The organism is Thalassovita sp. (assembly GCF_034670005.1).
Lineage (GTDB): Bacteria > Pseudomonadota > Alphaproteobacteria > Rhodobacterales > Rhodobacteraceae > Thalassobius.
Map to the genome: position 1 here is coordinate 683,289 of NZ_JAXMOH010000002.1, position 53,764 is coordinate 737,052.

General features: G+C 59.9%; 54 protein-coding genes (1 of these 54 running past the window's edge). 26 read left to right on the forward strand and 28 right to left on the reverse strand.

All coding sequences use genetic code 11. From position 1 onward, the window contains the following. The 4 genes from VOI23_RS07245 to VOI23_RS07260 all read right to left on the reverse strand — a co-directional run. Positions 1-1,019 carry the 5' portion of a Re/Si-specific NAD(P)(+) transhydrogenase subunit alpha gene (locus VOI23_RS07245; protein WP_323783575.1) on the reverse strand. It extends 553 nt beyond the left edge of the window, so the window shows 1,019 of its 1,572 coding nt (coding positions 1-1,019); its start codon is at positions 1,017-1,019; the stop codon falls past the left edge of the window. 124 nt (positions 1,020-1,143) lie between these two features. Continuing rightward, a complete protein-coding gene (locus tag VOI23_RS07250; protein ID WP_323783721.1) occupies positions 1,144-1,593 on the reverse strand; it encodes an isoprenylcysteine carboxylmethyltransferase family protein in 450 nt (149 codons plus the stop codon). A gap of 105 nt (positions 1,594-1,698) precedes the next feature. Continuing rightward, on the reverse strand, positions 1,699-2,124 hold the full coding sequence (locus VOI23_RS07255; RefSeq protein ID WP_323783577.1) for a rhodanese-like domain-containing protein: 426 nt from the start codon (positions 2,122-2,124) through the stop codon (positions 1,699-1,701). Then, positions 2,121-3,071, reverse strand: coding sequence for an MBL fold metallo-hydrolase (locus tag VOI23_RS07260; protein ID WP_323783579.1), 951 nt, complete (start codon positions 3,069-3,071; stop codon positions 2,121-2,123). Before VOI23_RS07260 ends, VOI23_RS07255 begins: the two co-directional genes overlap by 4 nt. Before the next feature lie 158 nt (positions 3,072-3,229). Between VOI23_RS07260 and VOI23_RS07265 the strand changes: the two genes are divergently transcribed. The 3 genes from VOI23_RS07265 to VOI23_RS07275 all read left to right on the forward strand — a co-directional run bounded on the left by VOI23_RS07265 (position 3,230) and on the right by VOI23_RS07275 (position 7,392). Continuing rightward, positions 3,230-3,982, forward strand: coding sequence for an SDR family oxidoreductase (locus tag VOI23_RS07265; RefSeq protein ID WP_323783581.1), 753 nt, complete (start codon positions 3,230-3,232; stop codon positions 3,980-3,982). A 4-nt stretch (positions 3,983-3,986) separates the two neighbouring features. Further along, positions 3,987-4,358 (forward strand): MmcQ/YjbR family DNA-binding protein, encoded by a 372-nt coding sequence (locus tag VOI23_RS07270; RefSeq protein ID WP_323783583.1) that lies wholly within the window; start codon positions 3,987-3,989, stop codon positions 4,356-4,358. A gap of 202 nt (positions 4,359-4,560) precedes the next feature. Further along, on the forward strand, positions 4,561-7,392 hold the full coding sequence (locus tag VOI23_RS07275) for a Hint domain-containing protein (RefSeq protein ID WP_323783585.1): 2,832 nt from the start codon (positions 4,561-4,563) through the stop codon (positions 7,390-7,392). A gap of 75 nt (positions 7,393-7,467) precedes the next feature. Here VOI23_RS07275 and VOI23_RS07280 read toward each other — a convergent pair whose 3' ends face one another. The 8 genes from VOI23_RS07280 to VOI23_RS07315 all read right to left on the reverse strand — a co-directional run bounded on the left by VOI23_RS07280 (position 7,468) and on the right by VOI23_RS07315 (position 15,241). Continuing rightward, a complete protein-coding gene (locus tag VOI23_RS07280; protein WP_323783586.1) occupies positions 7,468-8,169 on the reverse strand; it encodes a VIT family protein in 702 nt (233 codons plus the stop codon). Next, complete coding sequence (locus VOI23_RS07285) at positions 8,166-10,073, reverse strand: heavy metal translocating P-type ATPase (RefSeq protein ID WP_323783588.1); 1,908 nt, start codon at positions 10,071-10,073, stop codon at positions 8,166-8,168. The genes VOI23_RS07280 and VOI23_RS07285 overlap by 4 nt, the downstream gene beginning before the upstream one ends. Further along, the gene (locus tag VOI23_RS07290; protein ID WP_323783590.1) at positions 10,057-11,064 is read right to left on the reverse strand and encodes an FAD:protein FMN transferase; all 1,008 of its coding nucleotides are present in this window, start codon (positions 11,062-11,064) and stop codon (positions 10,057-10,059) included. Before VOI23_RS07290 ends, VOI23_RS07285 begins: the two co-directional genes overlap by 17 nt. Then, positions 11,045-13,252 (reverse strand): PepSY domain-containing protein, encoded by a 2,208-nt coding sequence (locus tag VOI23_RS07295; RefSeq protein ID WP_323783592.1) that lies wholly within the window; start codon positions 13,250-13,252, stop codon positions 11,045-11,047. Before VOI23_RS07295 ends, VOI23_RS07290 begins: the two co-directional genes overlap by 20 nt. A 12-nt stretch (positions 13,253-13,264) precedes the next feature. Beyond that, positions 13,265-13,735: a DUF2271 domain-containing protein gene (locus VOI23_RS07300; protein WP_323783594.1), complete on the reverse strand. Its 471-nt coding sequence runs from the start codon at positions 13,733-13,735 to the stop codon at positions 13,265-13,267. Positions 13,736-13,778: 43 nt separating this feature from the next. Beyond that, complete coding sequence (locus VOI23_RS07305; RefSeq protein ID WP_323783596.1) at positions 13,779-14,156, reverse strand: hypothetical protein; 378 nt, start codon at positions 14,154-14,156, stop codon at positions 13,779-13,781. Positions 14,157-14,319: 163 nt separating this feature from the next. Next, positions 14,320-14,967 (reverse strand): cytochrome b/b6 domain-containing protein, encoded by a 648-nt coding sequence (locus tag VOI23_RS07310; protein WP_323783598.1) that lies wholly within the window; start codon positions 14,965-14,967, stop codon positions 14,320-14,322. Next, positions 14,960-15,241, reverse strand: a complete 282-nt coding sequence (locus VOI23_RS07315; RefSeq protein WP_323783600.1) for a PepSY domain-containing protein — start codon at positions 15,239-15,241, stop codon at positions 14,960-14,962. Before VOI23_RS07315 ends, VOI23_RS07310 begins: the two co-directional genes overlap by 8 nt. A gap of 145 nt (positions 15,242-15,386) precedes the next feature. Between VOI23_RS07315 and VOI23_RS07320 the strand changes: the two genes are divergently transcribed. Continuing rightward, positions 15,387-16,046 carry a response regulator transcription factor gene (locus VOI23_RS07320; RefSeq protein WP_323783602.1) on the forward strand — a complete coding sequence of 220 codons (660 nt, stop codon included), beginning with the start codon at positions 15,387-15,389 and terminating at the stop codon, positions 16,044-16,046. Beyond that, positions 16,043-17,410, forward strand: a complete 1,368-nt coding sequence (locus VOI23_RS07325; RefSeq protein WP_323783604.1) for a sensor histidine kinase — start codon at positions 16,043-16,045, stop codon at positions 17,408-17,410. The genes VOI23_RS07320 and VOI23_RS07325 overlap by 4 nt, the downstream gene beginning before the upstream one ends. Before the next feature lie 68 nt (positions 17,411-17,478). On the opposite strand, the gene VOI23_RS07330 is transcribed toward VOI23_RS07325, so the two are convergent. The 8 genes from VOI23_RS07330 to VOI23_RS07365 all read right to left on the reverse strand — a co-directional run bounded on the left by VOI23_RS07330 (position 17,479) and on the right by VOI23_RS07365 (position 25,682). Next, positions 17,479-18,903 carry a gamma-aminobutyraldehyde dehydrogenase gene (locus tag VOI23_RS07330; RefSeq protein ID WP_323783606.1) on the reverse strand — a complete coding sequence of 475 codons (1,425 nt, stop codon included), beginning with the start codon at positions 18,901-18,903 and terminating at the stop codon, positions 17,479-17,481. An 18-nt stretch (positions 18,904-18,921) separates the two neighbouring features. Then, positions 18,922-19,728 carry an ABC transporter permease gene (locus tag VOI23_RS07335; protein ID WP_323783608.1) on the reverse strand — a complete coding sequence of 269 codons (807 nt, stop codon included), beginning with the start codon at positions 19,726-19,728 and terminating at the stop codon, positions 18,922-18,924. Further along, a complete protein-coding gene (locus VOI23_RS07340) occupies positions 19,718-20,659 on the reverse strand; it encodes an ABC transporter permease (protein WP_323783610.1) in 942 nt (313 codons plus the stop codon). Before VOI23_RS07340 ends, VOI23_RS07335 begins: the two co-directional genes overlap by 11 nt. Further along, positions 20,656-21,639, reverse strand: a complete 984-nt coding sequence (locus VOI23_RS07345) for an ABC transporter ATP-binding protein (protein WP_323783612.1) — start codon at positions 21,637-21,639, stop codon at positions 20,656-20,658. Before VOI23_RS07345 ends, VOI23_RS07340 begins: the two co-directional genes overlap by 4 nt. Positions 21,640-21,695: 56 nt before the next feature. Beyond that, on the reverse strand, positions 21,696-22,856 hold the full coding sequence (locus VOI23_RS07350) for an ABC transporter substrate-binding protein (protein ID WP_323783614.1): 1,161 nt from the start codon (positions 22,854-22,856) through the stop codon (positions 21,696-21,698). Positions 22,857-22,981: 125 nt separating this feature from the next. Beyond that, positions 22,982-23,890, reverse strand: coding sequence for a LysR family transcriptional regulator (locus tag VOI23_RS07355; RefSeq protein ID WP_323783616.1), 909 nt, complete (start codon positions 23,888-23,890; stop codon positions 22,982-22,984). 250 nt (positions 23,891-24,140) lie between these two features. After that, the gene (locus VOI23_RS07360; RefSeq protein ID WP_323783618.1) at positions 24,141-24,920 is read right to left on the reverse strand and encodes a gamma-glutamyl-gamma-aminobutyrate hydrolase family protein; all 780 of its coding nucleotides are present in this window, start codon (positions 24,918-24,920) and stop codon (positions 24,141-24,143) included. A 108-nt stretch (positions 24,921-25,028) separates the two neighbouring features. Then, positions 25,029-25,682 carry an XRE family transcriptional regulator gene (locus VOI23_RS07365; protein WP_323783620.1) on the reverse strand — a complete coding sequence of 218 codons (654 nt, stop codon included), beginning with the start codon at positions 25,680-25,682 and terminating at the stop codon, positions 25,029-25,031. A gap of 107 nt (positions 25,683-25,789) precedes the next feature. Between VOI23_RS07365 and VOI23_RS07370 the strand changes: the two genes are divergently transcribed. The 10 genes from VOI23_RS07370 to cobS all read left to right on the forward strand — a co-directional run bounded on the left by VOI23_RS07370 (position 25,790) and on the right by cobS (position 37,093). Continuing rightward, positions 25,790-26,284, forward strand: coding sequence for a fasciclin domain-containing protein (locus VOI23_RS07370; RefSeq protein ID WP_323783622.1), 495 nt, complete (start codon positions 25,790-25,792; stop codon positions 26,282-26,284). Positions 26,285-26,551: 267 nt separating this feature from the next. Then, positions 26,552-29,104 carry an aminopeptidase N gene (gene pepN / locus VOI23_RS07375; RefSeq protein ID WP_323783624.1) on the forward strand — a complete coding sequence of 851 codons (2,553 nt, stop codon included), beginning with the start codon at positions 26,552-26,554 and terminating at the stop codon, positions 29,102-29,104. A gap of 101 nt (positions 29,105-29,205) precedes the next feature. After that, entirely contained in the window at positions 29,206-29,649 is a 444-nt protein-coding gene (locus VOI23_RS07380; protein ID WP_323783626.1) for a hypothetical protein, read from the forward strand. A gap of 32 nt (positions 29,650-29,681) precedes the next feature. After that, complete coding sequence (locus VOI23_RS07385) at positions 29,682-30,422, forward strand: SDR family oxidoreductase (protein ID WP_323783628.1); 741 nt, start codon at positions 29,682-29,684, stop codon at positions 30,420-30,422. A gap of 200 nt (positions 30,423-30,622) precedes the next feature. Then, positions 30,623-31,912 carry a hypothetical protein gene (locus tag VOI23_RS07390; protein ID WP_323783630.1) on the forward strand — a complete coding sequence of 430 codons (1,290 nt, stop codon included), beginning with the start codon at positions 30,623-30,625 and terminating at the stop codon, positions 31,910-31,912. Positions 31,913-31,989: 77 nt separating this feature from the next. Continuing rightward, the gene (gatB, locus tag VOI23_RS07395) at positions 31,990-33,501 is read left to right on the forward strand and encodes an Asp-tRNA(Asn)/Glu-tRNA(Gln) amidotransferase subunit GatB (RefSeq protein ID WP_323783632.1); all 1,512 of its coding nucleotides are present in this window, start codon (positions 31,990-31,992) and stop codon (positions 33,499-33,501) included. Positions 33,502-33,805: 304 nt separating this feature from the next. After that, positions 33,806-34,288, forward strand: coding sequence for a thioesterase family protein (locus VOI23_RS07400; protein WP_323783635.1), 483 nt, complete (start codon positions 33,806-33,808; stop codon positions 34,286-34,288). A gap of 90 nt (positions 34,289-34,378) precedes the next feature. Continuing rightward, entirely contained in the window at positions 34,379-34,837 is a 459-nt protein-coding gene (locus tag VOI23_RS07405; RefSeq protein WP_323783637.1) for a hypothetical protein, read from the forward strand. Positions 34,838-35,142: 305 nt separating this feature from the next. Beyond that, a complete protein-coding gene (locus VOI23_RS07410) occupies positions 35,143-35,766 on the forward strand; it encodes a J domain-containing protein (protein WP_323783639.1) in 624 nt (207 codons plus the stop codon). A 355-nt stretch (positions 35,767-36,121) separates the two neighbouring features. Further along, positions 36,122-37,093, forward strand: a complete 972-nt coding sequence (gene cobS / locus VOI23_RS07415) for a cobaltochelatase subunit CobS (protein ID WP_323783641.1) — start codon at positions 36,122-36,124, stop codon at positions 37,091-37,093. Between the two features lie 327 nt (positions 37,094-37,420). Here cobS and VOI23_RS07420 read toward each other — a convergent pair whose 3' ends face one another. After that, positions 37,421-37,681 (reverse strand): DUF2312 domain-containing protein, encoded by a 261-nt coding sequence (locus tag VOI23_RS07420; RefSeq protein ID WP_323783643.1) that lies wholly within the window; start codon positions 37,679-37,681, stop codon positions 37,421-37,423. A 145-nt stretch (positions 37,682-37,826) separates the two neighbouring features. Between VOI23_RS07420 and VOI23_RS07425 the strand changes: the two genes are divergently transcribed. Then, entirely contained in the window at positions 37,827-38,042 is a 216-nt protein-coding gene (locus tag VOI23_RS07425) for a hypothetical protein (protein WP_323783645.1), read from the forward strand. Here the strand turns inward: VOI23_RS07425 and VOI23_RS07430 are convergent, their stop codons facing one another. The 3 genes from VOI23_RS07430 to VOI23_RS07440 all read right to left on the reverse strand — a co-directional run bounded on the left by VOI23_RS07430 (position 38,043) and on the right by VOI23_RS07440 (position 40,826). Further along, positions 38,043-40,142 carry a 3-hydroxyacyl-CoA dehydrogenase NAD-binding domain-containing protein gene (locus VOI23_RS07430; protein ID WP_323783647.1) on the reverse strand — a complete coding sequence of 700 codons (2,100 nt, stop codon included), beginning with the start codon at positions 40,140-40,142 and terminating at the stop codon, positions 38,043-38,045. Between the two features lie 109 nt (positions 40,143-40,251). Further along, positions 40,252-40,467 (reverse strand): hypothetical protein, encoded by a 216-nt coding sequence (locus VOI23_RS07435; protein WP_323783649.1) that lies wholly within the window; start codon positions 40,465-40,467, stop codon positions 40,252-40,254. 35 nt (positions 40,468-40,502) lie between these two features. After that, the gene (locus VOI23_RS07440) at positions 40,503-40,826 is read right to left on the reverse strand and encodes a TraR/DksA family transcriptional regulator (protein WP_323783650.1); all 324 of its coding nucleotides are present in this window, start codon (positions 40,824-40,826) and stop codon (positions 40,503-40,505) included. 147 nt (positions 40,827-40,973) lie between these two features. Between VOI23_RS07440 and VOI23_RS07445 the strand changes: the two genes are divergently transcribed. The 4 genes from VOI23_RS07445 to VOI23_RS07460 all read left to right on the forward strand — a co-directional run bounded on the left by VOI23_RS07445 (position 40,974) and on the right by VOI23_RS07460 (position 43,249). Next, the gene (locus tag VOI23_RS07445; protein WP_323783652.1) at positions 40,974-41,837 is read left to right on the forward strand and encodes an MBL fold metallo-hydrolase; all 864 of its coding nucleotides are present in this window, start codon (positions 40,974-40,976) and stop codon (positions 41,835-41,837) included. 104 nt (positions 41,838-41,941) lie between these two features. Beyond that, on the forward strand, positions 41,942-42,367 hold the full coding sequence (locus tag VOI23_RS07450) for a YeeE/YedE family protein (RefSeq protein ID WP_323783723.1): 426 nt from the start codon (positions 41,942-41,944) through the stop codon (positions 42,365-42,367). Next, entirely contained in the window at positions 42,367-42,825 is a 459-nt protein-coding gene (locus VOI23_RS07455) for a YeeE/YedE family protein (protein WP_323783654.1), read from the forward strand. The genes VOI23_RS07450 and VOI23_RS07455 overlap by 1 nt, the downstream gene beginning before the upstream one ends. Before the next feature lie 10 nt (positions 42,826-42,835). Continuing rightward, positions 42,836-43,249, forward strand: coding sequence for a TIGR01244 family sulfur transferase (locus VOI23_RS07460; RefSeq protein WP_323783656.1), 414 nt, complete (start codon positions 42,836-42,838; stop codon positions 43,247-43,249). Positions 43,250-43,362: 113 nt separating this feature from the next. On the opposite strand, the gene VOI23_RS07465 is transcribed toward VOI23_RS07460, so the two are convergent. The 4 genes from VOI23_RS07465 to VOI23_RS07480 all read right to left on the reverse strand — a co-directional run bounded on the left by VOI23_RS07465 (position 43,363) and on the right by VOI23_RS07480 (position 48,063). Then, positions 43,363-46,047 (reverse strand): ATP-binding protein, encoded by a 2,685-nt coding sequence (locus tag VOI23_RS07465; RefSeq protein ID WP_323783658.1) that lies wholly within the window; start codon positions 46,045-46,047, stop codon positions 43,363-43,365. A 5-nt stretch (positions 46,048-46,052) separates the two neighbouring features. After that, positions 46,053-46,319: a hypothetical protein gene (locus VOI23_RS07470; RefSeq protein WP_323783660.1), complete on the reverse strand. Its 267-nt coding sequence runs from the start codon at positions 46,317-46,319 to the stop codon at positions 46,053-46,055. Further along, positions 46,316-46,684 (reverse strand): response regulator, encoded by a 369-nt coding sequence (locus VOI23_RS07475; protein WP_323783662.1) that lies wholly within the window; start codon positions 46,682-46,684, stop codon positions 46,316-46,318. The genes VOI23_RS07470 and VOI23_RS07475 overlap by 4 nt, the downstream gene beginning before the upstream one ends. Before the next feature lie 68 nt (positions 46,685-46,752). Then, the gene (locus tag VOI23_RS07480) at positions 46,753-48,063 is read right to left on the reverse strand and encodes a short-chain fatty acyl-CoA regulator family protein (RefSeq protein ID WP_323783664.1); all 1,311 of its coding nucleotides are present in this window, start codon (positions 48,061-48,063) and stop codon (positions 46,753-46,755) included. Between the two features lie 215 nt (positions 48,064-48,278). Between VOI23_RS07480 and VOI23_RS07485 the strand changes: the two genes are divergently transcribed. The 6 genes from VOI23_RS07485 to VOI23_RS07510 all read left to right on the forward strand — a co-directional run. After that, positions 48,279-49,625, forward strand: coding sequence for a substrate-binding protein (locus tag VOI23_RS07485; RefSeq protein WP_323783666.1), 1,347 nt, complete (start codon positions 48,279-48,281; stop codon positions 49,623-49,625). Between the two features lie 128 nt (positions 49,626-49,753). Continuing rightward, positions 49,754-50,761, forward strand: a complete 1,008-nt coding sequence (locus VOI23_RS07490; protein ID WP_323783668.1) for a branched-chain amino acid ABC transporter permease — start codon at positions 49,754-49,756, stop codon at positions 50,759-50,761. 6 nt (positions 50,762-50,767) lie between these two features. After that, positions 50,768-51,970, forward strand: coding sequence for a branched-chain amino acid ABC transporter permease (locus tag VOI23_RS07495; RefSeq protein ID WP_323783670.1), 1,203 nt, complete (start codon positions 50,768-50,770; stop codon positions 51,968-51,970). Positions 51,971-51,982: 12 nt separating this feature from the next. Then, complete coding sequence (locus VOI23_RS07500; protein WP_323783673.1) at positions 51,983-52,738, forward strand: ABC transporter ATP-binding protein; 756 nt, start codon at positions 51,983-51,985, stop codon at positions 52,736-52,738. An 11-nt stretch (positions 52,739-52,749) separates the two neighbouring features. Further along, entirely contained in the window at positions 52,750-53,505 is a 756-nt protein-coding gene (locus tag VOI23_RS07505) for an ABC transporter ATP-binding protein (protein ID WP_323783675.1), read from the forward strand. An 87-nt stretch (positions 53,506-53,592) separates the two neighbouring features. Continuing rightward, positions 53,593-53,764: acetyl-coenzyme A synthetase N-terminal domain-containing protein (locus VOI23_RS07510; RefSeq protein WP_323783725.1), on the forward strand; the 172-nt coding region annotated here is incomplete at its 3' end.

Here is a 53,764-nt window from a genome sequence, read left to right on the forward strand (position 1 = left end):
ATCATGTGACGAATGTTGGTGGCGTAAAGCGTCGAGGCCTGCGCCGCCATCCGGCTGGGGAAATCGGTATAGCCGATGATGGTCACGCCATTGTCGGTCACGATTTTCTCGTCCGGCACGGTCAGTTTGCAGTTGCCGCCCTTTTCCGCCGCCAGATCGACGATCACGGAGCCCGGTTTCATGGCCTGAACCATGTCTTCGGTCCACAGTTCCGGTGCTTCGCGGTTCGGGATCAGCGCGGTGGTGATGACGATATCGACATCCGGTGCCAGTTCGCGGAACTTGGCCAGCTGCGCTTCGCGGAATTCAGGGCTGGACACAGAAGCATAGCCGCCGGTTGCCGCGCCGTCCTGCTGTTCTTCCTCGAAATCCAGATAGACGAATTCGGCGCCCATCGATTCGACCTGTTCGGCCACTTCGGGCCGCACGTCAAAGGCGAGGGTGATCGCGCCCAACGAGGTCGAGGTGCCGATCGCGGCCAGACCCGCAACGCCCGCCCCAACGACCAGAACCTTGGCCGGGGGAACCTTGCCCGCTGCCGTGATCTGACCGGTGAAGAAACGGCCGAAGTTGTTACCCGCCTCGATCACCGCGCGGTAGCCCGCGATATTGGCCATCGACGACAGCGCATCCATTTTCTGAGCGCGGCTGATGCGCGGCACCATTTCCATGGCGATCACATTGGCGCCCTTGGATTTGGCCAGCGCCATGCCCTCTTCGTTCCCGGCCGGATTGAAGAAGGAAATCAGCGTCTTGTCCTTGGTCAGGCGCTTCAGCTCGGTTTCATTGGGCTGGCGGACCTTGGCGATGATATCCGCCGATTTCCACAGTGCCGCTGCGGTCTTGACGATTTCGACCCCTGCTGCCGCATAAGCCTCGTCAGAAAAGCCGGCATGTTCCCCTGCCCCGCTTTCGATGGCGCATTCATAACCCAGCTTCTGCAGCTGCAGCGCTGAATCCGGAGTCATCGCTACGCGATTTTCCCCTTCGAACACTTCTTTTGGCGTTCCGATTTTCAACTTTCACGTCCCCCTTCAGAACTCTGTTGAATCCGCTCCGACGAATCGAAGCTATAATTCCTATCTCCGCGCAATATTATTGCGCGAAACATCGCACCTGAGATGCACTTTACCCGGCGTCCTGTCAAATCCAACGGCGCGTCTTTTGACAATATCTGGCAAAATCGGCACGGAATTTCACCCGTAAACGATTTTCTTCGGGAATGACGAAACGTTTTTCGATCAGCCAGAGAAATAACGGAATCAGCGGTAGCGCCAACACCGCATCGAAGCGCAGGATCAGCCCGGCAAGTACCAGCAGGTCGCCCAGATAGATCGGATTGCGCGACCGGCTGAAGATACCACTTTGAACCATCGTGCTGGCGTCGCGGTGCGGAACGATGGTGGTGCGGTGTTTGCGCATTTCCACAAAGGCCAGCGCCATCAGCACCAGCCCGCCGCCAACCAGTATCCCGCCAAGGAAATCGGCAATCGCGCCGCCAAAGCTGAGCCCCAATGGCAGGTAAACCGATTGCGCCCAAGCCAGCGCAATGGCCGCCAGCAACCACACCGGAGGTATATCAAGCCATTTCAACATACTTGCATCGCATCCTTCGTCCCTGCGCCGGGCGGACCTTATCACGAAACCATTCGGCTGCGCGGCCAAACATTTCCCTTTCTCGCCGCCGCCCCCGGAAAATCATTCCGGTTTCCAGGCCGCCTCCTGCTGCCAGCCAGTGAACCCGGTTTGCAGAACCAGCACGTTTTCACGCCCCATCAGCCGTGCGGCAAAGGTTGCCTGCGCCGACAGGCTGCCGGTATTGCAATACAGGATCACCATGCCGCTGTCCGGTAATTCGTCGATCCTGCCGGGGATTTCGCGCCATTCAATATGGATCGCGCCGGGGATATGGGCCGCCTCGAACTGTTCGGCATCGCGGGTATCGACGAAAGTGGCAGATTCGAACACCGACTGATCGATCTGCTGTGGCAGTATGATACCGGATTCGTAGGGTGCAAAATCCATATAGTCGATGATCGCTTCGCTCACCGCTTCGTCCTGAGCGACAACCGGGGTCGCCAGACCAAGCAGCGCGGCGATCAGAAATTTCGAAAGATGTTTCATTCCCATTCCATTTCTTCAAAGACACGGCCCGCGTTCTTGGTGGCCAGTTCTTCGAACGTGTCAAGATTACGCCAGCGTTCCTGATCGACGTAATAAGCGCCTGCCAGATCGCCGCCATTGTCGATATGTTCGCCGATCTTGGCCCGCAGATCGACAAGATAATCGTGGGTGAAGCGCCGCACCTGCGCCAGGTTGGTCATATGACCGTGGCCCGGGATCACGTAGGTCGGGTTCAGCGGTTCAAGCTTGGTTTCCCAGGTTTCGATCCAGCAACTGGTGCAGGTGCCTTCGAAAATCGGCAGCATCCGTTCGTGGAACGCGATATCGCCGGCAATCAGCATGCCCCATTGCGGCAGCCAGACCTGAGTATCGCCCGGATCATGCGCCGGTCCCAGATGCATCACCTCGATATCGACCCCGCCAAGGGTCAACTTGTATTCATCCTCGAAGCTCAGGTTCGGAGTGACGACCCGGGTGCCTTCGGCCTTTTCCTTGTTGTAGCGTTCCATCCCCTGCAGGATGAAATCGGCCTCTTCGGTAAAGGCTTCGATCGCGTCGACATGGGCAAGGATATCCACGCCCTGATCGACCCAGTAGGAATTGCCCAGCATCGCGTGGCCCTGACCGTTCTCATTGATCACCAGCTTCACCGGCTGATCGGTGACGGCCTTGATTTCGTCATGCAATGCCTTGGCCAGCCGGGCCGAGGCCCCGCCATTGATCACCACCACGCCTTCATCTGTGACGATGAAGCTGAGATTGTTATTATGACCGCTGTTTTCATAAGTCGGCGGCGCGGTTGCACCCGTGGCCGAAAACACATGCGGGATCACCTCGACCGGTTTGGAATACAGTTCGGATTGCGGATACTGGTCGGCAATGTCTTCGCTTGCTGCCGCAGGCAGCGCAAACAGGGTCAGGGCAACGGCCCGAATAATCGTTTTCATGGAACTCCTCCCGGATAAAATCCCGATCCTTAAATTCACAGATGCGAATTTGATTGTAAAGAGCCAGTACGTAATCCGGCACACTGTGACGCAACGCTCGACTTGCGATGCATATAGGAAAAACTAGGCTGCCAGAAATCTGATGGGAGGAATGAAACATGGATTTGACGGGTAAACATGCATTGGTTACCGGCGGCGGAACCGGCATCGGGCTGGCCATTGCCAAGGCGCTGGCCGGGGCCGGAGCGCAGGTGACGATCACCGGCCGGCGGCTGAACGTTCTGCAAGAGGTGGCCGAAGCGAACATGTTCCCGGCCGCGATGGACGTGACCGATGAAGCACAGGTGGTACAGGTCATCGACGACGCAGTCGCAGCGCGCGGCCCGATCCAAATCTGTGTGCCCAATGCCGGACTGGCCACCGGCAAGAAACTGCACAAGACCGATACAGCGTTCTGGCGCGAAATCATGGCGACCAATCTGGATGGTGTTTTCTATACCGTGCGCGAAAGCATGCGGTCGATGCTGACCACCGATTGGGGCCGGGTGATCGCGGTTTCCTCGATCGCAGGGGTGCGCGGGCTGCCCGGCGGTGGCGCCTATGCGGCATCGAAACATGGGGTGATCGGCATGATCCGGTCGATTTCCGAAGATTTCATGGGCCAGCCCTATACGTTCAATTCGCTATGCCCCGGCTATGTCGATACCGATATCATCACCCGAAACGTGGAATCGATTTCGCAACGGTCAGGGATGAACGAAGATCAGGCCCGCGACGTGATGATCCAAGCCAACCGCCACAAGCGTCTGATCGCCGCCGAAGAGGTCGCAGCGGCGGCGCTGTGGTTGTGCGATGACAATTCCGGCAGCGTCAACGGTCAGGAAATCCAGATCGCGGGCGGCAAGGTCTGAGCGCATGACGCGGGACGGTTTCAACCGCTTCTGCACCGGGTTCCCGGCCACTTCCCATGTGGTACAGTGGGGCAATGCGGATGTGTGGAAGGTGGCGGACAAGGTGCTCGCCATCTGCGGCTGGGCCGATGGGCGCGACGCTTTCACTTTCAAGGTCAGCAAACTGGCCTTTGAGGTTCTGAGCGACCAGCCCGGCCTGCGCCCCGCGCCCTACCTCGCCTCGCGCGGGATGAGCTGGATTCAGCACTATGACGCGCCGGGCCTGTCCGATCCCGAATTGCGCCAACATATCGAAGCGTCTTACGGGTTGGTCGCTGCCGGTCTGTCGCAGAAGAAACGCCGGGAATTAGGCATTCCGATCCCGGATCACATCTGATCCCCGTACAAATGTGACCCCGGCATGGCCGCCCGCCACATTGCCGCCCAAGTCCGGGCTGCCGGTCGCAAACTTGCCCCAAAACACGCCCAATTCGGTCCCATCCCAATTGTACCCATTATGGAAACGGTCGGTCCGCTGAGCCAGTATTTTCCAGCTTTGCATAGATCGCCGACCGACCGCACAATTGGGATTTGGTGCAATGGCAACGATGGTTTCCGGGCTGGGAGGTCCGGCAGGGTACGGCGAAAACGTCTTTTCCAGCAGCACTTTGGCGGCGGGAAATATTGATGACGGGTCGGTCCTGATTGATGCGACATCCGTTTTCGGTGCTGGTGGCATAGATTATCAAGGCACCAGCTACGATTCGATCTACCTGAATTCGAACGGCAATATCAGCTTTGGCGCGGCCCAAACCGCGTACCGGCCTGCCCTGTCGACCACCAATACCCCGACCATTGCGGCCTTCTGGGGCGATGTGAACCTCAATTCGGGGGGCGAGATCTATTGGGATCTCGACCCGGCCAATGGCACGATCACCCTGACATGGCTGAATGTTGCGCCCTATTCGGGGTCCGGCAGCAATTCGTTCCAAATGGTGCTGACCTCGACCGGGAATGGCAATTTCAGCACCGATTTCATCTATGAAGATATCCAGTGGACCAATGGCGGCAGTGGCACCGCACAAACCGGTTTTACCGATGGCGGTGCCAATGTCGACCCGCTGCCGGGATCGGGCAATTCGGCCACGCTGTCGAATTACGAAAATTACGATTTCGGATCGGGCGATCCTGCGGGCAGCTACAGTCAGAACTTCGTCAATGGTCAACCGGTAGACGCGGATGGCGTTGTGACCGGGACCGACGGGGCCGATGTGATCGACGCGACCTATACCGACAGCGATGGCGATCAGGTCAGCGACAACGCCGATTCCGTGGTTGCAGGCGCGGGCGACGACACCGTGCAATCGGGTGCCGGAAACGACACCGTTGAAGGCGGGCTGGGCAGCGATTTCATCTCGGGCGGGACCGGGGACGATTTGATCTATGGCGATCAAGCCACCGCCCCAAGCGCGACAACCGAAAGACTGGACTGGACTGCGCAGGGCGGCAACGGCACCGATCTGAGCGGCGGGTTCACCCAGGATACCGGCGACATGTCGGTTTCGGTCGGCTTCTCCAATGATGGCAATAACAACCCGGTTTTCGAAATCGACACCGGCGAAACGCAATATGTCGGCGCGGGCGAATCCTTCGATACCGGCAGCGGGCTGTACCTGTTCGGCAATGGCGATAACGCAACCTCGACCACCACGTTCGATTTTGCCGCCAATTCGGCCACTGTCGAAAACGAGGTCGAAAACGTTTCGTTCCGGATCAACGATATCGACTGGGCGTCGGGCAACCATACCGATGTCGTCACGGTCAACGCTTTTGATGCCAACGGTAATCCCGTCGCGGTGACGATCACACCGAACGGCACCGATACGGTAAGCGGCAACACCATCACCGCAGGCACGACCGGCGAAACCGCCTCTGATCAGGGCGGCTCGGCCCTGATCGAGGTTGCCGGGCCGGTCGGATCCATCGAAATCATCTATGGCAACGCTCAGGGCGGGACGCAGGCGGTCTGGGTTACCGATGTCACGTTCGACACCATTCCGGTCACCGCACAAGGGGACGACACCCTGTTGGGCGGCGCGGGTAACGATACGCTGTATGGCCAGGACGGCAATGACGTGATTGATGGCGGTGCCGACAATGACAGTGTTGAAGGTGGCGCGGGCAACGACAGCCTGAGCGGCGGCACCGGCAGCGACACGCTGTCGGGTGGCACCGGCGATGATACCTTGCAGGGCGGCGCGGGCGGCGACGACCTGTCGGGTGGCGCGGGCATGGATTTCGTCGACTATTCCGATTCCGATGCCGCGGTGAATATCGACCTTGGCAGCAACACCGCCTCGGGCGGTTTTGCCGACAATGACACGCTGACGGGCGGGCTTGATGGGATCATCGGGTCGGACTGGGACGATACGCTGAGCGGATACGACGGGTCGGGCGCGGGTTGGACCAATGTTTTCTTTGGCGGGGCTGGCGATGACCTGATCGACGGGCGCGGCGGCGATGACAGCCTGTATGGCGAGGCTGGCAACGATACGATCATCGGCGGCACCGGTGCCGACCTGATTGATGGCGGTGCCGATGACGACACGCTTTATGTCGGGTCGGACGATACCGCCATCGGCGGCGCGGGCGACGACATTTTCATCATCGACGATACAGCGCTTGGTGGCGGCACGATCACCATTGATGGCGGCGAGGTCGATGAACCGGGTGGCGATACCTTGGATTTCAGTGGCCTGATTGATTGGGGCGACGTCATCTATACCAACACCGATCCGAACGCGCTGGCTGGCCATGCCACCCTGTCGGACGGTACGCTGGTCGATTTTTCCAATATCGAGGATGTGGTCATCTGTTTCACCGGCGGCACCCGCATCCTGACTCCACAGGGCGCGCGCCGGGTCGAAGACCTGCGCCCCGGCGACCCTGTTCTGACCCGCGATCATGGCGTTCAGCCGATCCGCTGGATCGGCAGCCGCAGCACGGTCGGCACCGGGAATTTCGCCCCGATCCGGTTCGCGCCGGGCAGCCTGGGGAATGATCGCCCGCTGTTGGTTTCGCCACAGCACCGGATGCTGCACCAGTCGCACCGGGCCAATCTCTATTTCAACGATTCCGAAGTTCTGGTCCCGGCCAAACACATGGTCAATGGTGACAGCATTCAACAGATCGACCAGGTCAAGGTCGACTATTTCCACATCCTGTTCGACAGCCATGAAATCGTGTTCGCCGAAGGTGTCGCGTCGGAAAGCTTCCACCCCGGCCAAATGGGCCTGACCGCGATAACCGATGCCGCGCGCGACGAACTGTTCGGGCTATTCCCCGAATTGCGCAGCAACCCCAATGGGTTCGGAGACACGGCGCGGCTGTGCCTGAAAGCGCATGAGGCAAAGGTGGTGATGGCCGCGTGAGGAACCCGCGCACGCGCGTTTCGCGGACCCGCTGCTTAAACAGGTGTCCGCATCTGATCCGGCCAGACCGGTTTCTTATCCCGTGCTGACCCCGAAAATCATGCCGACCCCGGCAGTCGCAGCCATGGCCAGAGCCCCCCAGAAGGTCACGCGCATGGCGCCCTTGGTAATACCGGCACCGCCAGCCGATGCGCCAAGCCCACCGAGAACGGCCAGCGCGACGAGGGTGGTCATTGAAACGATAAGCACGATCTGCGCCGCGGCGACAAGTGATGCTATGATCAGCGGAACAACCGCGCCCAGCGCGAAGGTAAACGCGGACACCAGCGCCGCCTGCACCGGGTGCGCCGTCACCGTTTCCGAAATGCCAAGTTCATCGCGTGCATGCGCCCCAAGCGCGTCTTTCTCGGTGAGTTGAACCGCGACCTGCCGCGCCAGACCTTCATCAAGCCCGCGCTCGATATAGATATGCGTCAACTCATCGAGTTCCGCCTCGGGCGTTTCCAACAATTCCTTGGTTTCACGCGCAATATCTGCCTGCTCCGCATCGGTTTGCGAACTGACGGATACATATTCGCCCGCCGCCATCGACATCGCGCCTGCGACAAGACCGGCGAGACCGGCAATCAAAATCTCGGGACGCCCCGATCCCGCAGCCGCAACCCCGACCACGAGGCTTGCGGTTGAGACTAGGCCGTCATTCGCCCCGAGAACCGCCGCCCGCAGCCAGCCGATACGATGGACCATGTGGTTTTCTGGATGTCTGCTGCGGTTCATGTTGTCTTTCCTTTCAATTCACTGTTCGCTGGCACCGTGTCGAGCGCCGCCTCTGGTGCGAGCGCGTCATGGGGCGCGATGCGCAGGGCCCGCAGCGCGTTCAGGATGACGGCGACGTCGATCACTTCCTGCAGCACGGCCCCCTCAACCGGGGTAAGATATCCGTAGGCCGCCGCGATCATGCCGGTGATCGACAGACCGATACCCGCCACGACGCTTTGCATGGCGATGCTCCGGGACCGGCGGGCAATCTCGATCCCCGACCCAAGCCGGTCGATCAGGTCGACCAAAAGCACGACATCGGCGGCTTCGGCCGAAGCCGCGGCGCCGCGCGCGCCCATTGCCACGCCCACATCCGCAGCCGCCAGCGCCGGGGCGTCGTTCACCCCGTCCCCCACCATCATCACCGGGCCGTGTTTACGTTCGGTCAGGACCAGCAAAACCTTCTGGTCGGGCGTCAACCCGGCGCGAAGCCCGTCAAGCCCGAGCCCTTCGGTCACGCGTTCGGCCACCTCGGCCCGGTCCCCCGTCGCCAGCAGAATGCGTTCGATCCCGTCCCGGCGCAGCCCGGCAAGCGTGACTTCTACGCCTTCTCGCAAAGGGTCGGCCATGACGAGATGGCCCGCCATATGGCCATCCACTGCCACGGCGACAAGGACAGATCCCGCGGCCAGTGCCGGATGATCGTCTGAATGCCGCCCGACGCGGCGCGCGACGAAACCGTCGCCGCCGACAATGACCTTGTGGCCCTCGACGGTTCCGACGACGCCTTCGCCCGGGATTTCGGCCACTTCCGAAGGCACCGTCAGCGCAAGGCCCCGCTGTTTCGCGGCTGCGACGATGGCCTGTGCGACGGGATGTTTCGACGCCTGATCAAGCCCCGCTGCAAGCCGCAGAATGTCGTCTTCGCTCATGCCATCATGGCTGTCGATCGAAACGATCTGCGGCCGGCCATCAGTCAGGGTTCCGGTCTTGTCGACAATCAGGGTGCGGATACGACCCATCGTTTCCAGCGGCCCAGCCCCCTTGATCAGCACACCGAAATGCGCGGCACGTGACAGGCCGGCAACCAGGGCGACCGGCACCGCCAGGATCAGCGGACAGGGGGTCGCCACCACCAGAACCGCGACCGCCCGGATCGGATCGCCGGAAATCCACCACGCCGCAAAGGCGATGATGACGGTGATCGCCAGAAATCCCAAAGACCAGCGGTCTGCCATCCGCGCCATCGGGGCCTTGGACCGCTGCGCGTCTTCGACCAACCGCACGATCCCGGCATAGGTGCTTTCCTTGGCAAGCCGCGTCGCGGTCAGATTGAACGCTTCGCCTGCATTGGTGGACCCGCTCATCGCGTCGTCACCTTGGGACAGACGGGCCGGCAGCGATTCACCGGTCAGGGCCGAGGTGTCGAGAAACGCGGCATCAGAGGCGACCGTGCCATCGACGGGAACAACATCGCCCTGCCGGATCAGCAGAAGATCGCCCAGGTCGATGTCATCGAGCGGCACCTCTTCAAGGCCATGATCGCGGTGCCGGGTCGCGGTTCGGGGAACCCGTGACAGCAGGTCGTGCATTTCGCGCCGCGCGCGGCCCTCGGCAAAACTTTCCAGAAAGGTGCCGCCCGAATACATCACCGCGACGACTGCCGCCGCCAACGTTTCGCCAAACGTCAGAGCCGCCGTCATCGACAAGGCCGCAACGATGTCGAGCCCAACCTCGCCCTGCCACAGGCTGCGCAGAATTTCGATGAGAAGAGCCGCCAGTACCGGGATGACCGCGACGCCCCATGCAATGTTTGCGACCCCGGTCGCGCCCGCAAGGTAGAAGACAAATCCCGACATCAGGCCGGACACCGCAATCAGTAGCAGCGCTGTTTTCAACCGATCGTTATTGAATTGTTCCATACGGCTCGTTTCTCGTGGCCGGAGCGGTTGCCGCCGGTTGATTGGAAAACAGGTGTCCGATTCCCAGGGTCCGGACGCTTGCATCACCATCGCGCAAGAGAAAGAGGGCGTCGAGTCCGCGTTGCCGCGCGCATTGCGCGCCGATGTCGGGGCCCAGAACCATCAGGGCAGTCGCCCAGGCGTCGGCCTCTGCACAGGTTCGCGCGATGACTGTAACCGACGCGGGCGACGCCAGCAGCGGTGCCCCCTTGCGCGGATCCATCGTGTGCGACAGGCGGTACCCCTGCACATCGACCCAATGACGGTAATCCCCCGAGGTCGCGACCGCGGCGTCCTGCAGCGACAGCACCGAATGCGTTGCCCGGCGCAGCGGATCGGGCGCTTCCACCGCGATCGTCCAGGGAGTGTCGTCCGGCCTCAGGCCAATTGCGCGCATTTCCCCATCAATCCCGACCAGCCCCGACGCAATGCCGAACCCGCCCAGTGTCTCGGCCAGCCGATCGGTACCGTACCCCTTGGCGATCCCGTTCAGGTCGATCACGATGGGGGCGTGTTTGCGCACCCGCACGTTCGCCATATCAATCTCAACCGCCTCATGCGCAGGCAATCGGGTCGCGGTCATCGCGCTGCGAATGCGTTCGGAAGCGGCGGCGTCAGCACCGAACCCCCACGCGGTCACCGCATCGCCCATGCCAATATCAAAGGCCCCGTCCGAGGCTTTCCCGATCTCCAGCCCAAGCTGCATGACGTCGAGAAGCTGCGCCGGGATTGTCAGCCATTCCCCAACAGGTGCCGCGTTGAGGCGCATCAGGTCGCTGTCGGGATTCCATGTGGACATCTGGGTGTCGACATTGTCCACCGCCGCCTGAAGCGCAGCCTGAACCGGTGCGGGATCAAAACCGAGGTCGGTAACGAACAATGCCGACCAGCGGGTGCCCATCGTGGCACCGTTCAGCGCGTGGCGCACAAGGTCAGTAGACATCTTCGACATATCGTCCCTCCGACTTCAACGCGACCGGCGTCAGCCCGACGGGCGCAAGAATATCGGCAAGCGCATCGGTGACACCGGCAGCCATGTCGCGCCCGCCGCATACCATGATACGCGCCCCGCCCCGGATCAGCCCGGCGAGCTGTGCCGCATCGGCGCGCAACGCATCCTGCACATATTGGGGGCTGGCCCCGCGCGAAATGGCCGTGGCGAGCCGGAAAAGGCGGCCCTCGGCCTGCCAACCGGCGAGATCCTCGCCGTAGATAAAATCGCTCTCGGGGTGGCGCATCCCGAAGAAGAGGTGGATCGGCCGGTGCCGCGCGTTGGCCCGGACGATGCCCGCGAGCGGGCCGATGCCGGTCCCTGCCCCGATCAGGATCAGCGGTACGCCGCCCCGATTGGCATGAAAGTCGGGGTTGGTGCGGAGGAACGCTGACACGGTCTGGCCCGGTTCCAACGCCATAAGCTGCCCAGAACAGCGGCCACCGGGATGTTTTCTGACCACGATTTCGACAAAGCCATCACGCTGCGCGGAGGCCAGCGAATAGAACCGTGGAACGGCCGACCCTTCGGGCAGGATACCAAGAAGGTCACCCGCCTGAAAGCGGCCGAACCCGCGCCCGGTCAGACGATGCCAAAGCGATTCCCTTGGGACCGCAAAGCGCAGGATCGCGGTGGGGGCCTGCACCTCGGCCCCGTAATCGCGGCGCGACACCAGCGTCAGCGGCTGCGATGCAGGCAGAACCGGCTGATGGACAAGGTCAAGATCAATGCCCATCGCCGCGCCAAGAGCCTGCCCCCAACGGGCGAAATCCTGTGGTGACTGGCGGTTCACCGTGTCGCAGGAAAGGAGGCCCTGCCACCCTTTCGCGGTGGCCATGTCCGAAATCGCCCGGGCAAAATCGCAATAATGGGCAAAGCTGCGATCCCCGAAGCCAAGCACCGCGAGCGGCGCTGCCGGGGCGGTTTCGAGCCGTGACAGACGGTCGAGAAACCCCTTGGCCGAAGCGGGTGCATCGCCATCGCCATAGGTCGCGGCCAGCACAATGAACCTTTCGGCCCGGGCGTAGCGTTGCGGATCGAAACCTGACATTGGTGCGGTATGGACGGTTTGCCCTGCCTCGGTCAGCGCCTTGTGCAAGGTTGCAGCAAAGCCCCATGTGCTGCCGCCTTCGCTGCCAACCAACAGGATCGTTTCGGCCCTGCCAGCGGGCTGGTTGTTGCGAATTCCCGGCCTGCCACGCCGCCCGGCCAGCCAGACAAGAACGCCGGTTGCCCCCATCACCGGCACGCCCAGCGCCATCAGCCCCAGCACCAGCCCCAAAAAGGCAGCACCCTGACCGGTATGCAGCATGTATATCGTTTCCGAAACGCGTTCCCAGCCGGTCAGGTCGGCCCAGCTCAGCAATGCGCCGGTGCCCTGGTCAATATATCCCGCGCCCATATCCGTTTTCAGGGTGAACACGTCCGAAGCGTCGCCGGGATACGGAAAGTTCAACGCGCGCAGTTCGGCGACCGGAGTTTTCTGCAGCAATTCGATTGCGCCGAGCGCCACGCCGGTTTCGCCGCTGACACCTGCCGGAAAGGCGGGGGCGGAATTTGCAACCGGCAGCAGATCGAAGGTCGAGGCCGCCATCCACAGCGCGGTGGACGATGACAGCACAAGGCCCAGCACCGCAACGCGCGCGATTTCGACATGCAGCCGCCCGGCAAGCGGGCCGCGCAGCGGCGCAAACCAGCGCCGCCAGCCCCCCGCCCGCCGGGCGACCAGAACCGCGCCGGACAGCGCCAGAACAAGCATAGCGGCCGCCGCCGTTGCCATGGCGATGCGACCGCCATCGCCCAGAAACAGCGACCGGTGCAGATTGGTCAGCCAGCGTTCGGTCCGGTTGGGGTCTGCCGACCCAACGCCCTGCCCTGTCGCGGGATCAATGATTGCCGCGCCCGGCGTGCCGTCTTCGAACCAATAGGCCGTAACCCGGCCCGACGGTGCGCGACGTATCTGTTCGACACCGGGATAGGCGGCCTGAATGCGGGTGGCGAGCGTTGCCACCGACAGCCCGGCCCCCGCCTGTGGCGCGGCGATGCGGTCCGCTGCCGGAAAGACCGACAAAGCCGCCCCGCTGAGCGCCAGCAGGCTGACAAGAGCCAGGGCCAACAGACCCGGCCAACGGTGGAACGCGCGGATCATGGCCCTGCCCCCTTACATGTCGTAGGTGAAATCGGCGACGTAGCGACGGCCACGGACCGGCGTTCCGGCTCCGTCTGTGGTCAACGGCACGGCAATCTCGTTCGGGCTGTCGCGCATGTCCTCAACGGCAGCGTCGATATGAAGAACATAGCCGGCGTCAAACAGCGCGTCGGCCAGATCGAGCGTGATATCGAGCTTTCTGCCCGCCCCGACGCTGGCACCGGTGATGCCGTTTATCTGCGCAGGATCGCCGCCGGTCGCGCGATACCAGTCGGTGAGGTGCTGGTAATATTTGGATTTGCCGCCCGCCATCCAGAGACTGCCAACATAGGCCCCTGACGCATCGGTGACGTAGAGCGCGAGATAAGCACCGTCGCCGCGATAATTATTCAGCGTTGTGGACAGCGTAACCGGGCGCGCCATGGCAAGACCGGGAATCGTCAGCGCCGTAGTCAGCGCCAGCGTTGCAAAAACTGATTTCATAGGGATCATACCTTCTTGGGGACCTGGAATAAGAGGGTCGGCTTCAGTTTACCTGGACCTGCGGGGCTGCGCCGTTGCCGAAGAGCCCGTTCTGCGGCGGGGCGACAGTGCCGGCTGGCGCGGGATTGCCTGCGCGATTGCAACCGTTGTCGTCGTCGTCATCGCAATCATCATCGTCATCATCGTGGCGGCGGCCATGATCGTCGTCATCATCGTCATCGCCATAACGGGTGGTGCGGCGGTGGTCGTCGTCGTCATCGCTGACAAAGAGGAAAGGCAGCCGGTCCTGAATGACATCGAAAGAGATCGCAACGGGCTGAGCATGGTCGCCGGTCGGCGCACGCATGGAGCTCCAAGCTGGCAAGCCAATGACCGCTGCGAGTGCGGTCGAGGAGACAAGAAGGATAAGAGTTGTTTTCATGACAAGGGTTCCTTTGTTCTGCTGATCCCAATCTAGCGACGCCACCTGAGGGTTTCCTGACAGGGCAGCGGTTTCCGCTTCAGGTTGCTGTCAGGAAAAAGGCCCCGCCGGGGAAAGCGGGGCCAGGGGGGGCCGACGGGACAGTCGGCCAGGGGGGACGGGATCAGGCGATATCACCGGGACCGGGCGCCTGTTTGTCACCGGTGATCATGGCGCGGGCGAGGTTTTCGCGGTGGCGGACCGATGCGAACACAACACCGCCAACATGCAGTGCGATCAGGAAAAGCATCAAATTGGCAAACACTTCATGCACCTCTTCAAGCCCGTCTTCGCCGCCTTCTCCATAGCCTTCATGTTCACCGTCTTCATCGGCATGGGCCGGGGCAACGATCTGGGGCAGATCGGGTAACATTGCGACCCGGGTGGGGTCTTCCATCAGCCAGCCGGTAAATGCGGTTGCCGATAGCGTGACGAGCAGAGCCACGATCATCGCCGCGCCTGCCGGGTTATGACCGAGATAGCGGCGTTCACGGCCCCGCGCCATGTCGCCGAGATAGGCCAAAACCGCTGCCGGACCGCGGATGAATTGCGTGAAACGCGCGTAGCGGCTGCCGACCATCCCCCAGAGCAGGCGAAAGGCTACAAGAGCCGCGACGGCGTAGCCTGCGATTTCGTGGATCGGTTGCAGGTCGTCCGCTGTAAGCCATGCAACTGCGAAGGCGACGACGAGCCCCCAATGAAAGATGCGGATCAGGGGATCCCAGACCCTTACCTTGTCCTGTCGCGCGTCGTGCAAACCCCGGTCAGTCATCGTCGCTATCCTCGTATTCTATTTCGATCATCTCAAGCGTCTCGGGATTGACGGTCACCTCGATCCGGCGTCCCTCGGCATCGGTGCCGTCTATTTCGTAACAGCCATCGTCGATCTTGATCCGCCGAACGGTCCAACCGTTTTCTGCGGCAAGGCGCGCGACAGCTTCGCGCGGGTGCCAATCGGCCATGGGCACGAAGCAGTCATCCCGGGCAAACGCAGCCCCGGACGGAAAGGCCGCAAGAAAGGCGAGCATTGTCAGTAGCTTCTTCATGAGGCAAACTCCGGGCTGCAATCATCTTGAGCAGACCATGCGCGTCGAAGCTGACGAGAACCTGAAGCCTGGACCCCGTGTCCGTCAGCCAGGTGTCAGCCTGGACAGGCAAAAGATGTCATCAAGACCAAGGGAACGAAATATCATGCGCATCCTGCTGATCGAGGACGATACTGTTCTGGGCGCCGCTGTGCGGGACCAGATCGCCGGGGACGGCCAGTCGGTGGACTGGGTCACGCGGCTTGATGCGGCGGGTGCGGCGCTGACCGGAGCGGCCTATGATCTGGTCCTGCTCGATCTCATGCTGCCCGATGGCCGGGGAATTGGGTTTCTCAAAACGCTGCGCAGCCGGGGCGACGTGACGCCTGTAATCATCCTGACCGCGCTCGATCAGATTTCGGACCGGATCGAGGGGCTGAATGCCGGTGCCGACGATTATCTTGTCAAACCCTTCGATCTGGCCGAGCTTTCGGCCCGGATCGGGTCTGTCGCGCGCCGCTATACCGGCAATCCGAACCCGATCATCAACCATAGCGGGCTGGAAATCGACCTTGCCTCCCGCAGCATCCACCGGGATGGAAAGCCGGTCCAGTTGACCGCCCGCGAATGGGCTTTGTTCGAAGCGTTTCTGTCTCGGCCCGGTCAGTTGCTGTCCAAGGCGCAGCTTGAAGACAAGCTTTATGCCTTCGGAGCCGAGATCGAGAGCAACACGATTGAGGTCCATGTCAGCCGCCTGCGCAAGAAACTTGGGGCCGGCATCATCGAGACCGAGCGCGGTATGGGCTACCGTCTGGGCGCGTCATGAGGGCGCCACGCAGTCTTCAGGCCCGGCTGGGGCTGTCGCTGGGTTTTCTGCTGACGCTTCTGTGGATCACCGCGGCATCGTTGACGGCCGTGAGCCTTCGGCACGAAATGGACGAAGTTTTCGACACAGCACTTCAGGAAACCGCACAGCGCCTGCTGCCACTGGCGGTTGTTGATATCGTCGGACGCGATGAGGATGGCGTTACCCAGCGGCTCGGCGCGATCCGCAAGCACGAAGAATTCTTCACCTACATTGTCCGCGACGCGCAGGGGCGCATTTTGTTGCAATCGCATGCCGCTGATCCGACGGTATTTCCAGCCTATGACGGGCCGGGTTTTCGCCAAACCGCCACTCACCGGCTTTATAACGAAGACGCGCTGCAAGGCAGCATCAGCATCACGATGGCCGAACCTCTGGATCATCGGGCGTCGGTCGCGCGTGAAATACAAATCGGCCTCGGCTTACCGCTTCTGGTGGTGATCCCTGTCGCGCTGCTTGCCATCGCTCTGGCGGTGCGGGCGGGTCTTGGGTCGCTCCGCCGTTTTCAGGAAAGGCTTGAAGCGCGCAATGCACGGGATCTGTCGCCTATTCCGTCAGACGATCTTCCGTCCGAGATCGCCCCGATGGCGACCACCCTGAACGGGCTTCTGGACCGGCTGAAAGGGGCTTTTGACGCCGAACGCAGTTTTGCGGCCAATGCCGCGCACGAGTTGCGCACCCCGCTTGCCGGGGCAATCGCGCAAGCGCAGCGGTTGCGGTCGGAAACGGAGGACCCCGCAGCCAAAGCCCGGGCTGCCGACATCGAGGCGACACTGAAACGGCTGACCCGCCTGTCCGAACGGCTTATCCAACTGGCCCGGGCCGAGGGGGGGCGGCTGCGGCTGGATCAGAGTTCGGATTTGCGGACGGTGGCGCGTATCGTCGTTGACGATATGGAGCGCACCGCCACGCCCGGCCGTATCGCGCTGACGCTGCCGGACCAGCCGGTCATGTCGGACCTCGACCCCGACGCTTTCGGCATTCTGTGCCGAAACCTGGTCGACAACGCGTTGCGGCACGGGTCGCATACCGACCCGGTCGCGGTGTCCCTGACGGCAAACGGAAGGTTGAGCGTGTCAAATGCGGGACCGGTCCTGCCCCAAGAGGTGCTGGACCGGTTGACGACCCGGTTCGAACGGGCCGAAACCGGCGCTGAGGGAAGCGGTCTTGGTCTTGCCATCGTGGCCGCCATTGCCGAACGCATCGGTTGCCCATTGGTTTTGATGTCACCGCGATCACAGGACAATTCGGGTTTCGAAGTGTCCATCACGCTGCCGGTGGAGGGGGCGTCCGCAACGGGTCCTGCCGCTACTGCCGATCAGTGATCCCGCGCCGCAAACCTGCGACGCGGTTTTGTTTTGCCGTAATGCACGACTGCCATGAATAGCAAACCTTAGTGCGCGATCATGACATGGCGAACGGCAGTGTAGTCTTCGAGCGCATACATCGACATGTCCTTGCCGTAGCCCGATTGTTTCAACCCGCCATGCGGCATTTCGTTGACCAGCATGAAATGGGTATTCACCCAAGTGCAGCCGTAGCGCATGCGCCCCGACACATCCATCGCCCGGCCCACATCCTGTGTCCAGATCGACGAAGCCAGCCCATAATCGCTGTCATTGGCCCACCGAACCGCTTCTTCATCATCGGAAAAGCGGGTCACCGAAACCACCGGCCCGAACACTTCGCGTTGCACGATCTCATCCGATTGCAATGCCCCGGCGACGACCGTCGGCTGATAGTAGAAGCCATTACCGTCATGCGATTTGCCACCGGTGGTGATTTCCATATGTTTATGTTCGCGGGTGCGTTCGACAAAACTGGCCACACGGTCGCGCTGGCGCATCGAAATCAGCGGCGGGATTTCATTTTGCGTGTCATCGGAGTTATCATAGACGATGCTCGACACCGCCGACGACAGCTCGGCCACCAGTTTTTCATAGATCTTGGGTCCCGCATAAATCCGGCAGGCCGCTGTGCAATCCTGACCCGCATTGTAATACCCAAAGGCCTTGAGCCCATCGACCACGCGGGCCAGATCGGCATCGTCAAAAACAATCACCGGTGCTTTGCCGCCGAGTTCCAGATGCGTCCGCTTGACCGTTTTCGATGCCGCTTGCAGCACTTTCTTACCGGTTGCCACATCCCCGGTGATCGACACCATATCCACCTCTGGATGACTGATCAGCGCGTTGCCGACGCTGGCCCCCTGCCCGACCACGACGTTGAGCACGCCTTCGGGCAGGATATCGGCCAGAAGCTTGGCCAGTTTCATCGCCGTCAGCGGGGTTTGTTCGGACGGTTTCAACACCACCGTATTGCCCCCTGCCAGCGCAGGTGCCAGTTTCCATGCCATCATCATCATTGGGTAGTTCCAAGGCGCGATGGATGCGACGACGCCAATCGGATCGCGGCGCAGCATGGAAGTATGACCAGCCATGTATTCACCCGCCGCCGAGGTGTGCATGTTGCGGACGGCACCGGCGAAATAGCGGAAGCAGTCGGCCACGGCGGGGACTTCTTCGTTGCGCACCTCGTTGATCGGTTTGCCGCAATTGAGCGCCTCAAGCTGGGCCAGTTCTTCGAGATTGGCTTCGACCGCGTCGGCAATCGCCAGCAATTTGGCCGAACGTTCCGAGGGCGTGGTGCGCGACCAGGTGGCAAAGGCGGCGCGCGCCGCCATTACCGCCCGGTCGATTTGTCCTGCATTTGCCTCTGGCAGGGTCAGGATCACTTCGCCGGTGCGCGGGTTCAGGACTTTTTCTTCGGTATCGGTGCCAGCCTCAAACGACGCGCCGATCAGCATATTGGTTTCCATGAAGACTCTCCCAGTTTGTTATTTACCCTGACCGGCAACCGTGTCGGTGCCCCGCGTCAGGTAGTATGCGCCGAGGATCGGCAGGAATGTGACCAGCACGACGACCATGGCAACCACATTGGTCACCGGGCGTTCGCGCGGACGGACCAGTTCCTCCAGCATCCAGATCGGCAAGGTTTGTTGTTGTCCTGCGGTAAAGGTGGTCACGATGACTTCGTCAAAAGACAGCGCGAAAGCCAGCATTCCGCCCGCCAGCAGCGCCGTGGCGATGTTGGGCAGGATGACATGGCGGAAAGTCTGGAAACTGTTCGCGCCCAAATCCATCGACGCCTCGACCAGACTGCCCGACACCCGCCGGAACCGCGCCACGGCGTTGTTGTAAACCACCACGACACAGAAGGTCGCATGGCCCAGAACGATGGTCCAGAAACTGAACGGGATATCCGCCAGATTGAACGCCGAGCGCAATGAGATGCCGGTGATGATCCCCGGCAGGGCAATCGGCAGGATCACCAGCAGCGTGATCGCTTCGCGGCCGAAAAATCTGGTCCGGCTGACCGCAGCGGCGCAAAGCGTGCCCAGTACAAGCGCGATCACGGTGGAAATACTGGCGACCTTCAGCGACAGGCCCAGCGCCTCCCAGACATCGGTACGGTCCCATGTCACGGCAAACCATTTCAGCGTCAGTCCGGGCGGCGGCCATTGATAGGACTTATCCTCGGTCGTGAAGGCATAGACAAAGATCAGCAAGATCGGCAGATGCATGAAGGCAAGGCCAAACCCGGCGGCCATCTTTAGTCCGAGGGGGGCGCGATCAGAGTGCATCGAAAGCCCCCTGCCGTTTGGCGATCCAAAGATAGACGGCCATTAGAAGAATTGGCACGACCGCAAAGGCGGCGGCCAGCGGAATGTTCCCGGCGGTGCCCTGATAGGCATAGACCGCCTGACCGATGAACCGGCGGGATGACCCGACGATCTGCGGGATGATGTAATCCCCCAGCGTCAGCGAGAAAGTGAAGATCGACCCGGCGATGACCCCCGGCAGGGCCAGCGGGAACAGGACAAAGCGAAAGGTCTGCACCGGGCGCGCGCCCAGATCGCCCGAGGCTTCGAGCATGGAATGCGGCACGCGTTCAAGCGATGCCTGAATTGGCAGGATCATGAAAGGAATCCAGACATAGAGGAACACCAGAAACGTTCCGGTTGAGCTGACCGACAGCGAATTGCCACCGATGATCGGGATGGACAGATAGGCATTGAGCAGCCAGCCAAGGTGCAGGGTTTCAAACAGCCAGTTCAGGATGCCTTCCTTGGCGAGGATCAGTTTCCATGAGTAGACCTTGACCAGATAGCTGGACCACAGCGGCATCATCACACCCAGATAGAAGATCGCCTTCCATTTGCCGCGGGCATAGCGCGCCGCGTAATAGGCAACCGGAAACCCGATGATCGCAGCACCAATCGTGACTGACATCGCCATCACGATCGTGCGGATGATGATATCAAAATTCGATGGCCTGAACAGTTCGCCATAGGTTTTCAGGGTCAGTTCGTACTGGATGATCCCGGTGAATTCGTCGATTGAGAAAAAGCTTTGCGCCAGCAAGGCGAAAAGCGATCCCAGATAGATGATCCCCAGCCACAAAGTGGGCGGCAGGATCAGCAGGAAGATCAGCAGCTTGGGTTTGCGCCACAGAGTATCGGAGATACGGGTCAGCGGGCCGCCTTTGCGGTCGGTGATCGCTTCGTCGCTCATGTGCGGTCCATCACATGCAAATCAGCGGAAAACCAATCCACCTTCACGGTTTCGCCCGCTTTCGGAATCGCCGATCCTTTCGGCAGCAGCATGGTCATCGGCACGTCGTCGACACGCATACCCACGCGCGTCGCGGCCCCGAGAAAGCTGACGCTGTTCACTTGGGCGATATGGCCCTGTTCGGCCAGAAACACAGCTTCGGGCCGCAAGGCAGCAAAAGCCTGTTTTCCGGTCAGCTTGGCCACAAAGTCCGGTGGTAACACGTTTGACGAGCCAACAAAGTCGGCCACAAAGGGGACTTCGGGGCGGTAATAGATGTCTTCGGGGGCGCCGATCTGCACGATCCGGCCTTCGTTGAAAACGGCGACACGGTCGGCCATCGACAGGGCTTCGCCCTGATCGTGGGTGACGAAGATGAAGGTGATACCGAGGCTGCGTTGCAGTGATTTCAGCTCTTCCTGCATCTGTTCGCGCAGTTTCAGATCCAGCGCGCCAAGTGGTTCGTCCAAAAGCAGCGCCTTTGGTTCGTTCACCAGCGCCCGTGCAAGCGCGACCCGCTGGCGTTGTCCGCCCGACAGTTCAGACGGTTTGCGGTCGCCATACCCGGCAAGCGCCACCATTTCCAGAGCTTCGTCGGCGGCTTTGTGGCGCTTTGCCTTTGCCCAACCGGCAATCATCAACCCGTAGGCCACGTTGTCGCGCACGTTGAGATGCGGGAACAGCGCATAGTCCTGAAACACCGTGTTCACATGGCGCTTATAGGGCGGAATGCCTTGCGCGACCTGACCAAAGATCTGGATTTCCCCAGCCGTCGGACGCTCGAACCCTGCGATCAGCCGCAGGCTTGTGGTCTTGCCGGACCCCGAGGGGCCGAGCATCGCAAAGAATTCCCCTTCGGCGATGTCGATATCAACGTTATCAACGGCTTTCACGTTCCCATAGTGGCGCGAGACGCCGGAAAAGCGGATTGCAGATGTCATGAAATTTCCAATAGTTGGCCCGCCACCCAGAGTGGCGGGCTGAAGCAGGTCAGGGCTTAGCGGCCGCCAATGACACCGATATAGTCCGATACCCAACGGTAGTAGGGCACACAATTCCCCTGGCTTTCGCAGGACGATACCGGCGTGGTCCAGAACTTGATCCGGTCAAATTCGTCCATACCGTTCTGGGTGCAGCCTTCGGCGGTTTGCATTCCGCGCCCGTCGGTGCAGGCGTCAGGAACCGAAGGGTTCGCGCCGAACCAGACGGAGAGGTCGGATTGCAGGTTCGAGGCCAGCGAATGTTCCATCCACATGTAGCTGCAATTCGGGTTTTCAGCATCCGCATGCATCATCGTGGAATCCGCCCATCCCGTCGCGCCTTCTTGCGGGATCGTGGAGGCCACCGGAGTTTTGTCGCCTTGCAGCAGGTTCACCTGAAACGGCCACGAGCCAGAGGCCGCCATGCCTTCGTTCTTGAAGTCATCAATCTGAATAAAGGCATCGTGCCAGTAGCGGCTGACAAGTTTGCGTTGCCCGCGCAGCAGATCAAGCGCGGCGGCGTATTGATCTTCGTTCAGCTCATAAGGCGAGGTAATGCCGAGTTCGGGCTGGTGGAACATCAGGTAATTCGCGGCGTCCGCGATATGGATCGGGCCGTCATAGGCCTGCACTCGGCCTTCGTTGGGCTTGCCATCCGGCAGATCCATCGGCTTGAACACCACGTCCCAGCTTGTCGGCGCTTCGGGGAAGACTTCGGTGGAATACATCAGCACGTTCGGCCCCCACATATAGGGTACGCCATAATGGGTCCCGTCCACATAGTGCCAGGGCGCTTCCTTCAGCCGGTCATCGACGGTCGACCAGCTTGGGATCAGGTCGACATTGATCGGCTGGACCCGTTTGCCCGCCACCATGCGCAGCGACGCATCACCAGAGGCGGTGACCAGATCAAAGCCGCCTTCGTTCATCAGTGCGACCATTTCGTCGCTGGTATTGGCGGTCTTGACGTTGACCATACAGCCGGTGGCTTTTTCGAACCCGGTAATCCAGTCGAATTCCGGTGCGGTTTCACCGCGTTCAAGATAGCCGGGCCAGGCCACGATATTGACCTGACCTTCGCCTGCGCCAAGTTCCGTGATCATCGTCTGTGCTGTCGCCTGACCTGCCAGTGTCAGACCGAGCATCAGAATCGTACTTGATTTCAAGACGTTATTCATTTGCAATCTCCCCTATGGATATGTGGCAATTCTTGCCTGCTCTTTTGGAAAGAGTGCAGCACGGTCTCTGCATTCGCAAATTCAATTGTCAGAAACAGGCTATCTGTTTTTCCGATACCGGGCCATTATGCCCCGCTGATCATCTTGTGACCCTGCGCGACAGCAACAAATTCCCGCGCGGCGGCCGACAGTTTCGACCCCTTGCGCCAGACCAGCCCGACCTGGACCACCGGCAGCGCGCCAGAAACATCGCGCGCCTCGATCCGGTCGCCTTCCAGTGACCAGGGCCGATAGACGAGATCCGGCAATAACGCGACGCCTGCGCCGGTCGCAACCAGGGATCGCACAGCCTCGACCGACCGGGTCCGGAACGCCACCTTTGGCCGCGTCCCGAGAACCGACAAGAGCTTCACCGTTTCCTGTTCCATCTCGTCTATGTTCAGCATGATCAGCGGTTCATCCTTGAGATCCGACAGGCTGATGCTGTCCTGACTGGTCAGCCGATGCCCCATAGGCATCCACAATCGATAAGGCGAGACATCCAGCGTTTCAGCATAAAGCGCATACCGCTCTGACACCCGCGATGTCATCATGACGGCGACATCCATTTCGCCGCCGATCAGAAGGTGTTCCAGATATTCGCCCGATTCCTCGATGGCGCTGATTTCCACTTTCGGATTGGCCCGGCGATACTTTGCCAGCAGGTCCGAAATAACATAGCCCGCGACCAGAGAAGTCAGGCCAAGATGCAATTTTCCCTGCGCACTTTGCCCCTCATCATCAAACGCCCGCCGCGCGCCAGAAACTTCTGCCAATATCGTCGTTGCGTGCCTGAGAAATTGATGCCCCCGATGCGTGATCCGCAGTCCGCGGGAATGACGGTCAAACAGCTTGACGCCCAGATCGGCCTCCAGATCTTTGACCGCTTCTGTCACCGCGCTTTGGGAAATCGACAAGGAATGCGCCGCAGCACTGACGGTTCCATGTTCTGCAACCGCGACGAAATAGTTTAATTGGCGAAGGGTGAATGACACGTCGAAGCCCATTTGGAAAGATGAGACGAGACAGTACGTCTCATGGCTTGCTTTCTCAATGGGGCGTCGCTTGTGACGAGACAGAGGCGCATGAATGCGCCCTCCCCCCTTGCCAAGCCCCGAACATTATTTAACAATTTCGAGCAACACGCCCCGTCAAAGACGATCACCCGAAAGAAAATTCCGCAGCTTAAGTCCTGAGGGATCAAACGCGCCGGTTAGAAGCGCACCGTCCGGTCATCCCGGCAGATCACGCCATATGTTGAAGCGCGACTTTACGCTTGGCTTCGGCCCATTCATGCGCCGCGCGGCCAAAGGCCTGGAACAGGGGCCGGGAAACGGGATCGTTCGCCGCGTCCCATTCCGGATGCCATTGCACCGCTAGGGTGAAGCCCGGTGCGCCGTCGACATAAATCGCCTCGGGTGTGCCGTCGGGCGCATATCCGTCGATCACGATCCGGGAACCGGGCTGTTTGATCCCCTGCCCATGCAGCGTGTTGGTCATCACCTCCTGGGCCGCCATAAGCTGATGGAACGGCCCGTTTTCGGTGAATTTCACACTATGGCGCAGGGCGAATTTTTCTTCCAGAGTGCCGTCGGGTGGCATCCGGTGGTTCATCCGCCCCGGCAGGTCCCGAATTTCAGGATAGAGCGACCCGCCCATAGCCACGTTGACTTCCTGAAAGCCGCGGCAAATGCCCAGAAAGGGTTGACCGCGCTCGACGCAGGCGCGCACCAGCGGCAGGGTGATGGCGTCGCGGCAGCGATCGAAATCGCCATGCGCCTCGGTCGGGTCTTCGCCATATTCCTCGGGGTGTACATTGGGTCGACCGCCGGTCAGCACAAACCCGTCGCAGATTTCCAGCAATTCATCGACAGTGACAAAGCGGGGGTCCGAGGGGATCAGGATCGGTGTACATTGTGCCACGCTTGATACCGCTTCGGTATTCATCAAGCCCGCAGCATACACCGGGTAGCTGTCATTGATCAGATGTTGGTTACCGATGATGCCGACGACGGGTCGTGCCATTTGATGCCTCTGACATTCGCTTTCGCTCTGAATAATACGTACGGCCGACGAATGAAATAGCATAGAGCTGCGACTCGACTCTGCGCTAATGCACAAGCCACTTTTTTCTCACTCCGCTATGTCCGGCGTCGTTACCACGATCGCCATGCAAGGCTGATCGCCGACAACGCGATAATCATGCTCGAAACTGGGGTCGAAATAGATCGAGTCCCCGCAGCCGAGAACCCGCGTTACGCCGTGAATGGTCAGTTCCAAGCTGCCCGAGATCACATAGATGACCTCTGCCCCTTCGTGGGAATGCGGCTCTGATCTCGCTGCGGCGACGGGAAATTCTGCGAGATAGGCGCCGATCCTGCGATCCGAAACCGGGAAGTCGAGGCTTTCAAAAAAATAACTCGGGTCGCCCTGCGGCCGGTTCGGCAGGCGCAGCCGGTCCTTGGCGCGTACCACTTCGATCACTGGTCTGGCCGCACCGTCGGCAAAGAAATATTCCAGCCCGACGCCAAACACCATCGCGATCCGCAACAACGTCGGCAAAGTCGGAAAGACCTGTCCGCGCTCGACCTTGGACAACATCCCTGCTGACATGCCGGTATGGTCCCCCAACTGCGCAAGACTCAAGTCCCGGGTCGTTCTCAGCGCCCGAATCTTTGGGCCGATTCGGTAGTTTTCGAGCCCCTCGCTCAATGTATCGGACAACATTTTCGGCCTTTCCTTTCCCAAAATGACACACGGCGGCAGCACAGTTTCATTATATGACATTTATATTCATATCACGCAATCGTGCATTTCATGAACTTTTATTTCCTATCATTCATTCTCCCACAGCCGCGTTGGTTGCAACGCAAATCTTGCAAAGGAGACCTACAATGTTCTTGAGACAAAAACTGAAAGCCGCCACCATCGCCCTGACCCTCGCCGCAGCCCCGCTCGCCGCGTTTGCAGACGGTCACGGCGCCAAGGCCGATATCGTCGACACCGCCGTGGCCGCTGGCGAGTTCAACACTCTTGCCGCCGCTTTGACGGCTGCGGGGTTGGTTGATGTGTTGAAGGGCGATGGACCGTTTACCGTCTTCGCCCCCACCGACGCGGCGTTTGCCGCCCTGCCTGCGGGCACGGTCGAAGACTTGTTGAAGCCGGAAAACAAAGACAAGCTGACCGCGATACTGACCTATCACGTGGTCCCGGGCAAAGTAATGTCGACCGATCTGTCGGATGGCATGATGGCCGGTACCGTTCAGGGCAGCGAGATTTCGGTCAAGCTGGGTGATGCGGTGATGATCGACGACGCGAAGGTGATCAGCGCCGATATCGAAACATCGAACGGGCTGATCCACGTAATCGACAAGGTGCTTCTGCCCTGATCCAACCGGTTTGCTGATTTTTAACAAACAGAAGACGAAAACAGGCAACCGCCTAATCGGTTCATCCTGATCCTGCGGATCGTTAGCGGTCTGGCAGATCATCGCAACAGAAAACAGATGGCGCCTGCAACCAGCAAAGAGCAGGCAAAATCAACACATGCGGCGGCGGGCCTTTGTCCGCCGCCGTTCCCGTCTGATCCGCTATTGCAGCCCCTGCGACCTGCGCCTAACGTCGGCGCGAATGCCACAGGACAGGAGACGCAAGGGATGAAAGACGCCGCCCCCCAGACCATCTATCTGAAGGATTACACACCGCCTTCCTATCTGGTGGACAGCGTTCATCTGACCTTCCGGTTGAGCCCGGAACATACCCGCGTGGTGAGCCGAATCGAATTCCGTCCCAACCCGGAGGCCGCGAATAGGGACTTCTTCCTGCATGGTGAAGAATTGCGGCTGCATTCGGCGCGGATCAACGGCGCAGAGGTCACTCCACAGATGACGTTGGAGGGACTGACCTGCGAGGTACCCGATGCGCCTTTCGTCTGGGAATCCGATGTGGAAATCAGCCCCGTCGCCAATACCGCGCTGGAGGGGCTGTATATTTCCAATGGCATGTATAGCACCCAATGCGAGGCACAGGGTTTCCGCAAGATCACCTATTACCCCGACCGCCCCGACGTGATGGCGACCTTCACCGTGCGGATCGAAAGCGATCTGCCGGTGCTGTTGTCGAATGGCAATCCGGTGGCGCAGGGCGATGGGTTTGCCGAATGGCACGATCCCTGGCCGAAACCGGCCTACCTGTTTGCGCTGGTGGCGGGCGATTTGATCAACCACCCCGACACGTTCACCACCAAGTCGGGCAAGGATGTCGAATTGAACATCTGGGTCCGTCCCGGTGACGAAGACAAATGCGCCTTCGGGATGGAGGCGCTGAAGAAATCGATGAAATGGGACGAGGACGTCTATGGCCGCGAATATGACCTCGACATCTTCAACATCGTCGCGGTCGACGATTTCAACATGGGGGCGATGGAAAACAAGGGGCTGAACATCTTCAACAGCTCCTGCGTTCTGGCCAGCCCTGAAACCTCGACCGATGCGAATTTCGAACGGATCGAGGCGATCATCGCGCATGAATATTTCCACAACTGGACCGGCAACCGGATCACCTGCCGCGACTGGTTTCAATTGTGCCTGAAGGAAGGGCTGACGGTTTTCCGCGATTCACAGTTCACGTCCGACATGCGGTCCGCCCCGGTGAAGCGGATCGAGGACGTGATCGCCCTGCGCGGCCGCCAGTTCCGCGAAGACAACGGCCCACTGGCCCACCCTGTGCGCCCCGACAGTTTCGTCGAGATCAACAATTTCTACACCGCCACGGTCTATGAAAAGGGCGCCGAGCTGATCGGGATGCTGAAGACGCTGGTGGGCGACGCGGATTATGCCAAGGCGCTGGACCTCTATTTCGACCGCCATGACGGCGATGCGGCGACGATCGAGGATTGGCTGAAAGTGTTCGAGGATACGACCGGCCGCGACCTGACGCAGTTCAAGCGCTGGTACGAACAGGCCGGCACGCCACGCCTGTCGGTGTCCGAGGCGTTCGAGGATGGCACCTATACGCTGACCTTCAAGCAGGACACGCTGCCGACCCCGGGGCAGGACCACAAGGACCCGCGGGTGATCCCGATTGCCGTCGGGCTGCTGAATCCCAATGGCGACGAAGTGGTGCCGACAACCATTCTGGAAATGACCGGGGCCGAACAGAGTTTCCGGTTTGAGGGGCTGGCAGCCAAACCGGTGCCGTCGATCCTGCGCGATTTTTCCGCCCCGGTGATCCTGCAACGGGAAAGCAGCGATCAGGAACGCGCCTTCCTGCTGGCGCATGACACCGACCCGTTCAACAAGTGGGAAGCGGGCCGTGCGCTGGCGCGGTCGGGGCTGATCGCGATGATCCGCGACGGTGCGGCGCCCGATACCGGGCATCTGGACGCGCTGCAGGCGGTTGTGCGCGATGACACGCTCGACCCGGCCTTCCGGGCGCTGGCGATCGGCCTGCCCAGTCAGGACGATCTGGCGCAAACGCTGGTCAATCTGGGCGAGGTTCCCGATCCGATGGCGATCTGGCAGGCCGTGGAGGTTCTGAAACAGACGATAGCGCAGCATATGCAGGACCTGCTGCCGCGAATTTACGCGCAATATCAGGTCGATGACGCCTATCGCGCGGATGCAGACCAAGCCGGCGCGCGGGCGCTGGCCAATGCCGCTCTGGCACTGATTTCGCGGGTGGATGGTGGCGCGCAGGCACAGGCGCAGTACGATAAAGCCGACAACATGACCCAGCAACTGGCCGCGCTTGGCTGCCTGATCGGTGCCAACAAAGGCGACAAGGCGGTGCAGGCTTTCTATGAGCAGTGGCGACACGACAGGCTGGTGATCGACAAATGGTTCAGCCTGCAAATCGCCTATTCCGATCCCGACCATGCGGCAGAAATCGCGCGGGCGCTGACAGACCATCCCGATTTCACCATGAAGAACCCCAACCGGTTCCGCGCAACGTTGGGGGCGCTGGCGGGCCACCCGGCCGGGTTCCATCATGCCAGCGGCGCAGGCTATGCACTGCTGACCGATTGGCTGCTGAAACTCGATCCGATCAACCCGCAGACCACCGCGCGGATGTGTAGCGCTTTCGAAACATGGAAACGCTACGATGCGGACAGGCAAAGCATGATCCTTGCCCAGCTTGACCGCATATTGGGTCAACAAGGATTGAGCCGCGACACCACCGAAATGATCACCCGAATTCGCAGCGCGTGATCCGCGACACTGACCGAAGGGGCTGTCCATTTGGATAGCTCTCCTTCGGGATACTAAACTTTGCCCCAATTTTGTCGTACTCTGGGATTAGGGTGAAAAGTATGTTGCGTATCGAGGAATATCACTTTGACGGGCTGGATCCGTTGCAATGGACCAAAATGCTGGGCCTGAGCGTCGTTTGGATTTTGCTGTTCGTTTCCGCCAGGCATCTTTCGATCATCGAAGGGGTTGTCATGGTGTCTTGCGTGTCCTTCTTCACCGCCGTGGTGTGGCGCGGCATCGTCAGCAGCACCCGGTCGGGATGCTGGATGACTACCAACCATTTCCATGTCTATTACGGCGAAAAACACTGGTCTTTCCCGCTGTCGGGGATTGCGTCGATTTCGGGCCGCAATGGACCATTTGCGATCGGTTCGCCCTATCTGGAACTGACCGGCGGCCGTCGCGTGCGCCTGCCGATCACCGCTTTGCCCCTTACAAAGCAACTGCGCCGCTGGTTTGCCCACAGCGCAATCCGGGTTGACGCGCTACAGACACCGGCCTGATAGTTCCGCCCAAAAGGGCAGGAGCGTATCCAATGAAACTTTACAGAACCATTCTGATCACCGGCGGCAGCGCCGGTATTGGTGCGGCCTGTGCCCGGCTTGCAGCCGGATACGGCGCCGACGTGATCCTGACCTATAATTCGGACCGCGAAGGCGCCGAAGCGGTCGCGACGGTCGTGCGTAACGCAGGGAGAAACGCCCAGATTGTGAAATGCGACGTGTCAGACCCGGCACAGATCGAATCATTATTTGATGCAATCCCGCCCGATACCGCGCTGGACCTGATCAACAACGCCGGCATTGTCGCCGCCAAAGCGTCGATAACCGAAATGACACCCGAACGGTTGCAGCAGATCTTCACCGTCAACGTTATCGGGGCCTTTTTGGTCGCAAAACACACCGTCACCCATATGCGCCGTAGCGGCAGTCCGGGCAATATCGTCAATGTCTCGTCCACCGCGGCGCGTCTGGGATCAGCCAATCAATATGTCGATTACGCCGCCTCGAAGGCCGCGATCGATACCTTTACCCAAGGCTTGGCCGACGAGGTCGCCGCCGAGGGCATCCGCGTGAACGCCGTGCGCCCGGGATTGATCGAAACCGATATCCACGCCAAGGGCGGCGAGCCTGACCGGCTGCAACGTCTGGTCCACATGGTACCGATGCAACGCGCAGGACGCCCCGAAGAGGTCGCCGAGGCGATCCTCTGGCTGCTGTCGGATCAGGCGTCCTATGTCACCCGTTCGATCCTGGATGTGTCAGCGGGACGTTGACGGTCGTCAAAATTCCGACGCATTCAGCGGCAATCGGAAACAATTACGCCAAAAAGCCGGAATTTGCGGTCAAATTGCACATTTTGCGGTGCAATCAGGCCCTATTTGATCCCGCAATCTTCGTGCCTGCGCCTTTTTTCGGCCCGAAAGTCCCGGCAAATTCTAAGGAGATTTTTCAACCCCGTACCAGTAAGAATATGATGTCCAGAAAAAACCAACTCACTGCCCCGATCAAAAAGCTCTCGCAACTCACTGCGCTGCCTCGTTTCCTGAACCCTGCCACATTGATTCAGCGCCAACAGGCGCTGAAGACCAAATCGCGCCCGGCACCGGCACCGCGTATCGATGCTCTCGATATTCCGGTCCGCGATACCAGCATCGAACAGTCCGAACGCAGCGCGCTTGAAGCCCGCGGCCAGTTTCTGGCCCGGCAGGACAGGTGGGAAGATCTGGGGCGGGAAATCCGTGACTACGATCAGGCCCGCGCGGTCACGGCGGGGGGCATGTCCAAGGCAGACCTGATCGCCAATGGTGCGCGGCTTGACGTGGTTGCCCCGATCCGGACCGCACTAAGCGACCCCGGTCTGATGCGGCAACACGCCCCGCGGCATGGATTGCGCGACTTCGAACAGGTGCTCGAAGATCATCCCGATGATTACGGTGTCGCTCTGGTCGTCATCAACGCCTATATCGATGCTGCCTGGGCCTGGCGCGGCGAAGGCTGGTCCAGGGATATCGCCCCCGATCACTGGCGCGAATTCAGCCTGAAAATGACCCGCGCCGGTGAAATCCTCGACCGTTACAGCCCGTTCGAATGTGACAGCCCAGCGTTGGCGGCAACCCGTTGCGCGCTTCTGGCCGCGCAACAGAGCGCCGGACAACGCATTGCCGACGATTACGAAGACCTGATCGAGCTGGACCCGGCCAATTCACGCCATATGCGCGCCTTTGGTAATCACCTGTTACCGCGCTGGTTCGGCAGCTATCAACAGCTGGAAATCGGGGCCCGCCGCGCCGCAGCGATGACTCAGGACATCTGGGGCATGGGCGGCTATGCCTGGACCTATCTGGATGCGTTGACGGTCGACCCCAATGCGATCACCCTGCTGGACGCCGATTTTTTCGTTGAAGCCATGCAGGACATTCTGCGCCGCCGCCCCGATCAACATACCGCCAATACCTTTGCCGCCTTCTGCGCAGTGACATTGCGTCAGGACCGGTTCCAGACGCCGGACCGGAGCAGCGCCGCGAAGACCTTGTCTGACGCGTTCGACTGGATCTTGCGCGACCATCTGCGCGAAGTGCATCCGTTGATCTGGGCCATGGCAAAACAAGGGCCGGAGCAAAACTGCGACGCCCCCGAAACCATCGCCCGCGATGGCGAAACCCGCGCCCTGCGTCGCATCGCCGGTCATTTCGACGCCGAGATCCGCCGTGGTGGCCGAATCGTGTTCGATGAACGCGGCCCGCGGGTCATCGCACCGCGCTGAGGCCGCCTGCCCTCTTGCCCCTTCTGCGCCCCTGTCCTAGAAGGCGGCAATAGACGGCGTGACAAAGGACGGACGCGATGCTGGACCTGACGTATGAGACCCCCAAGCCCAAGGTGATCGCCGGGGCGAAACACGATTGGGAACTTGTGATCGGCATGGAGGTCCATGCCCAGGTCAGTTCGAAGGCAAAGCTGTTTTCCGGCGCCTCGACCCAATTCGGGGCCGAACCCAATTCCAACGTGGCCTTTGTCGACGCCGCGATGCCCGGCATGTTGCCGGTGATCAACGAATTCTGCATCGAACAGGCGGTGCGCACGGGTCTGGGTCTGAAGGCCGAGATTCATCTGAAATCCGCCTTCGACCGGAAAAACTATTTCTATCCCGACCTGCCGCAGGGCTACCAGATCAGCCAGCTTTATCACCCGATCGTGGGCGAAGGCGAAATCCTCGTCGATATGGGGCCGGGTGTGGCGCGACTGGTGCGGATCGAACGCATCCACCTGGAACAGGATGCCGGCAAGTCGATCCATGACATGGACCCCAACATGTCCTTTGTCGATCTGAACCGGACCGGCGTGGCGCTGATGGAAATCGTGTCCCGCCCCGATATTCGCGGCCCCGAAGAAGCCGCCGCCTATGTCGCCAAGATGCGCCAGATCCTGCGCTATCTCGGCACCTGCGACGGCAACATGCAAAACGGCAACCTGCGCGCCGACGTGAACGTGTCGATCTGCCGGCCCGGCGCCTATGAAAAATACATGGAAACCCAGGATTTCGGCCATCTGGGCACCCGTTGCGAGATCAAGAACATGAACTCGATGCGGTTCATCCAGGCCGCGATTGATTATGAGGCCAAGCGCCAGATTGCCATCGTCGAAGCCGGCGGCACGGTCGATCAGGAAACCCGGCTTTACGATCCGGACAAGAACGAAACCCGGTCGATGCGCTCAAAAGAAGAAGCGCATGATTACCGCTACTTCCCCTGCCCCGACCTGCTGCCGCTGGAAATCGAGCAGGGTTGGGTCGATGATATCGCCAAGAGCCTGCCGGAACTGCCGGACGAGAAAAAGGCCCGTTTCGTGGCCCGTTTCGGCCTGTCCGAATACGATGCCAGCGTGTTGACCGCAGAAGTGGTCGCGGCAGATTATTTCGAACAGGTGGCTGCTGGCCGCGACGGCAAGCTGGCCGCGAACTGGGTGATCAACGAACTTTTCGGCCGCCTGAAAAAGGACGATAAGGACATCACCAGCAGCCCGGTTTCGCCCGACCAGCTGGGCAAGATCATCGGCCTGATCAGTTCGGACGCGATCAGCGGCAAGATCGCCAAAGACCTGTTTGAGATCGTCTATACCGAAGGCGGCGACCCCGAGCAGATCGTCGAAGAGCGCGGCATGAAACAGGTCACCGATACCGGCGCCATCGAGGCTGCGGTGGACGAGGTGATCGCCGCCAATCCCGCCCAGGTCGAAAAAGCCAAGGCCAATCCGAAACTGGCAGGCTGGTTCGTCGGTCAGGTGATGAAAGCCACCGGCGGCAAGGCCAATCCCAAGGCTGTGAACCAGTTGGTCGCGCAGAAGCTGGACCTGTAATCACTCGGCGCGAGTGCACAGGATGCGCCCTGACGGGTAAAATGGGGGCTCTGCCCCCAAACCCCCGGAGTATTTCCGGCCAAGATGAAAGCCAAAAATCGATCGCGTTTCTTCTTGGTCCAAATACTCCCCGCGCGGAGCGCAATCGCGAGGCGGAGGCCGAAGGCCGGAGCCGAGACAAAACTGCGCCCCCGGAACGGGGGCACATCGCGACAACGCATTTCCCTTGCCGTCGCCCCGGCTTATGGTTTTAGTCTGGATAAAAACCTGAGGTATAAATCCGCAATTGAAGGAAAGCCGAGCGATGAAATCCAGCCCATTTCTCTCTACCACCATGGAGATAAAGCCTGAATGGATCGATTATAACGGTCATTTGAACATGGCTTATTACAACGTTCTGTTCGACACCGGCGTCGATCAAGCTTTCGAACTGATCGGATTTGGGGCAGACTATGCGGCCGAGCGCCAGCTCACCTTCTATACTGCGGAATTCCATGTCCGGTATCTGCGCGAGCTGCATCTGGGCGACAAGGTCCGGGTCGGTTTCCAGCTGTTGGACAGCGATGACAAGCGGTTGCACTATTGCCAATGGCTGTATCACGAAGACGGCTGGCTGGCGGCCACCGCCGAAGGTCTGGCGTTGCATATCGACATGACAGGGCCGCGGGTGATGCCGTTTCCAGACGATATTGCCGACAAGGTAAAAGCGATGCGGGCCGAACATGATGCCCTGGGGCGTCCCGATTTCGTAGGCACCCCGATCGGGATCCGGCGCAAATCCGGCTAATTCGGCGGCGCGGCTGCCATCACGTCCAGCCGTTTGAAGCATTGCCGCTGCACTGCTAGACTTATGCTGATTTGAGAACGGATTTTTGCAATGACCGTCTATGACTACAAGGTGGTGCCCGCCCCGGCCCGGGGCACCAAAGCACGCGGCGTCAAGGGACCCGAGGCACGATTCGCCAATACGATCGAAACGGTACTAAACGATATGGCCGCCTCGGGCTGGGAATTCCAGCGCGCCGAAACCCTGCCAAGCGAAGAACGCCAGGGGCTGACCCATTCGGCCACGACCTTTCGAACGCTGCTGGTATTCCGTCGTCCGCGTCCCGGCGATATCAGCGCCTTTGCGCCCCGCCGGGTTGCCGAACCTGCCGATCCTCCCATCGAGGACGAAGAGGAGACAGCGCAGCCGGACGCGACGCCGGAGGTGACCGGGGCCGAAGCAACCGACCAATCCGACAATGGCGTCGAAGATGTGATCGAGGACGAAGAGGCGCTCAATACGCTGCTGCAATCGCGTGCAAGGCAATTGAACAATGACCGGTCGCAATGACACCAAGGCCAGTTTTCGCGGAACCCTTGCACCGTGAACGAGACTTCCTATCTAAATCCCAAGCCTGTCGTTCCGTGACTGGAGATCGTGATAAAGATCCGGACCGTTCGGGTGCGCCCGATGCCGAACCATACGCCAATGCACGGCAAACCAGGCGTTCACAGGCCAGACGCAGACCATCTGCCGTCACCGCGGTTATCAATCCAACCCAATCTGCGGATTTCTGCGTATTTCCAATCCGCCCCCCTTCAATCTGGCGTGAATTGCTCTAAACTCTACCGTCCGAGTCGAATAGGTGATCCAAAATGGCTAAATCAGACCCCTTCGGGTTCGACATGTCGGTGAAATCCGCCAAAAAGAAAAACCCGCGCGGACGGCGCGGGATGTCGGGTGCTACTGAAACCTCTGTCCGCGTCTGCGAACATGACGGCTGCGAGGAGGCTGGCAAATACCGTGCGCCCAAGGCGCCGGATGTGCTGGATGAATTCCGCTGGTTCTGCAAAGACCATGTGCGCGAATACAATCTGAAATGGAGTTTCTTCGACGGTATGACCGAAGCGGAGATGAATGCTCAACATTCCAAGGACAAGGTCTGGGAACGCGAAACCAAGCGGATGGATGATCCCGAGGCGCGTGCCTGGGCGCGGCTGGGGATCGAGGACCCGCATCAGGTGTTGGGCCAGAACGCCACTCAGAATCCGGGTAAATCGAATGGCGGCGGTCGGCGTCTGCCGCCGACCGAGCGGCGCGCGATGGAAATCCTTGAAGCGCAGGATCATTGGGACAAGGCCGCGATCCGCAAAGCCTATAAGAAGCTGATCAAGGTTCTGCATCCGGATATGAATGGCGGCGACCGCAGCCAGGAAGACCAGCTGCAAGAAGTCATGTGGGCCTGGGACCAGTTGAAAGAAAGCCGTAACTTCAAATGACTCTGGCCGCGCCCGCCGGGCGCGGTTTTCGTTTGGCTCTGCGCGATCTCCAGCGCAACATGTCGTCTGCGACCGGATAGGCCGCAGGACAGTTCGGCCGCAGAACCGGTGACCACCGGAGAGCCGGACCTGCGTGGTCGAACATACCTGCGTCGATGCTGAGGGTCTTCGCAAGGGGAAATCGCGGTCGCGCTGAGGGAATAACCGGCATTGCTGAGAGAAAGATCGCTATCACGGCGGTCAACGTGGCGGAATTTGTCGCGCCCCCTTGCCCTCGGAGCCTATATGTTGCACCACAACGGTCGGAACTTTCTGTTCCGGAACATAAGTATTTTCTGATAGGGCAGACGGCACGATGGACAGCAACGCGAAACCCACCGAAACCATTTCCGTTCGCGACGTATTCGGCATCGACACCGATATGGCCGTGAAAGGCTTTGCCGAACGCGGCGACCGTGTGCCGGAAATCGATACCACCTATAAATTCGACCCCGATACCACGCTGGCGATCCTGGCAGGTTTTGCGCATAATCGCCGGGTGATGATCCAGGGCTATCACGGCACCGGCAAATCGACCCATATCGAACAGGTCGCGGCGCGGCTGAACTGGCCCTGCGTGCGGGTTAACCTGGACAGCCATATCAGCCGGATCGACCTGATCGGCAAGGACGCGATCAAGCTGAAAGACGGCAAGCAGGTCACCGAATTCCACGAAGGCATCCTGCCCTGGGCACTGCGCAACCCGACCGCGATCGTGTTCGACGAATACGATGCTGGCCGCGCCGACGTGATGTTCGTGATCCAGCGGGTGCTGGAACATGATGGCAAGCTCACGCTGCTGGACCAGAACGAAGTGATCACGCCGAACCCCTATTTCCGCCTGTTCGCCACCGCCAACACCATTGGTCTGGGCGACACGACGGGCCTGTATCACGGGGTGCAGCAGATCAACCAGGCGCAGATGGACCGCTGGTCGCTGGTGGCCACGCTGAACTATCTCAGCCACGACGCGGAAACGATGATCGTTCTGGGCAAGGCACCGCATTTCAACACCGAAAAAGGCCGCAAGACCGTGGCCCAGATGGTGACGCTGGCGGATCTAACCCGGACCGCATTCATGAACGGCGAACTGAGCACGGTGATGAGCCCGCGAACGGTGATCAACTGGGCCTGGAACGCCGAAATTTTCCGCAATGTCGGCTATGCTTTCCGCCTGACCTTCCTGAACAAATGCGACGAGTTGGAACGGCAGACCGTGGCCGAATTCTATCAGCGCTGTTTCGACGAGGAACTGCCCGAAAGCGCCGCAAGCATGGCGATGCTGTAACAGCCCATCCGCATAAGATTTTGAAGACGCCCTGCAATTTGCGGGGCGTTTTTTTTGATCGAGGTGGCGAGGAGGGACAATCCCGACCATTCAGCGCACGCTATCTTGCGAGTAGCGCACAAGGATGTCCCGACAGGGAACCGCAAAGGACGATGCCTTGATCTATGGTCTCAGATAGGTCGACGATTTGACCGGCAACATGAAGTCCATTCGGTACTTGACCCCAAGCAGAGCAAGGGTCTCGAAAAGAAACAGGCGTTGCACAATGCTTCTGGAAGCCTGCACAACGCCTGAATTCTGGTTGTCGTCAATCGATAAACGACTGCCTCAGCTCATGCCGAGCGCTTCTTTGTACATCTCCAGAACCGCCTCTTCTTCGGCGATGTCGTTCTGATCGCGCTTGCGCAGGGCGATGACCTTGCGCATCACTTTTGTGTCGTAGCCGCGCCCCTTGGCTTCGGCCATCACCTCTTTTTGCTGGTCGGCGATGTCTTTCTTTTCCATCTCCAGCCTTTCGAAACGTTCGATGAACTGGCGCAGTTCGTCTGCGGTCACGCGATAGCTGGCGTCGATCGTAGATTCATCCATGAATCTGCCTCCGTCTGGTTTTGAACTTCCCTACCGCCCCGCCCCGCGCCCCGCAAGAGGGGCCTGCGAAATTGCGCCGCGTTGCCAATGCATCCGCGATCCGTTAGGCCGTCATAATGCGCGGGCAAACATAGGGGAACGGGCGATGGACGTGTTGATCTGGAGCGGTGCTGCAATATCGATTGCCGGGCTTGCCGGTTTGTTGTGGTGCATCTTCAAGATCGCTGCGGCGAAACGCGCGGGCCTCAGCGACGACGATCTGCGCGCGGCGGTTCAACGCGTGGTTCCGATCAATCTGGGAGCTCTATTTTTGTCGGTCATCGGGCTGATGATGGTGATCGTGGGCATTTTTCTGGGCTGATCAACCCGGGATCGTGCGGCGATTGCGGCCCAACCGGTTCAGCGCGTCGAAATCTTCGCCATTGCGGACCAGCGCGGCAATGCCCGGTTCAGGATCGTAAAGCCCCGGATGCACGTCGCCGCAGCGCTGCAATTCCTGAAGAATATGGAACAGCCCAGCCATATCTGCCGCTTTCATCGGTCCGCCCTGATAGCGCGGGAAGCCGTGGCCCAGCACCATTGCCGCATCAATATCCGACGGCCGCAGCGCGGCCCCATTGCGCAGCAGTTTCGCCCCCTGATTGGCCATCGCGGCAAGGCAATTGAGTTGTATTTGCGCCAGATCGGCGGCCCCTGTTCTGCTCTGATCCAGATCGAGCCCCAGAACCGCGCCGATATCCGGATCGGGATGCGCGGCCATGTGTTCATCCCAGCGATAGAATCCCTTGCCCTGACGCTGTCCCAGACATCCCGCTGCGATCATTTTCTGCAGCAGATCATCGGTGGCCCCGGATTTGGGGTCGACCCCATGCAACAGATGCAACCGTTTCAGAACCACATCGAGGCCCAGCCGGTCCATCGCCTTGAATACACCATTTGCCAGGCCGAAACCGATCAATGCCCGGTCGATGTCATAAGGATCGATGCCCTGATGCAACTGGACTATTGCGGCGTCGCGCAACGCGGCCAACATAGGTTCGCCCAGCGTACCGCCACCTGTACCACACCGCACCACCACCCGGTCGAGCCCGACCGCAAAATCCGCCGCGGTGATGATGGTTTCGGCCGCGTTGGCGGCACCCGGGATCACTTCGGCCAGCGCCGTCATCTGCACCGGGGCGTGAAAATGCATTCCGATCACTTGCGCCGGGCGTTTGGTCGCCGCCGCGATTTCATCGATCGACAGCAATGCGGAATTGGTAACCAGGATCGCATCGTCCCGCGCCACCTGATCCAGCGCAGCAAAAACCTGTGCCTTGGTGGCGGGGTTTTCCGCTACCGCCTCGATCAGCATATCGGCATCGGACATCTGACGCAGGTCAACCGTGGTGACGATCTGTTTCAGCGCGTCGTTCAACCGGGCGCCCGCGCCCAGCGCCCGCAACGTCGCTTCGATCCGGGACAGGGCTTCGGCGGCGGCACCTTCGGTGCGTTCGAACAAAACCACCTTGTGCTGTTTCAGCGCCGCCAGTGCAGCTATGCCGGTGGCGGACACACCGCCGCCAATGATGCCGACGAAATCAATCTTGCGGGGTTCGGCCTGTAGACGTTCGGGAAAATTCGGCGCCCGGCGCTGCGCCTGATGGGCGTGTCGCAGCCCCTGCGAATAGGTCGATTGGCGGCAATCTTCGGATGCGGCCTGTTCAAAAGCCAATCCTGCCTCGAACGGCAATAACATGCTGGCCTCGACGCAATCGATCAGTTTGCTTTCGGTCGGGGCATAACGCCCTTCCATCTGATGCCGCAGCTTGGAAACCGCCGCCTGAAACGCCGCCGGATCGGCAAAACCATCGACCCTGTCCCGGCACCGCTGCATCTGGCCGGGATGATCCGCAAGGCGCTGTGCCTCGGCAATGGCGGCTGTGACCGGGGCTTCGGCGTCAATGGATTCGAACAGATCCGCCACCAAACCGGAATCGGCGGGAACAGGGTGCCCGGACCGGATCAGCATCAGACTTCGTTCGGCCCCGATCAGCCGGGGCAGTCGTTGTGTTGCTCCCGCCGATGGCAGCAGCCCCATCGCAAACGACGGAAACCCGATCCGGACCGACCTGTCAGCCACCCGCGCATGGGCTGCCAGCGCCAGTTCCGCCGCCCCGCTCAGCACCAAGCCGGAAAGCGCTGCCACCACCGGTTTCTCGCACTCTTCAACCGCAGAACAGAGTGCGGCAAGATCGGGCTGTTCCGCTTTGGCTTCCAATTCGCCAAGGTCGAGACCGGAGGAAAAATCCCTTCCTGCCCCGCGCAAAACGATTGCCCGGACCGACGCGTCCTCTTCGCAAGCCGCAATCCCTTCGATCAGCGCTGCGCGCACAGACCGCGACAGGATATTCACCGGCCCATTGTGCAGCGTCAGTATCGCAACGCCGTCTTGCTGTTCGGTCTGGACCAGTTTCGCCAAGGGCCACCTCTTTCGTCATAAAAAAAACACTGCCGGAATGCTTCCGGCAGTGTGAAAACGGATCAATGAAAGTGCAAGCCTTTCCTTGGGCTTGCGCTTTGGAAGGGGATCAAACGGGCATATTGTCGAACATCGACTCTACAGTCTCGTCCGTCAGCCGCTCTTCCAGAAGTTGCAGACGCTGGGGCACGTGAACACCCTCGGCCTGCATCTGTTCGATCACGCTTTGAAGCCGGTCTTTCATTTCCACGCGCGTCGCTTCACTCGCGTCTTCAATTTCAGCTTCCAGCTGTTCGATGAGTTCCAAGAACTTTTGCTCAGCCATAGAGGTCTCCTCTTTGTGTGTGCCGTGCCAGTTGCTTAGTGCGATGCGGCGCATGTCTTGCAAAAGGGCGTGTCGGGCAGAATATCCAGACGTTCAGACGAAATCGCGTCACCGCATTCAACGCATATGCCATAATCACCCTCGCGAATCCGTTTCAGCGCAGAGCGAATTCGCTTTATCTCATTCTGTCCGGCAGTGCCCAGATGTTCCAGAACCTCCTCACCTTCGCGTTCGATCGCGGCGTCTTCCCAGTCTTTGGTGGTTGGTTCGTCCAGTTCCGCCTCGATAGAATGCAACCGGCTGTCCAGTTCCGACAACCGTTTCAGCAAAACGGTCTTGCGGTCTTTGATCGTCGTCATTTACGCGTTCCTCCTGATACCCCAAGCTTACTAATGATTGAACACTGTGTCGGCCTTGATACAGGTCAATACAGCGAGGGTTCAATTTTTTAACTTGCAACATATGCAGTTTTTATTATATGTTCTTTCGAAACAGAGGACCCGATCATGAAACCAATCGTAACCGCATTCTTCGACGAAGCCACCAACACTATTTCGTATGTCGTTCAGGATCCGAATGGCAAATCATGCGCCGTAATCGATTCGGTGCTTGATTTCGATTATTCTTCGGGCCGGACCGACACCAAATCGGCCGATGATATCATCGCCTATGTCCAGAAAGAGGGCCTGCAGGTCGAATGGCTGCTGGAAAGCCATGTCCACGCAGACCACCTGTCCGCCGCGCCCTATATTCAGGAACGCGTCGGCGGCAAGATCGGCATCGGCGACCGCATCAAGATCGTGCAGGACACCTTCGGCAAGGTGTTCAACGAAGGCACCGAATTCCAGCGTGACGGCAGCCAGTTCGACCAGTTGTTCGTCGAGGGCGACAGCATCATGATCGGCCAGATGCGTGCCGACGTCCTGCACACACCCGGCCACACCCCGGCCTGCCTGACCTATGTGATCGGCGACGCGGCCTTTGTCGGGGACACTTTGTTCATGCCCGATTTCGGCACCGCGCGCTGCGACTTCCCCGGCGGGTCGTCGGAAACGCTCTACGCGTCTATCCAGAAAATCCTGACATTGCCGGATGAAACCCGCATCTTCGTGGGCCACGATTACAAGGCACCGGGCCGCGATGACTATGCATGGGAAACCACCGTTGGCGAACAGAAGGCCAAGAATATCCATGTCGGCGAAGGTAAATCCAAAGATGATTTCGTCGAAATGCGCGACACCCGCGATGCGACGCTGGCGATGCCCAAACTGATCATCCCGTCGCTGCAGGTGAATATGCGTGCAGGCCAGATGCCGCCGGCGGACGAACAGGGCGACGTGTTCCTGAAGGTTCCCGTCAATAAACTCTGAGCGCATAGTTCAAAAATACCCCAGTCTCCGGTGCGAATAACGGTGGCTGGGGTTTTCTGCGTTCAAAACACATCAACAGGAAAGGAAACGCGATGTTGGAGACTATACCCGTCGACTGGATCTGGGGGCTGATTGGTGGCCTTCTGATCGGATTGGGCGGCGCCGTTTATCTGCTGGCCAATGGCCGGATCATGGGTGCCAGCGGTATTATCGGCGGTCTGGTTGACCGCAGCGGGCTGAACACCTGGAAGGAACGCGTTGCGTTCCTGGCCGGTGTGTTCCTGCTGCCGATCCCGCTTTATCCGCTGTACAGTCAGGTTGACACCCATATCACCAGCAATATTGCGGTGATCATCGTTGCCGGTCTGCTGGTCGGCATTGGCACCCGGATGGCCAATGGCTGCACATCGGGCCACGGGGTCTGCGGGATTTCCCGGCTGTCGCTGCGCGGGCTGGTCTCTACCGTGTTCTACATCATGGCCGGCGGTTTCGCCGTGATTGTTTTCCGTCATTTGCTGGGGTGGGTCTGATGCGTCTTATCTATGCTTTCATCGCCGGCGGATTGTTCGGTGCGGGTCTGTTCATTTCGGGCATGACCGATACATCCAAGGTGCAGGGCTGGCTCGACGTGTTCGGCGACTGGGATCCCACTTTGGCCTTTGTCATGGGGGGCGCAATCATTCCGATGGCGATTGCGTGGCGTTTCGTTCCTGGACGCAAACCTTTGGTGGGTGGTGAATTCCCGACCCCGCCAGAACCACGGCTGGGCCGCAATCTTGTGCTGGGGTCGGTCCTGTTCGGCTTTGGCTGGGGCTTGGCCGGGCTGTGCCCGGGGCCGTCGATCGCGTCGCTGACCTATGGCGGCGTGAATCACTGGATCTTTGTCGCGGCGATGCTTCTCGGCATGCTGGTAGCCCCGAAAGTGCGCAGCATGCTGGACCGGATGGAAGGACCATCGGCTGTGGACTCCCAGACGCCAGCAGAATAATCCTGTCACCATGGATATCAGACAGATCACCCCCCGCTATTCCGTTTCGCCGCAAATCAGTGTCGAAGACCTTGCCGCCATCAAGGCGGCAGGGTTTGTGGGGGTGATCTGCAACCGACCGGATGAGGAAGTTCCCCCATCCCATCACGCCGCCGCGATTGAAGCGGCCGCGAAGGAACAGGGGCTGAGCTTTGCCGTTCTGCCCCTGACCCATCAGACCATGACACCGGAAAATATCGCCAAGCAGGCCGATCTGACCGATACCGCTGATGGTCCGGTTCTGGCCTATTGCGCGTCGGGCACCCGCAGCACGGTCATCTGGGCTTTGGGTCAGGCGGGCAAGCAGAGCGCCGATGACATTCTGCTGACCGCCGCCAAGGCCGGGTACATGCTGGACCAGTTGCGTCCGCAACTGGAAGGCTGACAGCGGTCATCCATTCCGACGAAATTCATGCCGCCCCGGACCTGTTCCGGGGCGCAGTCGTTTGGAATCAGAGAAAGGCAACTTTCACCGGGTTTCGGGCTTTGCCCAATCGCTTATTGCGCGGCCATTTTTAGCGTGATCGGCAGGCTGACCCGGAACGAAGCACCGCCCTGCCCGGGCAAATAAGCGATAGCACCGCCAAGCCGCGACATGATTTCCCGGCAGATCGCAAGCCCCAGCCCGGCACCACCAGCCTGCCGGTCGCTGACCCGGCTGAATTTTTCGAACACCATGTCCTGCGCCTGCGCCGGAATGCCCGATCCGTTATCGGTGAAATCGATGATCAGATAGCCGCCGCGTTCGGTCACCTGAATGGTCAGTTCGGGCTGGTCCGCATCGCAGTATTTCTGCGCATTGGCGATCAGGTTGATGAAGACCTGAGCCAGCCTGTCGAGATCGGTTTCCATCATGATCGATTCCGCTATCCCGCTGCGACGGATGCTCAACCCGCTGGTTTCCGCTCCGGTCGAGGCGATGGCGTGCGAGATCAGATCCTGCAAAGCTCCCTGCCGGATATTCAGATTGACCTGACCATTTTCCAACACGCTGAGATCCAGCAGATCGTCAAGCAAACGGGTCAGGCGGATCGCTTCCTGATGGATGATATTGGCGTATTTTTCCAGATCGGCCGGGCTGAGTTCATCCGCATCGCGCAGGATCTCGGAAAACGACCGGATCGATGTCATCGGCGTGCGCAATTCATGACTGATCTGGCTGAGAAAGGCGTCTTTTTGCACCGATAGCTGCGTCAGTTTTTCGTTAGCAGCGCGTAATTGCCGCGCGGTGCGGCTCAATTCGGTCGATTTCGCCTCCAGCTGGCTGGAATATTCCATCATCTGCGCGGTTTCATCCGCCACCGCCAGCAGGTCTTCGACCGATACCGTGGCGCGGCCCATGATCTGGGACACCATGGCATGGGCGGTGGCCGCCCCCACCGACCCGGCCAGTTCGCGTTCGAGGCTTTGCAGGAATTCCGGCGTCGGTTCCGGCAGGAAGCCGACCAAGCCCTGATCTACAGCGGCCTTCTGGAACAAGGCCTGCGCTTCGACCGGGCCAAGGATACGCTGCGCCATGACCATCAGGTCCTCAGCCTGTGCAACGCCGCCGGACCACCCCTGCGGATTGCCCGAATGCTGGAACACGTTGACGAATTGCGCGCCCTGCAATCGTTCCAGCGGTTGCGGGAAGCTGACAATCGAAAACAACACGAAGGCGCCGGTATTAAGCGACATAGACCACAGTACCGTATGCACCACCGGATCGAGGCCTTCGATGCCGAACAGCGCCTGCGGCTTGAGCCAGCCAATCCCCCAAAGCCCATGTTCAAGCACCTCCGCTGACAGGAAAACGCCGGGTCCGAAGCTGGGCAGCAGCAGCGAATAGGCCCAGATCAGGAAACCCGTCAGCAGCCCCGCCATTGCGCCCAGATGGTTCGAGCCGCGCCAGAAAATCGCCCCCATCAGCGCCGGCAGGAACTGTGCCACCCCGGCAAAGCTGATCAGCCCGATCGCTGTCAGCGCGGCACCTCCGCCCGAGAACCGGTAATAGAAATATCCCAGGGCCAGAACACCGACGATGGAAAACCGCCGTGACAGCAACACCACGCTGCGCACATCGCCGGAAATCACCGCCCCGCCCTGTGCGATGGGCAGCCAGATCGGCATCACGATATGGTTCGACACCATCGTCGACAGTGCAATCGCCGCGACGATCACCATTGAGGTCGCCGACGAAAATCCGCCCAGAAAGGACAGCATCGCCAATCCCTGATGACCCTGACTAAGAGGAACGGTCAATACGAACTGATCGGGATTGGCACCTTCTGGCATTACATCAAGCCCGACTACCGCGATGGGCACCACGAACAGGCTCATAATCATCAGATAGGTCGGAAACGCCCAACTGGCGGTACGCAAGTGGCGTTCGTTTTCGTTTTCGACCACCAGAACCTGAAACATCCGTGGCAGCGTCAGGAACGCCGCCGCCGACAACATGGTCATCGCCGCCCAACGACCGTTATCAACCTGCCATGTACCGATATCCGACGCGTCGATCCGGGCCAGTGTTTCGGACACACCGCCGCCCAGCCCCCAAACCACGAAGATGCCGACCGCGACCAGGGCAAAGAGTTTCACCACCGCTTCCAGGGCGATTGCCATGACGACACCGTGATGGCGTTCATTGGCGTCGAGATTGCGGGTCCCGAACAAGATCGTGAACACCGCCAGCCCCCCCGCCACCCATAACGCGGTGGCATCGCTGTCGGCAAATTGCATGGCCTGCGGATCGACCTTGGCGAAGGACGCAAAAGACAGGGTCACCGATTGCAGTTGCAGCGCAATATAGGGTGTGGTTCCAATCACCGCGATCAGCGTAACAAACACCGCCAGCAAGGGTGATTTTCCGTAGCGCGACGAAATCAGGTCGGCGATCGAGGTGATCCTCTGGGTCCGGCCCACCCGCACCAGTTTACGCAACCCCCACCACCAGCCGATCATCACCAGTGTGGGGCCAATATAGATGGTCAGGAATTCCAGCCCCGACCGCGCCGCGTTGCCCACCGCACCATAAAACGTCCATGCGGTGCAATAGATCGACAGCGACAGCGTATAGACCAGCGGCGACCGGAGCCACGTTGCCCGCCCCCTGAGGGCGGCGCGTTCGGCCATGAAGGCGACCACGAACAGCAGCGCCACATAGGTCAGGCAGACCGCGACAAGAATGTTCAGTGCGCCCATCTGGCCTAGGGCCCTTCTTTCCGATCGGAATCGATGCTGTCATCCAACCAGAAGGTCAGAAACAAGGTCCCTGCCGCCAGCGCCGCCCAGACCAGGAAGATATATAGGATCGCCCGCGACGTCGGGACCTGATTTTCGCCTTCCCCGGACCACAGCACCGGTACCGCCCAAAGCGCCGCTCCGAGAAACGGCATCAACTTGGCCGCGTCCATCACCCGGCGCACCCGATAGCTGCGCCGTTCCAGAAACAAAGGGGACTGTTTGCGGCTCATTGCGGCACCAGTTCGTGCAGCGCCTCCAACACTTCGGCATTGGAAAAGGGTTTTGTCATGAACCGGCTGGCACCGATTTTCTCAGCCAGTTCCCGATCCTTGGATTGTCCGCGCGCTGTCAGCATCAGCACCGGCAGTTTCCGTGTCGTTTCCATCTGGCGCAGTTCGGTCAGGATGTCGTAACCGCTTTTGCCGGGCAACATGACGTCCAGGATGACCAAATCAGGAGATTTGGCACAAACGACCGATACCGCGTCGTGCCCGTTAGAATGTGTATCGACCGTCCAGCCATCGCGCGACAGAATAAAACTGATCGCTTCGATGATGTTCGGTTCATCCTCGATCACAAGGACATGTTTGCCCATGCATCGCCTCCCCCCTGAGAACTGACATATCGAACTTGTCTTGTTTATCGCGGAGTTCCCGCCGCAAGTCAAAACCCATCGGTCAGGATCGAGGGTTCGCGGCGGCCGGCGCAATTTTCGCGCGGGCAAATCCGGCAGCCGACCCCAAGGCCGCTGACCTCTTCCGGCTTCCAGTCTGCGGGCCCCAGCGCCACCAGAAGCATATGAGCCTGAAACAGCGGGTCATGACCAAAATCAGGTTCCGTCACAGGTTCCGCAATGGCGAAAGCCAAAAAGGCAGACTGCCCGCGCATGTCCTGCTGAACCACCCGGCGGATCGGCAACGATGGCCGCGACAGTGCCTGAAACAACGGCCATTTCGGACAGGCCGCGCCAAAGCGCGGCAGCGCGAAGCCTTCGGTCGCTTTGCGGAATATCAAGGTGCCCGAAGCATCGCAACTGACCATGCCCAGCTGCGGCACGCCTTCGGTTTGCGGCAATTCCGCCATCCGTCGCATCGCCCGGGGCACGCTGACCCCAAAGCGGCGCGCCAGAACCGCCGGGTCTGGCCCCAGTTCGCGCAGGGCGGCGATGGTGTCGTTCAGCGGCATAAGCTTGGCGTCGTCGCAATAGCGGTCCAGATACTGGCGGGCGAACAATCGCCCCGCCGCCGATTGCAGCATTTCTGCCTGTTCGAGAATCGTGTCGACCTTGTCTGCCCCGGCGGATTCCAGATCAGAAAAATGATAATCGGCATCGGTCAGGAACGCTTCGAGCTCGTCCTGTGGTGACGCCAGCCCGGTTTCTTCGCTGCTGTCCTGATCCAGATAAGTGACCAGCGATTGCGAACTTTCGGCCAGCCGCTTGGCATCTTCGTTGAGATTGCGATGGAACCGGTCGCGCCATTCCGGTTCCAGTTCGGGGGTCTCTGCCAGAATTCCGGCCGTCGACCGGATCGCCGTCACCGTGGACAGAACGTCATGCAGGGCGGCGGCCAAATGCGGATCGTGGGTCAGACGGTCGGTCAGGGTTTCGACCGTTCGTTCCAGCTCCAGAACCCGGCGATGACGGCGCACCATCAATTCGGCCCAACCGGGAAAACGGCCCGCGAAGTCTTCGGGCGCTTCCTTTTCGGCGGCGGCGACCTTATCGGCGGCGCGGGCTTCGCCCAGAGTGGCGATGATCGCGGTTTCCGCCCCTTCGGTCAGCGCCGACGGTTCCACATCCAGCACTTCGGCCAATGACAACAACAATTTGCCGCCGATTCTGCGCCGGTTATGCTCGATAAGATTCAGATACGATGCCGATATTCCCGCGTTGCGGGCCAGTTCGGCCTGCCGCATCCCCTGCATGAGACGCCGTTCCCGGATGCGGGAGCCAGTCAATTGACGTTGCGACATTTCGTTTTCCCAACCAAATCAACGCATTTCTGCACTGCGGAAAAATTTATTTACAAAATATATACCACTATTGTGCAGTTGTTTACAAAAAAATTCTTTTGCCAAAAGCTGTTGTTGCTAAGTTTTCTTTTAGGCGCTGATAATGAATTTGCACATTTGTGCGCGCGGTACTGCTTGAGGAGGTAGGGCCGCAATTCATGACATGGGAGGAATTTATGTCCAAGACTAATCTTACGCGTCGTGGCGTATTGAAGTCGGGCGCCATTGCTGGTGCCGGCGTCGCGCTTCCGACGATCTTTACCGCATCGTCGGCTGCCGCATACACAAACGAACCGACCGGCGGAACTGTGACCCTGGGTTTCAACGTGCCCCAGACCGGTCCTTATGCGGATGAGGGCGCCGACGAACTGCGCGCTTACGAACTGGCGGTCGAGCACCTGAACGGCGAAGGCGATGGCGGCATGCTGAGCACCTTCAGCTCGAAAGAACTGCAAGGCAACGGTATTCTGGGCAAGAAAGTCACGTTCGTCACCGGCGATACGCAAACCAAATCGGATGCTGCCCGCGCATCGGCCAAGTCGATGATTGAAAAAGACGGCGCTATCATGATTTCCGGCGGGTCTTCCTCGGGCGTTGCGATTGCTGTGCAGGGTCTGTGCCAGGAAGCTGGCGTGATCTTCATGGCCGGTCTTACCCATTCGAACGACACCACCGGTAAAGACAAAAAAGCCAACGGTTTCCGCCACTTCTTCAACGGCTATATGTCGGGTGCCGCGCTGGCACCGGTTCTGAGCCGCCTGTATGGCAACGACCGCAAAGCCTATCACCTGACCGCCGACTACACTTGGGGCTGGACCCAGCAGGAATCGATCGCAGCCGCGACCGAAGCCCTGGGTTGGGAAACCGTCAACAACGTGCTGACCCCGCTGGCCGCGACCGACTTCTCGTCCTATATCGCGCCGGTTCTGAATTCGGGTGCGGACGTTCTGGTTCTGAACCATTACGGCGGCAACATGGTGAATTCGCTGACCAACGCAGTTCAGTTCGGCCTGCGCAACAAGGAAGTGAACGGCAAGAACTTCGAAATCGTTGTGCCGCTGTTCTCGCGCCTGATGGCACGCGGTGCCGGCGAAAACATCAAGGGTATCGTTGGCTCGACCAACTGGCATTGGTCGCTGCAGGATGAGGGTTCGAAAGCCTTCGTGAAATCCTTCGGCACCAAGTACGGCTTCCCGCCGAGCCAGGCTGCGCACACCGTTTACTGCCAGACCCTGCTTTATGCAGATGCTGCGCAGCGTGCGGGCACCTTCAACCCCTGCGGCATCGTCGAAGCGCTGGAAGGCTTCGAATTCGACGGTCTGGGCAACGGCAAGACGCTGTACCGCGCCGAAGATCACCAGTGCTTCAAAGACGTGCTGGTTGTGAAAGGGAAAGAAAACCCGACTTCGGAATTCGACCTTCTGGAAATCGTCGAAGTTACTCCTGCGGCACAGGTTACCTATCCGCCGGATCACCCGATGTTCGCGGGCGGCGCTCTGGGCACCTGCAACCCGGGCGCATAATTCCAAAACGCTCAAACAATTCGGGGCCGTGCGCGCAAACCGCGCGCACGGCCATTTCAGCCAATGCAGCCGGGCGCGTCCCTGCGGCAGGTTTGGCTGACAGCCGATAATTTTCCAAGGTGGGGACAATGGACGGAATCATCCTGCAAATCCTGAACGGGCTCGACAAGGGTTCAGCCTATGCGCTGATCGCGCTTGGGCTTACGCTTATTTTCGGCACATTGGGCGTCGTGAACTTCGCGCATGGTGCGCTGTTCATGATCGGTGCGTTCTGCACCGTATTCGTGCAGCGCCTACTGAACTTGTCGTTCGAAACGATCGACCCGACCAAGACCGACTTCCTCGGCAACCCGATGAAGGTGAAAACGCCTTATATCGAAAGCTGGTTCGGTGCCGACGTCGGATCGGCAATCATCGATTGGTCGGTGCCGCTGGCGGTTCTGTTCAGCATTCCGGTCATGATCCTCATCGGCTTCGTAATGGAACGCGGTCTGATCAAGCATTTCTACAAACGTGAACATGCCGATCAGATTCTGGTGACCTTCGGGCTGGCGATCGTCCTGCAGGAAGTCGTCAAGGCGGTCTATGGCGCCAATCCGATCCAGACCCCCGCCCCCGACGCCTTGTCCGGCGTGGCCACACTGGCCGAAGGGATCGTTTATCCGGTCTGGCGGATCGTCTATTTCGGATTTGCCACCGTGATCATCGGCGGCGTCTTCGCCTTCCTGCAATTCACCACCTTCGGCATGGTGGTGCGCGCGGGGATGGCGGATCGCGAAACCGTCGGGCTTTTGGGTATCAATATCGACCGACGCTTTACCATCATGTTCGGCATCGCCGCTGCGGTGGCAGGCATGGCCGGTGTGATGTACGGCCCGATCAACGCCCCCAATTACCACATGGGCATGGATTTCCTTGTGTTGTCCTTTGTCGTCGTGGTCGTGGGCGGTATGGGATCGCTTCCCGGCGCGGTTGCCGCAGGGTTCCTGCTGGGCATTCTGGAAAGCATCGCGTCGACCACCTGGGCGACGACCACCATTCCCGGCATCAACCAGATCATCATTTACCTGGTCGCCATCATCATCCTGCTGACCCGTCCGCGCGGTCTGCTGGGTAAAAAAGGCGTGATGGAGTAAGAGACAATGATAGGACTTAATAAAAAAGACAGCGCTCTGCTGCTTCTCGTCGCCATCCTCACCATGATGGCCCCCTTCATCCTGAACCCCTTTCCGACCGATAGCGGGCTGGCACAGTTCAACGCCGGTTATCCCGACCTGATGCAGCGCTTCGTGATTTTCGGGATCTTCGCCATCGGTTTCAACATCCTGTTCGGCCTGACCGGCTACCTGTCCTTCGGCCACGCCGCTTTCCTCGGCGTGGGGTCCTATTCGGCGGTATGGATGTTCAAGCTTCTTTCGATGAACATCCTGCCGGCGATTATCCTGTCGGTCATCATCGCGGGCCTGTTCGCACTGATCATCGGCTATGTGTCGCTGCGCCGGTCGGGGATCTATTTCTCGATCCTGACACTGGCCTTCGCGCAGATGTCCTTTGCCTTGGCCTATTCGGTTCTGACCCCGATCACCAACGGGGAAACCGGACTTCAGCTGAGCCTGGACGATCCGCGCATTCTGGACAGTGCAAGCGCTGCCGGTTCCCTGCCGGTAACCAGCCTGTTTGGTCTGGAAATGCGCTCGGCTTTCGACATGACGGTGGGGCCGTGGAGCTTCACCTTCTCGGTGGGCTACTATGTCTGTGCCATCGTCATGCTGCTGGCCTTCTACCTTTCGATCCGGATTTTCCGGTCGCCCTTCGGCATGATGCTGCGTGCGATCAAGTCGAACCAGCAGCGGCTGAACTATACCGGCCTGAACCCCAAGCCTTATACTCTGGCGGCTTTCGTCATCTCTGGCATGTATGCCGGTCTGGCCGGTGGATTGCTGGCCTCTATGGACCCGCTGGCAGGGGCCGAACGGATGCAGTGGACTGCGAGCGGTGAAGTGGTTCTGATGACCATTCTCGGCGGTGTCGGCACCCTGATCGGTCCGGTTCTGGGCGCGGGTCTGATCAAGTATTTCGAGAACATCTTCTCGAAGATCAACGATACCGTTCTGCATGGCTGGTTCAGCGCCCTGCCCGACGGGCTCGAGGATTTCATCGTCACCATCATCCACCCCTTCGTGGGCAAGGGCTGGCACCTGACCTTGGGCATCATCTTCATGCTGGTGGTGACTTTCCTGCCCGGCGGTCTTGTCGAAGGTGGGCAACGTATCGCGCGGCTGTTCCGCGGCAAGAAGAAATCCAAAGACGGCTCCGATGCCGCCAAAACTGAACCTGCAGAATAAGGAGGCGCAAGAATGGGCATTCTTGAAGTCAAAGGCGTCAACAAGCGCTTCGGTGGTCTGCAGGCGCTTGGCGATGTAAACCTCAGCGTGAAGGAAAACTCCGTTCACGCCATCATCGGTCCCAACGGGGCGGGCAAATCCACCCTGCTCAACTGCCTTGTCGGCAAACTGATCCCGGATACCGGATCGGTGATATTCGACGGTCAGTCGGTGTTGGGCCGCAAACCGCATGAAATCAACCAGATGGGGATTTCACGGGTGTTCCAGACACCCGAGATTTTCGGCGACCTGACGGTGATGGAAAACATGATGATCCCCTGTTTCGCATCGCGCGACGGGGCGTTCCGGATGCATGCGGTCGAAAACATGATGTCCGACAAGGACATCGTGGAACGGGCCGAAAAGATGCTTGTGGACATGAATATGGCCGACAAGCGCCATATGCATTCGGCGTCGATGTCGCGGGGTGACAAGCGTCGGTTGGAAATCGGCATGTGTCTGGCACAGGAACCCAAATTGCTGCTGCTCGACGAACCCACCGCCGGCATGGCGCGGGCCGACACCAACAATACGATCGATCTGCTGAAACAGATCAGCGAAGAACGTGACATCACCATCGCCATCATCGAACATGACATGCATGTGGTGTTCAGTCTGGCCAACCGTATCACCGTTCTGGCCCAGGGCTCGCCCCTGGTCGAGGACGACCCCGAAAACATCAAGGGTAATCCTAAAGTACGGGAAGCCTATCTGGGTGAATCCGCGTAAGGAGTCGGACCATGAACGTCAAACCTGATTTCTCCAAAGGGCGGAACCTTGCTGAAACCGCCCCTGCCTTCCTTTCGGTGTGGGATATTCACGCCTATTATGGCGAAAGCTATATCGTGCAAGGGGTGGAATTCAACGTGCACGAGGGTGAAATCCTCGCGCTGCTGGGCCGCAACGGGGCCGGCAAAACCTCCACGCTGCGCGCCATCGCGCGGCTGGATGATCCTGCGATCACCCATGGCGAAGTGTGGCTGGATCACCAGCCATTGCACCTGATGAATTCCTACAAGGCCGCGCAGGCCGGGATCGCGCTGGTCCCCGAAGATCGCCGCATCATCCCCGGCCTGACGGTTGAGGAAAACCTCAAGCTGGCGCAGATCGCACCGCCGATCGGCTGGTCGATCGAACGGCTGTATGAACTGTTCCCGCGGCTCGGCGAACGCCGGTTGCAGGAAGGCGTGACCCTGTCGGGCGGCGAACAGCAGATGCTGGCCATCGCCCGGGCGCTGGCACGCGACATCAAGGTGCTGCTGCTGGACGAACCTTACGAAGGGCTGGCGCCAGTCATCGTGGACGAGATCGAGCGCACGTTGCGCAAGATCAAGGAACAGGGCATCACGACGGTTATCGTTGAACAGAACGCGGTGCGGGCCTTGGAACTGGCGGATCGCTCTGTCATTCTGGACACAGGCACCGTCGTATTTGACGGCTCGGCGGCCGAGGTTCTTCAAAACAAGGAATTGCGGGAAGAATACTTGGCCATCTGATCAAGGGTCGCATCGGCCCGCCCCTGCCCCGGTTTTCAATTCCGGGGCGGGTCACAGGACAATTGCTGGAGTTCAGGGAGGACCCCGATGAGTGAAAATCTCTACCCCGTGCCGAAATCGTTTTCGGAAACCGCCCATGTTGATGCTGCGCGTTATGATGCGATGTATGCGGCGTCGGTGTCGGACCCGGACGGGTTCTGGCGCGAACAGGGGCAGCGAGTGGACTGGATCAAGCCCTATACCAAGGTCAAGAACACCA

Bases quoted from the DNA above. Each gene is read 5' to 3' on its own strand.
- VOI23_RS07255 (WP_323783577.1), bottom strand. From the start codon at position 2,124: ATGAAACATCTTTCGAAATTTCTGATCGCCGCGCTGCTTGGTCTGGCG.
- VOI23_RS07260 (WP_323783579.1), bottom strand. From the start codon at position 3,071: ATGAAAACGATTATTCGGGCCGTTGCCCTGACCCTGTTTGCGCTGCCT.
- VOI23_RS07265 (WP_323783581.1), top strand. From the start codon at position 3,230: ATGGATTTGACGGGTAAACATGCATTGGTTACCGGCGGCGGAACCGGC.
- VOI23_RS07270 (WP_323783583.1), top strand. From the start codon at position 3,987: ATGACGCGGGACGGTTTCAACCGCTTCTGCACCGGGTTCCCGGCCACT.
- VOI23_RS07275 (WP_323783585.1), top strand. From the start codon at position 4,561: ATGGCAACGATGGTTTCCGGGCTGGGAGGTCCGGCAGGGTACGGCGAA.
- VOI23_RS07280 (WP_323783586.1), bottom strand. From the start codon at position 8,169: ATGAACCGCAGCAGACATCCAGAAAACCACATGGTCCATCGTATCGGC.
- VOI23_RS07285 (WP_323783588.1), bottom strand. From the start codon at position 10,073: ATGGAACAATTCAATAACGATCGGTTGAAAACAGCGCTGCTACTGATT.
- VOI23_RS07290 (WP_323783590.1), bottom strand. From the start codon at position 11,064: ATGTCGAAGATGTCTACTGACCTTGTGCGCCACGCGCTGAACGGTGCC.
- VOI23_RS07295 (WP_323783592.1), bottom strand. From the start codon at position 13,252: ATGATCCGCGCGTTCCACCGTTGGCCGGGTCTGTTGGCCCTGGCTCTT.
- VOI23_RS07300 (WP_323783594.1), bottom strand. From the start codon at position 13,735: ATGAAATCAGTTTTTGCAACGCTGGCGCTGACTACGGCGCTGACGATT.
- VOI23_RS07305 (WP_323783596.1), bottom strand. From the start codon at position 14,156: ATGAAAACAACTCTTATCCTTCTTGTCTCCTCGACCGCACTCGCAGCG.
- VOI23_RS07310 (WP_323783598.1), bottom strand. From the start codon at position 14,967: ATGACTGACCGGGGTTTGCACGACGCGCGACAGGACAAGGTAAGGGTC.
- VOI23_RS07315 (WP_323783600.1), bottom strand. From the start codon at position 15,241: ATGAAGAAGCTACTGACAATGCTCGCCTTTCTTGCGGCCTTTCCGTCC.
- VOI23_RS07320 (WP_323783602.1), top strand. From the start codon at position 15,387: ATGCGCATCCTGCTGATCGAGGACGATACTGTTCTGGGCGCCGCTGTG.
- VOI23_RS07325 (WP_323783604.1), top strand. From the start codon at position 16,043: ATGAGGGCGCCACGCAGTCTTCAGGCCCGGCTGGGGCTGTCGCTGGGT.
- VOI23_RS07330 (WP_323783606.1), bottom strand. From the start codon at position 18,903: ATGGAAACCAATATGCTGATCGGCGCGTCGTTTGAGGCTGGCACCGAT.
- VOI23_RS07335 (WP_323783608.1), bottom strand. From the start codon at position 19,728: ATGCACTCTGATCGCGCCCCCCTCGGACTAAAGATGGCCGCCGGGTTT.
- VOI23_RS07340 (WP_323783610.1), bottom strand. From the start codon at position 20,659: ATGAGCGACGAAGCGATCACCGACCGCAAAGGCGGCCCGCTGACCCGT.
- VOI23_RS07345 (WP_323783612.1), bottom strand. From the start codon at position 21,639: ATGACATCTGCAATCCGCTTTTCCGGCGTCTCGCGCCACTATGGGAAC.
- VOI23_RS07350 (WP_323783614.1), bottom strand. From the start codon at position 22,856: ATGAATAACGTCTTGAAATCAAGTACGATTCTGATGCTCGGTCTGACA.
- VOI23_RS07360 (WP_323783618.1), bottom strand. From the start codon at position 24,920: ATGGCACGACCCGTCGTCGGCATCATCGGTAACCAACATCTGATCAAT.
- VOI23_RS07365 (WP_323783620.1), bottom strand. From the start codon at position 25,682: ATGTCATATAATGAAACTGTGCTGCCGCCGTGTGTCATTTTGGGAAAG.
- VOI23_RS07370 (WP_323783622.1), top strand. From the start codon at position 25,790: ATGTTCTTGAGACAAAAACTGAAAGCCGCCACCATCGCCCTGACCCTC.
- pepN (WP_323783624.1), top strand. From the start codon at position 26,552: ATGAAAGACGCCGCCCCCCAGACCATCTATCTGAAGGATTACACACCG.
- VOI23_RS07380 (WP_323783626.1), top strand. From the start codon at position 29,206: ATGTTGCGTATCGAGGAATATCACTTTGACGGGCTGGATCCGTTGCAA.
- VOI23_RS07385 (WP_323783628.1), top strand. From the start codon at position 29,682: ATGAAACTTTACAGAACCATTCTGATCACCGGCGGCAGCGCCGGTATT.
- VOI23_RS07390 (WP_323783630.1), top strand. From the start codon at position 30,623: ATGTCCAGAAAAAACCAACTCACTGCCCCGATCAAAAAGCTCTCGCAA.
- gatB (WP_323783632.1), top strand. From the start codon at position 31,990: ATGCTGGACCTGACGTATGAGACCCCCAAGCCCAAGGTGATCGCCGGG.
- VOI23_RS07400 (WP_323783635.1), top strand. From the start codon at position 33,806: ATGAAATCCAGCCCATTTCTCTCTACCACCATGGAGATAAAGCCTGAA.
- VOI23_RS07405 (WP_323783637.1), top strand. From the start codon at position 34,379: ATGACCGTCTATGACTACAAGGTGGTGCCCGCCCCGGCCCGGGGCACC.
- VOI23_RS07410 (WP_323783639.1), top strand. From the start codon at position 35,143: ATGGCTAAATCAGACCCCTTCGGGTTCGACATGTCGGTGAAATCCGCC.
- cobS (WP_323783641.1), top strand. From the start codon at position 36,122: ATGGACAGCAACGCGAAACCCACCGAAACCATTTCCGTTCGCGACGTA.
- VOI23_RS07420 (WP_323783643.1), bottom strand. From the start codon at position 37,681: ATGGATGAATCTACGATCGACGCCAGCTATCGCGTGACCGCAGACGAA.
- VOI23_RS07425 (WP_323783645.1), top strand. From the start codon at position 37,827: ATGGACGTGTTGATCTGGAGCGGTGCTGCAATATCGATTGCCGGGCTT.
- VOI23_RS07435 (WP_323783649.1), bottom strand. From the start codon at position 40,467: ATGGCTGAGCAAAAGTTCTTGGAACTCATCGAACAGCTGGAAGCTGAA.
- VOI23_RS07440 (WP_323783650.1), bottom strand. From the start codon at position 40,826: ATGACGACGATCAAAGACCGCAAGACCGTTTTGCTGAAACGGTTGTCG.
- VOI23_RS07445 (WP_323783652.1), top strand. From the start codon at position 40,974: ATGAAACCAATCGTAACCGCATTCTTCGACGAAGCCACCAACACTATT.
- VOI23_RS07455 (WP_323783654.1), top strand. From the start codon at position 42,367: ATGCGTCTTATCTATGCTTTCATCGCCGGCGGATTGTTCGGTGCGGGT.
- VOI23_RS07460 (WP_323783656.1), top strand. From the start codon at position 42,836: ATGGATATCAGACAGATCACCCCCCGCTATTCCGTTTCGCCGCAAATC.
- VOI23_RS07465 (WP_323783658.1), bottom strand. From the start codon at position 46,047: ATGGGCGCACTGAACATTCTTGTCGCGGTCTGCCTGACCTATGTGGCG.
- VOI23_RS07470 (WP_323783660.1), bottom strand. From the start codon at position 46,319: ATGAGCCGCAAACAGTCCCCTTTGTTTCTGGAACGGCGCAGCTATCGG.
- VOI23_RS07475 (WP_323783662.1), bottom strand. From the start codon at position 46,684: ATGGGCAAACATGTCCTTGTGATCGAGGATGAACCGAACATCATCGAA.
- VOI23_RS07480 (WP_323783664.1), bottom strand. From the start codon at position 48,063: ATGTCGCAACGTCAATTGACTGGCTCCCGCATCCGGGAACGGCGTCTC.
- VOI23_RS07485 (WP_323783666.1), top strand. From the start codon at position 48,279: ATGTCCAAGACTAATCTTACGCGTCGTGGCGTATTGAAGTCGGGCGCC.
- VOI23_RS07490 (WP_323783668.1), top strand. From the start codon at position 49,754: ATGGACGGAATCATCCTGCAAATCCTGAACGGGCTCGACAAGGGTTCA.
- VOI23_RS07495 (WP_323783670.1), top strand. From the start codon at position 50,768: ATGATAGGACTTAATAAAAAAGACAGCGCTCTGCTGCTTCTCGTCGCC.
- VOI23_RS07500 (WP_323783673.1), top strand. From the start codon at position 51,983: ATGGGCATTCTTGAAGTCAAAGGCGTCAACAAGCGCTTCGGTGGTCTG.
- VOI23_RS07505 (WP_323783675.1), top strand. From the start codon at position 52,750: ATGAACGTCAAACCTGATTTCTCCAAAGGGCGGAACCTTGCTGAAACC.